General features: G+C 73.1%; 51 protein-coding genes and 1 pseudogene (2 of these 52 cut by a window edge). 41 read left to right on the top strand and 11 right to left on the bottom strand.

Annotated elements, in window-relative coordinates:
* The 3 genes in view from rplS to JOE61_RS03565 are tightly spaced (at most 28 nt apart) and all read left to right on the top strand, a layout consistent with a single transcriptional unit that may run on beyond the window.
* Positions 1-335: the 3' portion of a 50S ribosomal protein L19 gene (gene rplS, locus JOE61_RS03575; protein WP_193667957.1), read on the top strand. 19 nt of this gene lie to the left of the window's left edge; 335 of the gene's 354 nt are visible here — the last part of the coding sequence; its start codon lies beyond the left edge, outside the window; its stop codon occupies positions 333-335.
* 28 nt (positions 336-363) lie between these two features.
* Positions 364-1,170: a signal peptidase I gene (gene lepB / locus JOE61_RS03570; RefSeq protein WP_307822786.1), complete on the top strand. Its 807-nt coding sequence runs from the start codon at positions 364-366 to the stop codon at positions 1,168-1,170.
* Between the two features lie 12 nt (positions 1,171-1,182).
* Positions 1,183-1,842 (top strand): ribonuclease HII, encoded by a 660-nt coding sequence (locus tag JOE61_RS03565; RefSeq protein ID WP_193667958.1) that lies wholly within the window; start codon positions 1,183-1,185, stop codon positions 1,840-1,842.
* Positions 1,843-1,851: 9 nt separating this feature from the next.
* On the opposite strand, the gene JOE61_RS03560 is transcribed toward JOE61_RS03565, so the two are convergent.
* On the bottom strand, positions 1,852-2,586 hold the full coding sequence (locus tag JOE61_RS03560; protein ID WP_307822785.1) for a YqjF family protein: 735 nt from the start codon (positions 2,584-2,586) through the stop codon (positions 1,852-1,854).
* 73 nt (positions 2,587-2,659) lie between these two features.
* Here JOE61_RS03560 and JOE61_RS03555 point away from each other — a divergent pair, with 73 nt between their 5' ends.
* From JOE61_RS03555 to JOE61_RS03525, 7 genes are all read left to right on the top strand, one after another.
* On the top strand, positions 2,660-2,968 hold the full coding sequence (locus JOE61_RS03555; protein WP_193667959.1) for a DUF2469 domain-containing protein: 309 nt from the start codon (positions 2,660-2,662) through the stop codon (positions 2,966-2,968).
* Between the two features lie 131 nt (positions 2,969-3,099).
* Positions 3,100-3,540, top strand: coding sequence for a TadE/TadG family type IV pilus assembly protein (locus JOE61_RS03550; RefSeq protein WP_193667960.1), 441 nt, complete (start codon positions 3,100-3,102; stop codon positions 3,538-3,540).
* On the top strand, positions 3,537-5,276 hold the full coding sequence (locus JOE61_RS03545) for a Tad domain-containing protein (RefSeq protein ID WP_193667961.1): 1,740 nt from the start codon (positions 3,537-3,539) through the stop codon (positions 5,274-5,276). The genes JOE61_RS03550 and JOE61_RS03545 overlap by 4 nt, the downstream gene beginning before the upstream one ends.
* A 114-nt stretch (positions 5,277-5,390) precedes the next feature.
* A complete protein-coding gene (locus tag JOE61_RS03540; protein WP_193667962.1) occupies positions 5,391-5,759 on the top strand; it encodes a YraN family protein in 369 nt (122 codons plus the stop codon).
* Positions 5,759-7,357, top strand: a complete 1,599-nt coding sequence (locus JOE61_RS03535) for a YifB family Mg chelatase-like AAA ATPase (RefSeq protein ID WP_193667963.1) — start codon at positions 5,759-5,761, stop codon at positions 7,355-7,357. Before JOE61_RS03540 ends, JOE61_RS03535 begins: the two co-directional genes overlap by 1 nt.
* A complete protein-coding gene (gene dprA, locus JOE61_RS03530; protein ID WP_193667964.1) occupies positions 7,357-8,493 on the top strand; it encodes a DNA-processing protein DprA in 1,137 nt (378 codons plus the stop codon). The genes JOE61_RS03535 and dprA overlap by 1 nt, the downstream gene beginning before the upstream one ends.
* Before the next feature lie 28 nt (positions 8,494-8,521).
* Complete coding sequence (locus JOE61_RS03525; RefSeq protein WP_193667965.1) at positions 8,522-9,466, top strand: tyrosine recombinase XerC; 945 nt, start codon at positions 8,522-8,524, stop codon at positions 9,464-9,466.
* A 37-nt stretch (positions 9,467-9,503) separates the two neighbouring features.
* Here the strand turns inward: JOE61_RS03525 and JOE61_RS03520 are convergent, their stop codons facing one another.
* Positions 9,504-10,079, bottom strand: coding sequence for a M23 family metallopeptidase (locus JOE61_RS03520; protein ID WP_307822784.1), 576 nt, complete (start codon positions 10,077-10,079; stop codon positions 9,504-9,506).
* A 416-nt stretch (positions 10,080-10,495) separates the two neighbouring features.
* Here JOE61_RS03520 and rpsB point away from each other — a divergent pair, with 416 nt between their 5' ends.
* The 12 genes and pseudogenes from rpsB to JOE61_RS03460 all read left to right on the top strand — a co-directional run.
* The gene (rpsB, locus tag JOE61_RS03515; protein ID WP_193667966.1) at positions 10,496-11,473 is read left to right on the top strand and encodes a 30S ribosomal protein S2; all 978 of its coding nucleotides are present in this window, start codon (positions 10,496-10,498) and stop codon (positions 11,471-11,473) included.
* Positions 11,474-11,581: 108 nt separating this feature from the next.
* On the top strand, positions 11,582-12,394 hold the full coding sequence (tsf, locus tag JOE61_RS03510) for a translation elongation factor Ts (protein WP_193667967.1): 813 nt from the start codon (positions 11,582-11,584) through the stop codon (positions 12,392-12,394).
* 120 nt (positions 12,395-12,514) lie between these two features.
* Complete coding sequence (gene pyrH, locus JOE61_RS03505; protein ID WP_193667968.1) at positions 12,515-13,231, top strand: UMP kinase; 717 nt, start codon at positions 12,515-12,517, stop codon at positions 13,229-13,231.
* 48 nt (positions 13,232-13,279) lie between these two features.
* Positions 13,280-13,834: a ribosome recycling factor gene (gene frr / locus JOE61_RS03500; protein ID WP_204797358.1), complete on the top strand. Its 555-nt coding sequence runs from the start codon at positions 13,280-13,282 to the stop codon at positions 13,832-13,834.
* A gap of 16 nt (positions 13,835-13,850) precedes the next feature.
* A complete protein-coding gene (locus JOE61_RS03495; protein ID WP_204797135.1) occupies positions 13,851-14,753 on the top strand; it encodes a phosphatidate cytidylyltransferase in 903 nt (300 codons plus the stop codon).
* Positions 14,750-15,298, top strand: a complete 549-nt coding sequence (locus JOE61_RS03490) for a histidine phosphatase family protein (RefSeq protein ID WP_193667970.1) — start codon at positions 14,750-14,752, stop codon at positions 15,296-15,298. Before JOE61_RS03495 ends, JOE61_RS03490 begins: the two co-directional genes overlap by 4 nt.
* Before the next feature lie 4 nt (positions 15,299-15,302).
* Entirely contained in the window at positions 15,303-15,659 is a 357-nt protein-coding gene (locus JOE61_RS03485) for a hypothetical protein (RefSeq protein WP_193667971.1), read from the top strand.
* A 95-nt stretch (positions 15,660-15,754) separates the two neighbouring features.
* Positions 15,755-16,666, top strand: coding sequence for an MIP/aquaporin family protein (locus JOE61_RS03480; RefSeq protein WP_193667972.1), 912 nt, complete (start codon positions 15,755-15,757; stop codon positions 16,664-16,666).
* A 70-nt stretch (positions 16,667-16,736) separates the two neighbouring features.
* Positions 16,737-18,272 carry a glycerol kinase GlpK gene (gene glpK / locus JOE61_RS03475; RefSeq protein ID WP_204797134.1) on the top strand — a complete coding sequence of 512 codons (1,536 nt, stop codon included), beginning with the start codon at positions 16,737-16,739 and terminating at the stop codon, positions 18,270-18,272.
* 56 nt (positions 18,273-18,328) lie between these two features.
* Positions 18,329-20,047 carry a glycerol-3-phosphate dehydrogenase/oxidase gene (locus tag JOE61_RS03470; RefSeq protein ID WP_193667973.1) on the top strand — a complete coding sequence of 573 codons (1,719 nt, stop codon included), beginning with the start codon at positions 18,329-18,331 and terminating at the stop codon, positions 20,045-20,047.
* 53 nt (positions 20,048-20,100) lie between these two features.
* The gene (rlmN, locus tag JOE61_RS03465) at positions 20,101-21,291 is read left to right on the top strand and encodes a dual-specificity RNA methyltransferase RlmN (RefSeq protein WP_193667974.1); all 1,191 of its coding nucleotides are present in this window, start codon (positions 20,101-20,103) and stop codon (positions 21,289-21,291) included.
* Positions 21,292-21,507: 216 nt separating this feature from the next.
* Positions 21,508-22,446, top strand: a pseudogene (locus tag JOE61_RS03460) (glycosyltransferase); the annotation flags it as partial.
* A gap of 53 nt (positions 22,447-22,499) precedes the next feature.
* Here JOE61_RS03460 and JOE61_RS21475 read toward each other — a convergent pair.
* Both JOE61_RS21475 and JOE61_RS03455 read right to left on the bottom strand, forming a co-directional pair.
* Positions 22,500-23,627 carry an LOG family protein gene (locus JOE61_RS21475; RefSeq protein ID WP_307822783.1) on the bottom strand — a complete coding sequence of 376 codons (1,128 nt, stop codon included), beginning with the start codon at positions 23,625-23,627 and terminating at the stop codon, positions 22,500-22,502.
* Positions 23,628-23,636: 9 nt separating this feature from the next.
* The gene (locus JOE61_RS03455) at positions 23,637-24,560 is read right to left on the bottom strand and encodes a LysR family transcriptional regulator (protein ID WP_193667975.1); all 924 of its coding nucleotides are present in this window, start codon (positions 24,558-24,560) and stop codon (positions 23,637-23,639) included.
* Between the two features lie 73 nt (positions 24,561-24,633).
* Between JOE61_RS03455 and JOE61_RS22385 the strand changes: the two genes are divergently transcribed.
* The 4 genes from JOE61_RS22385 to JOE61_RS03435 are packed head-to-tail and all read left to right on the top strand — an operon-like array spanning position 24,634 to position 30,573.
* Positions 24,634-26,688 (top strand): oxidoreductase, encoded by a 2,055-nt coding sequence (locus JOE61_RS22385; protein ID WP_193667976.1) that lies wholly within the window; start codon positions 24,634-24,636, stop codon positions 26,686-26,688.
* Between the two features lie 22 nt (positions 26,689-26,710).
* On the top strand, positions 26,711-28,012 hold the full coding sequence (locus tag JOE61_RS03445) for an aromatic ring-hydroxylating oxygenase subunit alpha (protein WP_193667977.1): 1,302 nt from the start codon (positions 26,711-26,713) through the stop codon (positions 28,010-28,012).
* Positions 28,009-29,214, top strand: a complete 1,206-nt coding sequence (locus JOE61_RS03440) for an FAD-binding oxidoreductase (RefSeq protein WP_193667978.1) — start codon at positions 28,009-28,011, stop codon at positions 29,212-29,214. Before JOE61_RS03445 ends, JOE61_RS03440 begins: the two co-directional genes overlap by 4 nt.
* Positions 29,215-29,241: 27 nt before the next feature.
* A complete protein-coding gene (locus tag JOE61_RS03435) occupies positions 29,242-30,573 on the top strand; it encodes an NAD(P)/FAD-dependent oxidoreductase (protein WP_204797133.1) in 1,332 nt (443 codons plus the stop codon).
* Positions 30,574-30,602: 29 nt separating this feature from the next.
* Here JOE61_RS03435 and JOE61_RS22015 read toward each other — a convergent pair whose 3' ends face one another.
* From JOE61_RS22015 to JOE61_RS03415, 4 genes are all read right to left on the bottom strand, one after another.
* Complete coding sequence (locus JOE61_RS22015) at positions 30,603-31,532, bottom strand: serine protein kinase RIO (RefSeq protein WP_193667979.1); 930 nt, start codon at positions 31,530-31,532, stop codon at positions 30,603-30,605.
* Between the two features lie 280 nt (positions 31,533-31,812).
* On the bottom strand, positions 31,813-32,589 hold the full coding sequence (gene ddaH / locus JOE61_RS03425; protein WP_193667980.1) for a dimethylargininase: 777 nt from the start codon (positions 32,587-32,589) through the stop codon (positions 31,813-31,815).
* A gap of 26 nt (positions 32,590-32,615) precedes the next feature.
* Positions 32,616-34,052: an NAD(P)/FAD-dependent oxidoreductase gene (locus tag JOE61_RS03420; RefSeq protein WP_193667981.1), complete on the bottom strand. Its 1,437-nt coding sequence runs from the start codon at positions 34,050-34,052 to the stop codon at positions 32,616-32,618.
* Positions 34,037-34,510, bottom strand: coding sequence for an Lrp/AsnC family transcriptional regulator (locus JOE61_RS03415; protein WP_193667982.1), 474 nt, complete (start codon positions 34,508-34,510; stop codon positions 34,037-34,039). The genes JOE61_RS03420 and JOE61_RS03415 overlap by 16 nt, the downstream gene beginning before the upstream one ends.
* Positions 34,511-34,666: 156 nt before the next feature.
* Here JOE61_RS03415 and JOE61_RS03410 point away from each other — a divergent pair, with 156 nt between their 5' ends.
* The 6 genes from JOE61_RS03410 to JOE61_RS03385 all read left to right on the top strand — a co-directional run bounded on the left by JOE61_RS03410 (position 34,667) and on the right by JOE61_RS03385 (position 41,303).
* Positions 34,667-35,860 (top strand): polyamine ABC transporter substrate-binding protein, encoded by a 1,194-nt coding sequence (locus JOE61_RS03410; protein ID WP_193667983.1) that lies wholly within the window; start codon positions 34,667-34,669, stop codon positions 35,858-35,860.
* A complete protein-coding gene (locus JOE61_RS03405) occupies positions 35,844-37,025 on the top strand; it encodes an ABC transporter ATP-binding protein (protein WP_193667984.1) in 1,182 nt (393 codons plus the stop codon). The genes JOE61_RS03410 and JOE61_RS03405 overlap by 17 nt, the downstream gene beginning before the upstream one ends.
* Positions 37,025-37,957 carry an ABC transporter permease gene (locus tag JOE61_RS03400; RefSeq protein WP_193667985.1) on the top strand — a complete coding sequence of 311 codons (933 nt, stop codon included), beginning with the start codon at positions 37,025-37,027 and terminating at the stop codon, positions 37,955-37,957. The genes JOE61_RS03405 and JOE61_RS03400 overlap by 1 nt, the downstream gene beginning before the upstream one ends.
* Entirely contained in the window at positions 37,954-38,757 is an 804-nt protein-coding gene (locus tag JOE61_RS03395; protein WP_307822782.1) for an ABC transporter permease, read from the top strand. The genes JOE61_RS03400 and JOE61_RS03395 overlap by 4 nt, the downstream gene beginning before the upstream one ends.
* The gene (locus JOE61_RS03390; protein WP_204797132.1) at positions 38,754-40,181 is read left to right on the top strand and encodes an NAD(P)/FAD-dependent oxidoreductase; all 1,428 of its coding nucleotides are present in this window, start codon (positions 38,754-38,756) and stop codon (positions 40,179-40,181) included. The genes JOE61_RS03395 and JOE61_RS03390 overlap by 4 nt, the downstream gene beginning before the upstream one ends.
* A 180-nt stretch (positions 40,182-40,361) precedes the next feature.
* Positions 40,362-41,303, top strand: a complete 942-nt coding sequence (locus JOE61_RS03385; RefSeq protein ID WP_193667986.1) for a type IV toxin-antitoxin system AbiEi family antitoxin domain-containing protein — start codon at positions 40,362-40,364, stop codon at positions 41,301-41,303.
* A 35-nt stretch (positions 41,304-41,338) separates the two neighbouring features.
* On the opposite strand, the gene JOE61_RS03380 is transcribed toward JOE61_RS03385, so the two are convergent.
* Both JOE61_RS03380 and JOE61_RS03375 read right to left on the bottom strand, forming a co-directional pair.
* Positions 41,339-42,847: a CoA-acylating methylmalonate-semialdehyde dehydrogenase gene (locus tag JOE61_RS03380; RefSeq protein ID WP_204797131.1), complete on the bottom strand. Its 1,509-nt coding sequence runs from the start codon at positions 42,845-42,847 to the stop codon at positions 41,339-41,341.
* A gap of 96 nt (positions 42,848-42,943) precedes the next feature.
* On the bottom strand, positions 42,944-44,326 hold the full coding sequence (locus JOE61_RS03375; RefSeq protein ID WP_193667987.1) for an aspartate aminotransferase family protein: 1,383 nt from the start codon (positions 44,324-44,326) through the stop codon (positions 42,944-42,946).
* A 122-nt stretch (positions 44,327-44,448) separates the two neighbouring features.
* Between JOE61_RS03375 and JOE61_RS03370 the strand changes: the two genes are divergently transcribed.
* A complete protein-coding gene (locus tag JOE61_RS03370; RefSeq protein ID WP_193667988.1) occupies positions 44,449-45,891 on the top strand; it encodes a gamma-aminobutyraldehyde dehydrogenase in 1,443 nt (480 codons plus the stop codon).
* 8 nt (positions 45,892-45,899) lie between these two features.
* Entirely contained in the window at positions 45,900-47,108 is a 1,209-nt protein-coding gene (locus tag JOE61_RS03365) for a saccharopine dehydrogenase family protein (RefSeq protein WP_193667989.1), read from the top strand.
* Here JOE61_RS03365 and JOE61_RS03360 read toward each other — a convergent pair.
* Positions 47,095-48,921, bottom strand: a complete 1,827-nt coding sequence (locus JOE61_RS03360) for an N-acyl-D-amino-acid deacylase family protein (RefSeq protein WP_193667990.1) — start codon at positions 48,919-48,921, stop codon at positions 47,095-47,097. The genes JOE61_RS03365 and JOE61_RS03360 overlap by 14 nt on opposite strands.
* 63 nt (positions 48,922-48,984) lie before the next feature.
* Here JOE61_RS03360 and gabT point away from each other — a divergent pair, with 63 nt between their 5' ends.
* The 7 genes from gabT to JOE61_RS03325 form a co-directional block, all read left to right on the top strand.
* Positions 48,985-50,331, top strand: coding sequence for a 4-aminobutyrate--2-oxoglutarate transaminase (gene gabT, locus JOE61_RS03355; protein ID WP_193667991.1), 1,347 nt, complete (start codon positions 48,985-48,987; stop codon positions 50,329-50,331).
* 20 nt (positions 50,332-50,351) lie between these two features.
* The gene (gene dxr / locus JOE61_RS03350; protein WP_193667992.1) at positions 50,352-51,455 is read left to right on the top strand and encodes a 1-deoxy-D-xylulose-5-phosphate reductoisomerase; all 1,104 of its coding nucleotides are present in this window, start codon (positions 50,352-50,354) and stop codon (positions 51,453-51,455) included.
* Positions 51,452-52,813 (top strand): M50 family metallopeptidase, encoded by a 1,362-nt coding sequence (locus JOE61_RS03345; protein WP_275581601.1) that lies wholly within the window; start codon positions 51,452-51,454, stop codon positions 52,811-52,813. The genes dxr and JOE61_RS03345 overlap by 4 nt, the downstream gene beginning before the upstream one ends.
* A gap of 264 nt (positions 52,814-53,077) precedes the next feature.
* Positions 53,078-54,052 (top strand): hypothetical protein, encoded by a 975-nt coding sequence (locus JOE61_RS03340; RefSeq protein ID WP_193667993.1) that lies wholly within the window; start codon positions 53,078-53,080, stop codon positions 54,050-54,052.
* A gap of 185 nt (positions 54,053-54,237) precedes the next feature.
* The gene (gene ispG, locus JOE61_RS03335; RefSeq protein WP_193667994.1) at positions 54,238-55,389 is read left to right on the top strand and encodes a flavodoxin-dependent (E)-4-hydroxy-3-methylbut-2-enyl-diphosphate synthase; all 1,152 of its coding nucleotides are present in this window, start codon (positions 54,238-54,240) and stop codon (positions 55,387-55,389) included.
* 28 nt (positions 55,390-55,417) lie between these two features.
* Positions 55,418-56,263, top strand: coding sequence for a GNAT family N-acetyltransferase (locus JOE61_RS03330; RefSeq protein WP_193667995.1), 846 nt, complete (start codon positions 55,418-55,420; stop codon positions 56,261-56,263).
* Between the two features lie 76 nt (positions 56,264-56,339).
* Positions 56,340-57,122 carry the beginning of a proline--tRNA ligase gene (locus JOE61_RS03325; protein WP_227491404.1) on the top strand. The gene runs 1,017 nt beyond the window's last position, so the window shows 783 of its 1,800 coding nt (coding positions 1-783); its start codon is at positions 56,340-56,342; its stop codon lies beyond the right edge, outside the window.

Genomic DNA, 57,122 nt, shown 5'->3' with positions numbered 1-57,122 from the left:
CCCAGATCGGCAACGACGTCAAGCGCGACGACAACCCCCACTTCCGCGCCGGTGACACCGTCAAGGTGCACGTGAAGGTCATCGAGGGCTCGCGCTCGCGCGTGCAGATCTTCCAGGGCGTCGTCATCCGCGTGCAGGGCTCCGGCGTCGGGCGCACCTTCACCGTCCGCAAGGTCTCCTTCGGCGTCGGCGTCGAGCGCACTTTCCCGCTGCACTCCCCGATCTTCGAGACCATCGAGGTCGTGACCCGCGGCGACGTGCGCCGCGCCAAGCTGTACTACCTGCGCAACCTGCGCGGCAAGGCCGCCAAGATCAAGGAGCGTCGCGACTCCTGATCGGCGACTCCTTCTCTACACTCGCCGCGTGAGCAGCGACGACCACGACCCCGCAGGCCCGACGAACGAGGCCGGCGGGGTCGTGCCGTCCCCGGCCCAACGCGTCGCGGCCGCCCGCGACAAGAGCCGGCGGGGCCTGCCGGTGTGGCAGGAGTCCCTGCTCCTGCTCGCGCTCGCGGTGGTGCTCGCGGTGCTGCTCAAGTCGTTCGTGGTGCAGGCCTTCTACATCCCCTCCGAGTCCATGGAGCCCGGACTCGTCGAGGACGACCGCATCCTGGTCGAGAAGTGGTCGGGCTGGTTCGGGGGCGAGGTCGAGCGCGGCGACGTCGTGGTCTTCGAGGACCCGGGCGGCTGGCTGACCCGCGGCGAGGTCGACGAGCCGACCAACCCGGTCGCCGGCGCCCTGGCCGCCATCGGCCTGCTGCCCGACACCGGCTTCCTGGTCAAGCGCGTCGTGGGGGTCGAGGGCGACACCATCGTGTGCTGCGACGCCCAGAAGCGGCTCGTGGTCAACGGGGTCGCGCTCGAGGAGGACGACTACGTGCTCGAGGACCGTCGGGTGCGCGGCTGCCGCGGCCCGATGACCGGCAACTGCGCCTGGGAGGCCGGGCCCGTGCCGGAGGGGTCGATCTTCGTGATGGGCGACAACCGTGGCCGGTCCGCGGACTCCACGGTGCACATGTGCCTCGAGGACGAGACCGAGTGCGTGCCCGGCGACGAGTACGTGCCCACCGACCTGGTCGTCGGCAAGGTCTGGCTGCTGCTGTGGCCCACCGACCGCTTCGGCGGCCTCGAGGACACCGACGCGTTCGACGACGTGCCGGACGCCTCCTAGGCGGGATCGACGATGTCGTTGCTGCCGAAGGGGTCCACGGTCCGGCGCGACGCCGGGCTCTACGGCTACGAGCGCGCCCTGCGCCGCCACGGCCTCGAGTCCGTGGCCGGGGTCGACGAGGCCGGCCGGGGTGCCTGCGCGGGGCCGCTGGTGGCCGGCGCCTGCATCCTGCCGCCGGGGCGCAGCGGCGTGGTGCCCGGCCTGGCCGACTCCAAGCTGTTGACCGAGAAGGCCCGTGAGCGCTGCTACGACCAGGTCGTGCGGCGAGCCGTCGCGTGGTCGGTGGTGGTGCTCTCGCACCAGGAGTGCGATCGGCTCGGCATGCACGTGGCCAACATCGAGGCGCTGCGCCGGGCCGTGGCGCTGCTCGACGTGCCGGCCGACTACGTGCTCACCGACGGCTTCCCCGTCGACGGGCTCGGGGTGCCGGGGCTCGCGGTCTGGAAGGGCGACCGGGTCGCCGCCTGCATCTCGGCCGCCTCGGTGCTGGCGAAGGTGACCCGCGACCGCCTGATGCGCGAGCTCGACCGCGAGTGGCCGGCGTACGACTTCGGGACCCACAAGGGCTACATCACCGACACCCACACCCGGGCGCTGGAGCAGCACGGGCCCTCGCCGGTGCACCGGATGCGCTTCGTCAACGTACGCCGCGCGGCGGGGCTGCCGTCGTAGGCCGTCCGGTCAGAGCACCTGGGGCAGGCCGAACCAGGTGCGCACGCCGGGGGAGTGCAGCACCGAGGCGGGGGCGGCGGTGGCCACGCCCGGCAGGCCGGCGGCGGTGACCAGTTCGTCGTGCAGCTCGCGCACGCGGGCGCGGTGCAGCGGCCAGGGGCCGTGGGTGTTGGGCACCCACAGGGTGCGCCCGAGCACGGAGGTGTGCAGCCCGAAGCGGGCGGTGAGGAAGAGCTCGAGCGGGCCGGGCTCGACCGGCTCCCCGACCTCGACGTCGATGACGCTGCGGGGGCGCCCGCCGGTGCGGCGGCGCATCTCGTAGCGCCACCCGCCGTCCACCCGGTCGGCCGACATCCGGGCCCACTTGTAGGGCACCCCGAAGCCAGCGTTGGCGCCGGCGACGACCGCGAGCCGGTCGGCGTCGAGGGAGCAGAAGACCACGCCGCGCCGGCCCCGGTCGTCGGTGGAGTAGAGCCGCACGTTGGTCTCGAGGAACGTGCCCAGCCAAGGGACGGGTCGACCCGACCCCACGCCCGCGTCGACCATCCGGAACGGGATCAACCCGACCCAGGCGGCGCCGTCGTACAGGTCGAGGCGCACCCCGCGCGGCAGCAGCGGCGCCACCAGGGCGGGGTCGACGGGCCAGTGCAGGAACGTGATGTCGCGCCAGCACTGGTCCATGATCGCGCGGCCGGCCAGTGGTGGGCCCTGGCCCGGGGGAGTCGTGCTCGCGGTGGGTGGCACGCGTCTACGATGCCAGTGCCCACCTCACCGCGGGGGTGGGTGATCAGGTCCGCCGGTCGAGTGAGGAGCACGTGTGAGCGCCGAGGAGCTCGAGCAGTACGAGGCCGAGATGGAGCTGACCCTCTACCGCGAGTACCGCGACGTCGTGGGGATCTTCAAATACGTCGTGGAGACCGATCGTCGCTTCTACCTGTGCAACCAGGTCGACGTGAAGGCCCGCACCGAGCAGGGCGACGTCTTCTTCGAGGTCTCCATGAGCGATGCCTGGGTGTGGGACATGTACCGCCCGGCCCGCTTCGCCAAGAACGTCAAGGTGCTGACCTTCAAGGACGTCAACGTCGAGGAGCTGCAGTCCTCCGACGTCGAGCCGCCCAAGTCCTGAGCGCGCCTGCGGGGGCCGAGCGTGCACGATGACTAGTCCTTCTGGGCCATCTGCCCCAGTGCTGCCCCCGGCGGCGGTCGCGGCTCCCTAGGCTCGGGAACGGGAGTCCGTGTCGAAGGCGGGGTGGGAGCATGGCTGGAGGGTCTCGGCGCGCGCCCGGGCGTGAGCGTGGTGCGGCCGCGGTCGAGTTCGCCCTCGTGGTGCCGCTGCTGCTCGTGCTGGTGTTCGGCATCATCAGCTACGGCTACATGCTCAGCTTCCGCCAGGCGATCAGCCAGGGTGCGGCCGAGGGCGCGCGCTCGGGTGCGGTCTGGGCGTCGGCGTACGACGCCAGCCAGGACGTCCAGCGCAAGGCCGCTGCCACCGCCAGCGTCGACGAGGCCCTGCAGAGCTACGGGGTCAGCTGTTCCTCGGGTGCGACCTGTGCGGTCACGATCGTGCCCTGCGGCACTGCTCGGTGCGTGGAGGTGGCGGTGACCTACCCCTACGGGTCGAAGCCGCTGACTCCCAAGATCCCGCTCGTGCCGCTGCCCGACAACCTGAGCTTCACCTCGACCGCGAGGGTCAGTTGAGCCGCGGGCGGCGTCGCGACGAGCGGGGTGCCGTCGCGGTCTTCCTCGCCGTGACCGTCTCGCTGCTCGTGGTCGTCGGCGCCTTCGCCGTCGACCTCGGCATGCAGCGCGTCGTGCGTCGCGACATGCAGGCGCTGGCCGACGTGGTCGCGCTCGACCTGGCGCGCGAGCTCGACGGACGCACCACCGCGCAGCTGGCGCCCGAGCTGGCGAGCTCCCAGGGCAGCGCCTTGGCCAGCAGCCTCGCGGGCAACCAGACGACCCTCGGCGACAACCGGCAGGTGGTCGCGACCTGGGGCCGCCTGAGCGGCGGCGTCTTCACACCCAGCGCGTCGGGGGACGTGCCGACAGCGGTGAAGGTGTCTGCGGGCGCCGACGTCGGGTTCAGCTTCACCAGCGGCCGCGGTGCCGCCACGCGGACGGCGATCGCCGAGGCGTCGACCACCGCGTGCCACGAGCTCGGCTCCGTGGCGGTAGCCGTCGACTCGGGCGACTCCGCGGTGCTGGCCCCGCTGAACGCCCTCCTCGGCCTGGACGCGGCGCTGCTGACCTACCAGAACATCGCCGGGGTCGACGTCTCGCTCGCCGACCTCGCGGCCACCGGACGGGTCGGCACCGAGACCGAGCTGCTGACCGGTCTCGTGGACTTCGGTGACCTGGTCGCGGCCACGATCGAGGCGTTGAACAGGAACCGACCGGCCGGCTACGCCGCCGCTGTCGATGCGCTCGCTGTCTTCACGGCCATCGAGGGAGGAGTGCCGGCGCTGCGGCTGCAGGACCTGCTCAGCATCTCGCCCTCCGACAGCGCCGCGCTCGAGACCGACCTGAACGTGCTCGACCTGCTGGTCGGCTCGGTCCTCGTCGCGGACGGCGACCACGCGCTCACCCTCGAGCAGCTGCAGGCCAAGCTGCCCGGGCTCGGCGCCTTCACCGGGACCCTGTACGTCCAGGAGGGCAAGCGCCTGGCCTGCGGTGCGCCTGGCTCCGAGCAGGCGAAGGCGGAGACCGCACAGCTCGAGGCGACGCTCGACCTGGACCTGGCGGCCAACGGGGGCTTCAACAGCCCGGGTCTGGGCATCGACGTCGGGCTGGTCAAGGGCACCCTCCAGACAGGCACGACCACCGGCACGGTGCAGATCCGTCTGGGCGGTGCCCAGTCGCAGCTGCTGGCCACGCCGACGGTGCACTGCGGCGATCGCACCCCGGCCGACCCGCACACCTTCTCGGTCGGGGTCACCAGCGGTCTGGCGTCCTACGCGATCGATGCGCGGGTGCCCCTCACGGGCAAGGTGCAGGTAGGTGTCGGCCTGGCGAAGATCTTCGTGGACGTCGACGTCGTGGTGGGGCTGTCGATGACCAGCGGGCCTCCAGGTCCGGGAGCCACGGCCGCGCTGGCGATCCCCCCGAACGACGAGGTGCCCGTGGAGACCGGTTCGCCCGTGCAGCTCGTGAGCAGCGTCGTCCCGCGCATCGAGTCCGGAGGCGTGCTCGGAGGCAACGTCGTCGTCGACGCGCTGGCCTTCCTCGGGGTGTCGACCGAATTCATCCTGGACGGCGTCCTGGCGGCGCTGATGGCCGATCCCAACGGAGCGGTCCAGCGTGGGCTGCGGCCCCTGGCCACCAAGATCGACACCTCGGTGGTCGGCCCCCTCGCGACGCTGCTGGGCATCAGGGTCGGAGGAGCCGACGTCTACGCCGTCGAGGCCGTCTGCAACGTTCCCGCGCTGCGCGGCTGAACCGGGCCGCCGGGTGCGCACAGGGCTGCCCGCCGTCGCGCTCGTCCACACCCTCGTGCCCGGCCGAGGACCGGAGGGGCCTGAGGTGCGCATGCTCTGACCAGGAGGTCGGAGATGACAGCGACAGCAGCGAGCCGGCAGGCCCTCGGGGCGTACGGCGAGACGGTGGCGGCGCGCCACCTGGTGGAGCAGGGCATGACCCTGCTCGAACGGAACTGGCGGTGCCCGGTGGGCGAGGTCGACCTGGTGCTGCGCGAGGGCCACGTGCTCGTCGTGGGCGAGGTGAAGACCAGGGCCGGTGAGGTGGGCGGCTCGCCGCACGAGGCGATCACCCCCGCCAAGCTGGAGCGCCTCCAGCGCCTGGGGGAGGAGTGGCAGGTCTCCCACGGCCCCCGGCTGCCCGAGGTGCGGGTCGACCTGGTGGCGGTGCGCCTGGCGGCCCGCGGCGCCGCCGAGGTCGAGCACGTGCGGGGGCTGGTCTGATGCCGTTCGCGACCGCCTGCACCGTCTCCCTGCACGGTGCGGTGGGCCACCTGATCCACGTGCAGGCCGACGTCTCGCCGGGCCAGGTCGGCACCACCCTGGTGGGCCGCCCCGACATCGCCATCAGCGAGGCCCGCGACCGGGTGCGGATGGCCATCATCAACTCCGGGCTCGGCTGGCCGGCCACCAAGCGCATCACGGTCCTGCTCTCGCCCGCCGACCTGCGCAAGCGCGGCACCCACTTCGACCTGGCCATGGCCCTGTCGGTGCTGGCCGCCGACGCCGTGATCACCGAGCAGGCCCTCCACGGGTGCCTCTTCATCGGCGAGCTCACCCTCGACGGTGGCCTGCGCCCGGTCACCGGCGTGCTGCCCATGGTGCTCGCTGCCCGCGAGGCGGGGGTGCGCACCGTCGTCGTGCCCGAGCCGCAGGCCGCCGAGGCGGCCATGGTGCCCGGCACCACCGTCTTCGGCATGCGCTCGCTGCGCCAGGTGGTCGCCCAGCTCAAGGGCGACGAGGTGCCCGACGCCCCGCCCGTGGCGTCGTCCACGGGGGCCAGCCTGCTGTCCTGGCGCGGCTCCGACCGCCACGACGAGGTCGACATGTCCGACCTGATCGGCATGGCCGACGCCAGGTACGCCGCCGAGGTCGCCGCCGCCGGCGGCCACCACCTGCTGCTGCAGGGCCCGAAGGGCTCCGGCAAGACCACGCTGGCCGAGCGGATCCCCACGATCCTGCCCGACCTCGACGCCGAGGAGTCGCTCGAGCTGACCGCGATCCACTCGCTGGCCGGGGTGCTCGACCCCAGCCGCGGCATGCTGCGACGCCCGCCCTACGCCGCCCCGCACCACGACGCCAGCAAGGCCTCCATCGTCGGCGGTGGCAGCGGGCAGGTCCGGCCCGGCGAGCTCAGCCGCTCGCACTGCGGGGTCCTGCTCCTCGACGAGTTCCCGCTCTTCCGCGCCGACGTGATCGAGGCGCTGCGCGAGCCGCTCGAGAACGGCGAGATCACCGTCGCCCGGGCCGAGGAGCTCGTGACCCTGCCCGCCCGCGGCATGGTGGTGCTCGCCGCCAACCCCTGCCCGTGCGGCGAGTTCCGCGCCCACGCCGGGGCCAACCGGTGCTCGTGCCGCGACACCGTGCGCCGCGACTACCGGCGCAAGGTCACCGGCCCGGTCACCGACCGCATCGACATCACCCGCCAGGTCGACCCGGTGCGGCCCCACGAGCGCCGCGACCCCCTCGCGGTGCGCGAGACCTCCGCCGACGTACGGGTGCGCGTCACGGCGGCCCGACGGCGCCAGGCGGAGCGCTACCGCGGCTGCACCTGGCGGCTGAACTCCCAGGTGCCCGGGGCGGCGCTGCGCGAGCGCTGGCCGCTGGCGGAGGACGGCCAGGCCATGCTCGACAAGGCGCTCTACGACGCCGAGGTCACCAGCCGCGGGGCCGTCAGGGTGCACCGGCTGGCCTGGAGCGTGCTCGACCTGCTGCCCGGCGCCGACCCCGAGCGCCGGCCGGGTGCCGCCGAGGTCGAGACCGCCCTGCGGCTGCGCTCCGGCCACCCGCTGATGCTCAGCGCGCTCGAGCGGGGCGCGTGATGGCGCCCTGGCAGGACGACCGGCTCGCCCGGGTGGCGCTCTCGCGGATCGTCGAGCCGGGCGACCCGCGCCTGCTGGCGAGCGTGAGCAGCATCGGGCCCGTCGAGACGCTGCAGCAGCTGGCTCGCAGCGCTCCCGACCTCGCCGACCTCCAGGCCGAGACCCAGGCCCGCAGCCAGGGGCTCGACCCCGAGCGCATCCTGGCGCTCGCCGCCCGGCAGGGCATCCGCTTCGTCACCCCGGCCGACGCCGAGTGGCCCGCGCAGCTGGGTGACCTCGAGCAGCCGCGCGTGCAGGGGCGCGGGGGAGTGCCCGTGGGGCTGTGGGTGCGGGGGCCGCAACGGCTCGACACGCTCGGCGGCTCGGTCGCGGTGGTCGGCGCGCGCACCGCGACCGGGTACGGCGCCTCGGTCGCCGGTGACGTCGCCGCCGCGGTCGCGAGCGCCGGACGTCCCGTCGTCTCGGGGGCGGCCTTCGGCATCGACCAGGCCGCCCACCGCGGGGCGCTCGGCACCGACGGCTCGACGGTCGCGGTGCTGGCCTGCGGCGCCGACCGGATCTACCCCGAGGCGCACCGCGACCTCATCGAGCACCTCGCCACCCACCACGCCGTCGTCTCGGAGTCGCCGCCCGGCTGGTCGCCGATGCGGGTGCGGTTCCTGAGCCGCAACCGGCTGATCGCGGCCCTGACGACCGGCACCGTGGTCGTCGAGGCCGCGCTGCGCAGCGGCGCGCTCAACACCGCCAACTGGGCGCAGCAGCTCAACCGTCCGGTCATGGGCGTGCCCGGTCCCGTCACGTCGGCGCAGTCGCAGGGCGTGCACCAGCTCGTGCGGGCCGGGGCGGCCGGCCTGGTCACCACCGGGCCCGAGGTGCTCGAGATGGTCGCCGAGTCGGGGCAGTACCTGCTCGAGATCCCGCGGGGGCCCGAGACGCTGCGCGACCGGCTCGACCCGGTCGACCGGCAGGTGCTCGACGCGGTGCCCGTCTCGCGGGGCGTCGCCAGCGTCTCGATCGCGCGCACCGCCGGCGTGGGCCCGGGCACCACCGACGCGGTCCTGGTGCGGCTGCAGGAGGCCGGACTGGTGCGCAGCGACGGCAACGGCTGGCGGCTCGCCGGGCTGGCTCTGCCGTGAGCCCCCGGCGGGTTCCTAGACTCCGGACATGGCCGACGACGCGCAGCAGGAGGCGGACGCGCTGCCCGAGGCCTTCGTCCGGGTCCTCGGCGACTACGAGCGCCACCTCGCGGTCGAGCGCGACCTGACCCCGCACTCCGTGCGCGCCTACCTCACCGACGTCGCCGGGCTGCTCGAGCACGCCCGGCGGCTCGGGCTCGACGACGTGGCCCGGCTCGACCTGCGCACCCTGCGCAGCTGGCTGGCCCAGCAGCAGAGCCTGGGCCGCTCGCGCACCACGATCGCCCGCCGCGCCACCGCCGCCCGTGTCTTCACCGCCTGGCTGGCGCGCACCGGCCGCGCCGAGCACGACGCCGGCGCCAGCCTGGCCAGCCCCAAGGCGCACCGCACGCTGCCGCCGGTCCTGCGCCGCGACGAGGCCGACGACCTGATCCGCACGGCCACCGCGCTCGCCGACGACGGCAGCCCGGTGGGGCTGCGCGACGTGGCGATGCTCGAGCTGCTCTACGCCACCGGCATCCGCGTCGGCGAGCTGGTCGGGCTCGACGTCGACGACGTCGACCGCGAGCGCAACGTGGTGCGGGTCCTGGGCAAGGGCCGCAAGGAGCGCAGCGTCCCGTTCGGACGGCCGGCCGCCCACGCGCTCGACTTCTGGACCCGCCACGGCCGCCCCCTGCTGGCGGTCGACGGCTCTGGGCCCGCGCTCTTTCTCGGTGCCAGGGGAGGGCGCATCGACCAGCGCGCGGTGCGCACCCTGGTGCACCGGCGCGTCGCCGAGGTACCCGGCGCCCCCGACATCGGCCCCCACGGGCTGCGGCACACCGCGGCCACCCACCTGCTCGAGGGCGGCGCCGACCTGCGCTCGGTGCAGGAGCTGCTGGGCCACGCCTCGCTGGCCACCACCCAGCTCTACACGCACGTCACCACCGACCGGCTGCGCGCCGCGTACCGCCAGGCCCACCCGCGCGCCTGACCGACCCGGCGCTACTTCCCGCCGAGCCGGCTCGCGGTCACCCGAGCGCAGCGAGGTGGTCGAGGACCGCTCGGTACGGCGTGTCGACGGGGGTCGGCGCGGGGGAGGTGCTCCAGAGGGGGAGCAGGCGGACCGGGCCGAGGCCGACCAGGCGCAGGGGGTCGAGGTAGGTGTCGCCCGCCGGGCCGCTCTCGATCCAGCCCCAGTGCAGGCAGGTGCGTGGGGCACAGTGCGACGGCGCCACCTCGAGGTGGCCGACGACCTCACCGGCGGCCACCGGCTCACCCACCGCGAGATCGCCCGCCACCGGCTCGTACGTCGTGCGCGTGAGCCCGTGGGCGACCACGACGACGCCGCGGCCCGCGATGCGCCCGGCGAAGGAGACCTGGCCCGCGAGGGCCGCGCGCACCGGCTGGCCGGGCCGGCCCAGGAGGTCGACGCCACGGTGCCCGGGGCCGTAGGGGGAGGACGGGGCGTCGAAGCCATCGACCACCTCGGGCTCGGGGCGCAGCGGCCAGCTGCCCACCGGGTCCGGCTCGGCGGTGGGGCCCATGGCGGACAGCAGGGTGGTGAGGAGGGCGGTGAGCAGGGTGGCGGCGGAGGAGGAGGGCACCCCGCCAGGCTGGGGCCGCGGACCGCCGGCGTCGCGGCCCCGCGGCCCCCGTGGGGACGGCGCAGCAGGGGACCCGCGCTGTGCACACGAGGCGGCCCGCGACGGATTCGCTGGCGGGGCCCGGGCTGGCGTACGCTGGCGGACGCAATCCTCAGGGATTGACTTCGCACGTCCGCAGACCGCGACACGCCTCCGCGAGGAGGGGTGGCCACCCGTGGGCGACGATCCTCGGTCCCGGACCGACAGGCGCGAGCCTGGAGAGCCGGGTCGGGTCGCGCGCAGACGTCAGGGCGACCGGCACCCGCCGGGCGCATCGAACCGTAAACCACCACCGGAGCACGACACCGGTGCGTCCTGGCCGCAAGGCACCAAGGACGCCACCAGCGGTGCCGGCTCCAGCACAGGAGATCACCACCATGGCAGTCGTGACCATGCGCCAGCTCCTCGAGAGCGGCGTCCACTTCGGGCACCAGACCCGTCGCTGGAACCCCAAGATGAAGCGCTTCATCATGACCGAGCGCAACGGCATCTACATCATCGACCTGCAGCAGTCGCTGAGCTACATCGACCGCTCCTACGCCTTCATCAAGGAGACCGTCGCCAAGGGCGGCACCGTGATGTTCGTGGGCACCAAGAAGCAGGCCCAGGAGGCGATCGCCGAGCAGGCGACCCGCGTCGGGATGCCCTACGTCAACCAGCGCTGGCTGGGCGGCATGCTCACCAACTTCCAGACCGTGCACCAGCGGATCAACCGCCTCAAGGAGCTCGACGAGGTCGACTTCGACGCCGTCGCCGGCTCGGGTCGCACCAAGAAGGAGCTCCTGCAGATGAAGCGGGAGCGCGACAAGCTCGACCGGACCCTGGGCGGCATCCGCGAGATGGGCCGCGTGCCCTCCGCCGTGTGGATCGTCGACACCAAGAAGGAGCACCTCGCCGTCGAGGAGGCCCGCAAGCTCCGGATCCCGATCATCGGCATCCTGGACACCAACTGCGACCCCGACGAGGTCGACTTCCCGATCCCGGGCAACGACGACGCGATCCGTGCGGTCGGCCTGCTGACCCGCGTCATCGCCGACGCCGTGGCCGAGGGCCTCATCGCCCGTGGCGGTGGCAAGAGCGAGGGTGCCGCTGCGGGCACCACCGACGAGCCGCTGGCCGAGTGGGAGCGCGAGCTGCTCGCCGGTGAGGCCGAGAAGGCCGCCGAGAGCGCCACCAAGGCCGACGACACCGCGGCCTCCGAGGCCACCGGCGCGTCGTCCGAGGCCGCCGCCTCCGACGAGGCCGCCGCCGAGGCGACCGACGCCCCCGTGGCTCCCGAGGCCCCCGAGGCCACCGAGGACGAGTCCGCCAAGGACGAGACCAAGGACGAGACCAAGGACGAGGCCAAGGCCTGACCTCTCCGTGCTGACCGCCGTCCGCGGGCCCTCCGGGGCTCGCGGACGGCGGCACGCCGGGGATCTCCCCGCTACTCCACCACTTTCTCTTCGAGGGACGGAACGTCAATGACGAACATCTCCGCGGCCGACGTCAAGAAGCTCCGCGAGCAGACCGGCGCCGGCATGATGGACTGCAAGAAGGCGCTGACCGAGGCCGACGGCGACCTGGACAAGGCCGTCGAGATCCTGCGGGTCAAGGGCGAGGCCAAGGCCGCCAAGCGCGGCGCCGAGCGCGAGGCCTCCTCGGGCCTGGTCGTCACCTCCGGCAACGCGCTGGTCGAGATGCGCTCCGAGACCGATTTCGTCGCCAAGAACGACGACTTCGTCGCGGCCGCCGAGAAGATCGCCGCCGCCGCTGACGCCGCCAAGGCCGGCGACACCGAGGCGCTCAGGGCCGTCGAGCTCGACGGCAAGACCGTCGGCGAGGTCGTCGAGCAGCTCGCCATCACCATCGGCGAGAAGATCGAGCTCGGTCGCGTGGCCTACTTCGACGGCCCCGTGGTGACCTACATGCACAAGCGTGCCGCCGACCTGCCGCCCGCCGTGGGCGTCCTGGTCGAGTACGACGGCTCCGACGAGGCCGCGCGCGGCGCCGCGATGCAGATCGCCGCGATGCGCCCGCAGTACCTCAGCCGCGACGAGGTCCCCGCCGACGTCGTCGAGTCGGAGCGCTCCATCGCCGAGCAGAAGTCGCGCGAGGAGGGCAAGCCCGAGCAGGCGATCGCCAAGATCACCGAGGGCCGGGTGAACGGCTTCTTCAAGGAGGTCGTGCTGCTCGAGCAGCCGTCGGTGACCGAGTCCAAGAAGAGCGTGGAGGCCGTCCTCAAGGAGGCCGGCACCACCCTCAAGCGCTTCGCCCGCTTCGAGGTCGGTGCCTGAGAGGCGCTGATCCGCTAGGTTGCACCTGACGCCAAGGAGGCCGGTCCGCTTGATCCCCCACCAGATGGATCAACGGGCCGGCCTTCGTGCTGTGCCCCCACCCCCACGAAGGGAACCCCGATGACCCAGCAGTACCAGCGTGTCCTTCTCAAGCTCTCCGGCGAGGTCTTCGGCGGCGGCAAGGTCGGTGTCGACCCCGACGTGGTCCAGAAGATCGCCAGCGACGTGGCCGAGGTCGCCCGCTCGGGCGTGCAGATCGCCGTCGTCACCGGTGGCGGCAACTTCTTCCGCGGCGCCGAGCTGCAGCAGCGCGGCATGGACCGCGTGCGCGCCGACTACATGGGCATGCTCGGCATCGTGATGAACTGCCTGGCCCTGCAGGACTTCCTCGAGAAGATGGGCGTCGAGACCCGCGTGCAGACCGCGATCACGATGGGCCAGGTCGCCGAGCCCTACGTGCCGCGCCGCGCGATCCGGCACATGGAGAAGGGGCGCGTGGTCATCTTCGGCGCCGGCATGGGCATGCCGTTCTTCTCCACCGACACCGTCGCGGTCCAGCGCGCCCTCGAGAGCCGCTGCGACGCGGTCTTCTTCGCCAAGAGCGGCGTCGACGGCGTCTACGACGCCGACCCGCGCAAGGACCCGAGCGCGACCAAGTTCGACACCATCACCTACGCCGAGGCCATCCAGCGCAACCTCGAGGTCGTCGACCAGACCGCCTTCACCCTGTGCGCGGAGAACAAGCTGCCGATGGTGGTCTTCGGCATGGAGCCCGAGGGCAACATCCCCCGTGTGCTCAAGGGTGAGAAGATCGGCACGCTGGTCAGCGCCGACTGACCAGTCCCGCACAGCCCGACGTACGCGACGAACCCAGGAGCAGCCGTGATCAACGACATCCTCAACGAGGCCGACACCAAGATGAGCAAGTCGGTGGAGGCGACCCGCGAGGAGTTCGCTGCCATCCGTGCCGGGCGCGCCCACCCCTCGATGTTCTCCAAGATCGTCGTGGACTACTACGGCTCGCCGACGCCGCTGCAGCAGCTGGCCTCGTTCACCGCCCCCGAGGCGCGCGTCATCCTGATCGCGCCCTTCGACCAGAGCGCGATGAAGGCCATCGAGCGGGCCATCCGCGACTCCGACCTGGGCGTCAACCCCGCCGACGACGGCAAGGTCATCCGCTGCAACTTCCCCGAGCTGACCGAGGAGCGCCGCAAGGAGTACATCAAGGTCGCGCGCACCAAGGCCGAGGACGGCCGCGTCGCGGTGCGCAACCTGCGCCGCTCGGCCAAGCAGGGCCTGGAGAAGCTCGAGAAGGACGGCGAGGTCGGCAAGGACGACGTCACCGGCGCCGAGAAGAAGCTCGACGTGACCACGAAGAAGCACACCGACGCCATCGACGAGATGCTCAAGAACAAGGAAGCCGAGCTGCTGGAGGTCTGAGACCTCCCTGCTCCCGATGCCGATGACGAACCCCACCACGCCTCCGGGCGCGCCCGCCGCAGGCCCGCCCGTCAAGGACCACGGGCGCGCCGGTCGTGACCTGCGCGCCGCCTTCACCTCGGCCTTCCTGCTGATCGGGGCGATCCTGGCCTCGCTGCTGCTGTGGAAGACCGCCTTCATGGTGATCGTGGTCGCGGCGGTCGTCGTGGCCATCTGGGAGCTGGGCCGCGGGCTGGGCGCCAAGGACATCGACCTGCCCGAGGAGCCGCTGATGCTCGGCGGCGCGGTGATGGTCGTGGTCGCCTACGTCTTCGGCGCCGACGCCCTGGTGACGGCCACCGCCGTGACGGCCCTGGTCACGATGCTGTGGCTGCTGCGCCGCGGCATCGACGGCTACGTGCAGAACGCCACGGCCTCGCTGTTCACGCTGGTCTACGTGCCCTTCCTGGGCGCCTTCGTGGCGCTGCTGCTGCGTGAGGGCGGGCTCTACGGCGGCGGGTTCGAGAACGACGGGGTGCGCGGCATCATCGTCTTCATCGCCGTCACGGTGCTCTCCGACACCGGCGGGTACGCCGCCGGGGTGCTCTTCGGCAAGCACCCGATGGCCCCGGTGATCTCGCCCAAGAAGTCGTGGGAGGGCTTCGCCGGCTCGGTCGTCTTCAGCGTCGCGGCGGGCATCGTCGCGATGGTCTGGCTGCTCGACGGGCGCTGGTGGGTCGGCATCTTCCTGGGTCTCATCGTCGCGGTGATGGCCACCCTGGGCGACCTGTGCGAGTCGGTCGTCAAGCGCGACCTCGGCATCAAGGACATGAGCCAGGTCATCCCCGGCCACGGCGGGCTGATGGACCGGCTCGACTCGCTGCTGGCCACGATCGCCCCGGTCTGGCTGCTGCTGCACCACCTGGTCTTCCGGGCGTGAGCCTGCACCTGGTCCGCCACGGGCGGCCCCTGGTCGAGCCCGCCCTGCCCGCCGCCCGCTGGGAGCTCGACCCGGCCGGCTTCGACGACGTGTGGGCGCTGCGCGAGTCGGGCCGGCTGCCGCGGCGCGCCGTCTGGTTCTGCTCGCCGGAGCCGAAGGCGGTGGCCACCGCCCAGCTGCTCACCGAGGGCGAGGTCGGCGTCGTCGACGACCTGCGCGAGCACGAGCGCGGGGCCGGCTGGCTCGAGGACTTCGCCGGCACGGTCGAGCGGGCCTTCGCCGAGCCCGAGCAGGCGGCGTACGACGGGTGGGAGCCGTTGGCGCGCTGCCGCGAGCGGGTGGGGGCCGCGGTGCGCCGCATCGCCGACGTGCACCGCGACGAGGAGGTCGTGCTGGTGGGCCACGGCACGGCCTGGACCCTGGCGGTGGCCGAGCTGACCGGTCGCCCGCCCGACCTCGAGCGCTGGCGCGAGCTGGCGATGCCCGACGTGCTGGAGGTGCCCGTCGTGCCTGAGGGCCCCGGCGGCGACCGGGTGGGAGACTGAGCCCATGGTGACCACGGACGACCAGGCTGCGCCGGCGGCGGAGGACACCGCGTCGCGGCCCAGCTGGTGGCACCGCGACCACCCGGTCTTCACGCCGCTGGCCGGCTTCTTCGCCGGCCTGCTCTTCGTGCTGCTGGTGCCCTCGGTCTACGCCGGCGTGCTCAGCACGCTCGCCGACGACGAGACGACCTCGCGCCTGTTCCCCTTCGTGCTGGTCGCGCTGGCCGTGCCGGTGGGGCTGACGCTCGCGCCGCACACGCGCCGGTTCGGTCGCTACATGCTGCTGGGCGTGGTCTCCACCGCGGTGGTCGTGCTGGGGGTCGCCGCGCTGGTCGTGTGGTTCCTGGTCAGTCGCTCCTGAGCGAGCGCCACCTCCGAGAGGTGTGAAGGCCGCCGCGGGCGGGTAGGCGGGTGTGACCGTCACCACACCGACGCACCGCCTACTCGGAGGCCACGATGTCGCGCAGCAGGAGACCCGCTCTTGTCGGGGAGATGTGTGCCGAGTTCGCCGGCACCATGATCCTCATCCTCTTCGGCGTGGGCGTCGTCGCCCAGGTCACGACCAGCCAGGACGGCGCGCTGGGCGACCACGACTCGATCGCGTGGGCGTGGGGGCTCGGCGTGACCCTCGGCGTCTACGTCGCCGCACGGCTGTCGGGGGCGCACCTCAACCCCGCCGTGACCCTGGCGCTCGCGGTCTTCCAGGGCTTCTCGTGGCGCAAGGTGCTGCCCTACACCCTCGCCCAGACGCTGGGTGCGTTCGTGGCGGCGCTGGTCGTGCGGGTCTCCTACGCCGACCTCATCGCCGCCGTCGACCCCGAGCACACGATCGCCACCCAGGGCATCTTCTCGACCCTGCCCGGCAACGGGGCCGCCGACGTGAGCATCAGCAGCGCCTTCGTCGACCAGGTGGTGGGCACCGCCATCCTGGTCTTCCTCGTCCTCGCGCTCACCTCGGCCTGGAACAACCCGCCGATGGCCAACCTGGGGCCGTTCGTGATCGGGCTCGTGGTGGTGGCCATCGGGATGGCCTGGGGAGCGAACGCCGGCTACGCGATCAACCCGGCCCGCGACTTCGGCCCCCGCATCGCCTCGTTGATCACCGGCTACGGGGGAGCGATGCGCGACCAGAACGGCTACCTCTACTTCTGGCTGCCGATCGTCGCGCCGCTGGTCGGCGGCCTCGTCGGCGGTGCGCTCTTCAAGCTCCTCGTGGACGACCACCTCACCGACCCCGACGAGGAGCAGACTGAGCAGGTCACCCCCGACGGCGGCCGCGAGGCCGTCGGCGAGCCGATCCCCGAGCCCCAGGACCAGCACCAGCCCCAGGACCAGCACCAGCGCGAGGCGCAGCCCGCAGCCCGGTGAACACCAGCACCGACCCCGTACCGACCCCGTACCGACCCCGTACCGACCCCGTAGCGACGAGGAGAGACCCGTGACCGAGGCCCAGGACAAGATCCAGTACGTCGGCGCCGTCGACCAGGGCACCACGAGCACCCGCTTCATGATCTTCGACCACGCCGGCGAGGAGGTGGCGCGCCACCAGCTCGAGCACGAGCAGGTGATGCCGCAGGCCGGGTGGGTCGAGCACGACCCGGTGGAGATCTGGGAGCGCACCCGCTCGGTCATCCAGAAGGCGATGGGCAAGGCCGGCCTGCAGGCCGACGACCTCTGTGCGGTGGGGATCACCAACCAGCGCGAGACGACCGTGGTGTGGAACCGCAGGACCGGCAGGCCCTACTACAACGCGATCGTGTGGCAGGACACCCGCACCGACAAGATCGCCTCCAAGCTCGAGCGTGACGGCCACGGCGACCTGATCCGGCACCGCGCCGGGCTGCCGCCGGCCACCTACTTCGCCGGCGGCAAGATCCAGTGGATCCTCGAGAACGTCGACGGCGTGCGCGAGGCAGCCGAGGCGGGCGACGCGATCTTCGGCACCACCGACTCCTGGCTGATCTGGAACCTGACGGGCGGCACCGACGGCGGGGTGCACGTCACCGACGTCACCAACGCCAGCCGCACGATGCTGATGGACCTCGAGACCTGCGAGTGGGACGACGAGCTGCTGGGGCTCTTCGACATCCCGCGGCAGATGCTGCCCGAGATCCGCTCCTCCAGCGAGCCCGAGGGCTACGGCACCACCCGCCGCGACGGCCCCTTCGGCGGCGAGGTGGCGCTGACCGGCATCCTGGGCGACCAGCAGGCCGCCACGGTCGGTCAGGTCTGCTTCGAGCCGGGCGAGGCCAAGAACACCTACGGCACCGGCAACTTCATGCTGCTCAACACCGGCACCGAGCTGATCCGCTCCGAGCACGGGCTGCTGACCACCGTCTGCTACCGCTTCGGCAAGGAGGAGCCGGTCTACGCCCTCGAGGGCTCGATCGCGGTCACCGGCTCGGCGGTGCAGTGGCTGCGCGACCAGCTCGGCATCATCTCGGGTGCCTCGCAGAGCGAGTCGCTGGCCCGTCAGGTCGAGGACAACGGCGGGGTCTACTTCGTGCCCGCCTTCTCCGGGCTCTTCGCCCCGCACTGGCGCTCCGACGCCCGCGGCGCCATCGTCGGGCTCTCGCGCTACAACACCAACGCCCACGTCGCCCGGGCCACGCTCGAGGCGATCGCTTACCAGAGCTGCGACGTGGCCGCGGCCATGGAGCAGGACTCCGGCGTCAAGCTCGAGGTGCTCAAGGTCGACGGCGGCGTGACCGCCAACGAGCTGTGCATGCAGATCCAGGCCGACACGCTCGGCGTCGAGGTCAGCCGCCCGGTGCTCGCCGAGACCACCTGCCTCGGAGCGGCGTACGCCGCCGGGCTCGCGGTGGGGTTCTGGTCGGGTACCGACGAGCTGCGCACGAACTGGAACGAGGGCCGGCGCTGGTCGCCGCAGTGGGACGACGAGCAGCGCGCCGCGGGCCACGCGCAGTGGACCAAGGCCGTGCAGCGCACGCTCGACTGGGTCGACGTGGACTGACCCGCGTGGACCGACCCCGCGCTCGTCCGCCTTGACCCCTCACGGAGAGTAGGACCATGAGACCTGTCGCCCTGTCCCCGCAGCTGCGCACGTCGTCCCTGAGGGAGATGGCCGCCGAGGAGCTCGACGTCCTGGTCGTCGGGGGAGGCGTGGTCGGCAGCGGCGCCGCGCTCGACGCCGCCACCCGCGGCCTCAAGGTCGGGCTCGTCGAGGCCCGCGACTTCGCCTCGGGCACCTCCAGCCGCTCCAGCAAGCTCATCCACGGCGGGCTGCGCTACCTGGAGATGCTCGACTTCGCGCTGGTCGCCGAGGCGCTCAAGGAGCGCGGGCTGCTCATGCAGACCCTCGCACCGCACCTGGTGCGCCCCGTGGGCTTCCTCTACCCGTTGCAGCACCGGGGCTGGGAGCGGCTCTACGCCGGCTCCGGCGTCGCGCTGTACGACGCCCTGTCGCGGCTCTCGGGCCGCTCGGGGCTGCCGCTGCACAAGCACCTGACCCGCCGCGGCGCGCGCAGGCTGGTGCCGGCGCTGCGCAAGGACGCCCTGGTCGGGGCGCTGCACTACTACGACGCCCAGGTCGACGACGCCCGGCACACGATGTTCCTGGCCCGCACCGCCGCGGCCTACGGCGCCAAGGTGGCCTCCCGGGCCCGCGTGGTGGAGCTGCTGCGCGAGGGCGAGCGGGTCACCGGCGCGGTGGTCGACGACCTCGAGAGCGGCGAGACCCTCACCGTGCGCGCCCGCCAGGTCGTCAACGCCACCGGCGTGTGGACCGACGAGACGCAGTCGCTGGGCGGGCAGCGGGGGGCCTTCCGGGTGCGGGCCAGCAAGGGCGTGCACCTGGTGGTGCCCAAGGACCGCATCCGCTCCGAGACCGGGCTGATCCTGCGCACCGAGACCTCGGTGCTCTTCGTGATCCCGTGGGGGCGGCACTGGATCATCGGCACCACCGACACCGACTGGGAGCTCGACAAGGCCCACCCCGCGGCCAGCGAGGCCGACATCGACTACCTGCTCGACCACGTCAACGCGGTGCTCGAGACGCCGCTGACCCGCGACGACGTCGAGGGCGTCTACGCGGGGCTGCGCCCGCTGCTGGAGGGGGAGTCCGAAGCGACCTCGAAGCTCTCGCGCGAGCACGCGGTGGGCCACCCCGCGCCGGGCCTGGTCGTCATCGCCGGCGGCAAGTACACGACGTACCGGGTGATGGCCAAGGACGTCGTCGACGAGGCGGTCTACGGCCTGGAGCGCCACGAGGGCCGGCAGGTGCCGGCCTCGGTGACCGACCAGGTGCCGCTGCTGGGCGCCGAGGGCTATCAGGCGCTGTGGAACGCCCGGCACCGGCTGGCCGCGCAGTCGGGGCTGCACGAGGTGCGCATCGAGCACCTGCTGCAGCGCTACGGCTCGCTGGTCCACGAGCTGCTGGCGATGGTCGCCGAGGACCCCTCGCTGGGCGAGCCCCTGGCCGGGGCGTCGGACTACCTGCGCGTCGAGGCGGTCTACGCCGCCACCCACGAGGGCGCGCGGCACCTCGACGACATCCTGACCCGGCGCACCCGCATCTCGATCGAGACCTTCGACCGCGGCCTGGGGGTGGTCGAGGAGGTGGCCGGCCTGGTCAGCGAGCCGCTGGGCTGGAGCAAGGAGCAGGTCGACCTCGAGATCGAGCACTACCGGGCGCGGGTCGCGGCCGAGCGCGAGAGCCAGCAGCAGCCCGACGACGAGACCGCCGACGCGGCGCGCCTCGGGGCGCCCGACGTGGTGCCGCTGACCTGAGCGGCGCCGGGAGTTCGCCCGGGCGCCCGCGCGGGTGGGAGACTGGTCGTGCTATGCCCGACGACAACGCCGCCCCCGTGCCCGCCTCCGCCGCCGTCCCGCCCCGTGCCCCCGAGCCGGCCGAGGGCGTGAGCGCGCTCCCGCTGGTCTTCGAGGAGCCTCGTGGGCGCAAGAAGCCGCCGCGCCACCTGGCCGACCTGACCGCGCCCGAGCGCAAGCAGCTGCTCGAGGACAACGGCCTGCCGGGCTTCCGGGCCAAGCAGCTCTCCACGCACTACTTCAGCCGCCTGGTCGACGACCCCGAGCAGATGACCGACCTGCCCGCGGCCCAGCGCGCCGAGCTGGTCGGCACCCTGCTGCCGCACCTGATGACGCCGCTGCGCACCCTCGAGGCCGACAAGGGCACCACCCGCAAGACGCTGTGGAAGCTCTTCGACGGGGCGCTGGTCGAGTCGGTGCTGATGCGCTACCCCGGCCGCACCACGATGTGCGTCTCCAGCCAGGCCGGCTGCGGCATGGCCTGCCCCTTCTGCGCGACCGGCCAGGGCGGCCTGCAGCGCAACATGAGCACCGCCGAGATCGTCGAGCAGGTCGTCGCGGGCGCGCGCTCGCTCGACCGCGACGAGGTGCCCGGCGGCCGTGGGCGCGTCAACAACGTCGTCTTCATGGGCATGGGCGAGCCGCTGGCCAACTACAAGGCCGTCATCGGCGCGGTGCGCCGCCTCACCGACCCCTCGCCCGACGGGCTGGGCATGTCGGCGCGCGGCGTCACGGTCTCGACCGTCGGGCTCGTCCCGCGCATCCGCCAGCTCACCGAGGAGGGCATCCCGGTCACCCTCGCGCTGAGCCTGCACGCCCCTGACGACGAGCTGCGCAACGAGCTGGTGCCGATCAACACCCGCTCCTCGGTCGCCGAGACCGTCGAGGCGGCCTGGGACTACGCCCGGGTCACCCGGCGCCGGGTCTCGATCGAGTACGCCATGATGCGCGGCATCAACGACCAGGCCTGGCGCGCCGACCTGCTCGCCGACGTGCTGCGCGGCTACGGCGACTGGGGCTGGGTGCACGTCAACCTGATCCCGCTCAACCCCACCCCGGGCAGCAAGTGGACCGCCTCCGACCCCGCCGACGAGCGCGAGTTCGTGCGCCGGCTCGAGGCCAAGGGCATCCCCACCACCGTGCGCGACACCCGCGGCTCGGAGATCGACGGGGCCTGCGGCCAGCTCGCCGCCACCGACGTCTGACCCGGCCCGAACTTCGCGCCGACCCGGCCCGGATCTCGCGCCGACCCGGCCCGGACCGCCCCACCGGCGGCCGGGCCAGTTGGCGTGCTGTTCACCCGATCGTCCACCGCCGCGCCCCGCGTGCTCGCCGCCCGCTGGCGCGCGGGGAGGAGCGTGTGCCCATGAGCCAGCCCCAGCCCGCGCCCCGCCGCCGCGCCGCGCCGGGACCGGCTGCGTGTGCTGGTGGTCGCCGAGTCCTTCGAGCCCGGCTCGGGCAGCGTGCCGCGGGTGCTGGCGCACCTGGCCGCGGAGGGGCACGAGGCCCTGCTGGTCACCCACGCCGGCCCCACGACGTACGCCGGCTTCCCGGTGCGCCGGGTCAGCAGCTGGCCCGCCGCGCCCAGGCTGCGGGGCACGATGCGGCGCTTCGGGCCCGACGTGGTGCACGTCGCCGGTCACGGCCGGCTGGGCCGCCGCGCTGTGCCGGTCGCCGCGAGCCTGGGGGTGCCGGTCGTGCTCGACGTGGGGCCGACCGGCCCCACGGGGGAGAGCGGCCCGCCGCCGCGGGTGCTCGAGCAGGTCGACCGGGTGCTCGCCGGGTCGGCGGCGGCGCTGCGCGACCTGCAGGCCCACGGTCTCGAACGGCTGGCGCTGTGGCCCTGCGGGGTCGACCTGACGGCCTTCCACCCCAGCCGCCGCAGCGAGTCGTGGCGTGGCTCGCTGGCCCCCGACGGCCAGCGGCTGGTGGGGCACGTGGGTCCGCTGGAGCGCGTCGAGGAGGTCGACCTGCTGACCGGTCTCGACCGCGACGAGCGCTACCGGCTCGTGCTGGTGGGCAGCGGCCCCGACGAGGCCCGGTTGCGCCGGCTGCTCCCGCACGCGCACTTCCTGGGCGACCTGCGCGGCGAGGCCCTCGCGGCGGCGTACGCCTCGCTCGACGTGCTGGTGCACACCGCTCGCCGCGAGACCTGCGGGCGTCTCGTGCGCGCCGGGCTGGAGGCGTTGGCCTCGGGCGTCCCGGTGGTCGCGCCCCGCAACGGCGTGGCCGAGGACCTGGTCGACGAGGGCAGCGCCGGGCTGCTCTTCGAGCCGGGTGACGCCGCCGACCTCGAGGCCTGCGTGGCCCGGCTGCTGCACGACGACCTCGCGCTGCGCCGCACCGCGCTGGCCGCGCGCCGCAGCGTGCGGCACCGCTCGTGGCGCGCGCTCGACGAGGCCCTGGTCGGGCACTACCGCGACGTGGTCACGACCTCCAGCGCCTCCTCGACGGTGTCGACCAGGTGCACGTGCGGCTCCATGGCCCGCCCCGCGGCGAGCGCCTGCAGCAGCGGCCAGGCCGGCAGCTCGACGCTCCAGTGCTCGCGCCCGACGAGCACCATCGGCGCCACCGACGACTCGTCGGCGTAGTAGTTCTCGCAGGCGTCCTGGAAGATCTCCTGCACCGTGCCTCCGGCGCCGGGCAGGAAGACGATGCCGGCGTCGCACACCTCGAGCAGGATCGCCTCGCGGGTGGCGTTGCGGAAGTACTTCGCGATCGCGGTGGCGAAGATGTTGGGCGGCTCGTGGCCGTAGTGCCAGGTCGGGATCCCGAGGTTGGCGACGGGGCCGCCGTCGGCGCCGGAGGGGTCGAGGGCGGCGAGGGCGTCGAAGGCCGAGAGCACCCACGCGTCGACCGAGGGCCGGTACGACGGCACCGCCGCCAGCATCCGCAGCGCCTCCGCGAGCACCGCGTCGTCGCGGGAGGAGAGCCGGGCCCCGAGGTTCGCGGCCTCCATCGCCCCGGGCCCGCCGCCGGTGGCGACGGTCAGCCCGGCCGAGCCCAGCCGGTGCCCCAGCGCGGCGGCGTCGGCGAAGAGCGGCGTGCCCCGGGAGGCGGCGTGACCACCCATCACGCCGACGACGCGGCGGTCCTGGCGCCAGCGGTCCAGTGCCAGGTCGATGGCGTGGTCGTGCAGGGTGCGGGCCAGCGGCACCTCGGCGGAGACCTCGGCGCCGTCGATCGCACCCGGCTTGGACCAGGCGTAGGCGCGGCCGTCGAGGGAGTCGCTCCAGCGCAGCGCGTCGAAGAGCTCCCGGGCGTCGTAGAGCTCGTGGCGGTAGACGTCGACCGGCACGTCGGGGATGCGGGGGAGCACCACCGCGCCGGCGGCCTCGGCACGCTCGGCGTCACCTTCGGCGAAGCGGCAGCCCAGGAAGGTGGCTCCCGCGAGCCGGCAGCGGCCCAGTTCGGCGCCGCGCTCGCTGAGGTCGACCGAGCGCACCCGCCAGCCCGAGAGGGTGCGGGCCCCGGCGCGCAGCCGGTGGTCGAGCTCGTCGAGGGTGGTGATGTCGACGGTGCGTCCGCGGGTGTGCCTCACCGCGGCAACCTAGCCGACCGGCCGCTCCCGGCCCACCGCGGCGGCCAGGCGCTGCAGCTCGGCGAGCGCCAGCGCGATCTCGGGCTGCGCCGCGGTGCCGCGGCGCACCGCCGTGCGCAGGTGTCGCACCGGGGTGGCCACCCCGCGCAGCGGCACCCGCACGAGGTCCTCGTCGGGCGGGAGCCGGGCCAGCCGGGGCACCAGCGCGACCCCGAAGCCGGCAGCGACCAGCGCCGCCCCGGTGTCCCACTCGACCACCTCGTGGACCTGGTGCGGGGTGAAGCCCGCCGCCGCGCAGGCCGTGGTCACCATCTGGTGGTGCGGCCTCCCGGGCCGGTCCATGATCCAGGGCTCCCGGGCCAGCTCGGTCAGGGAGACCCACGAGCGGCCGGCCAGCCGGTGCCCGGTCGGCACGAGCAGGTCGAGGGTGTCGGCCAGCAGTGGGTGCTGCTCGAAGCGGGCGTCGTCGGTGGGCGGCAGCAGGTCGGTGACCACGACCACCACGAGGTCCACCCGGTCGGCCACGAGCATCTCGAAGCAGACCTGGGGGTCGGCCTCGGTGATGCGCACCGTCGAGCGGGGGAAGCGCCGCGACACCTCGGCGGCGACCGCCGGCAGCAGGGCCGAGGCGGCCGTGGAGAAGCCGGCGAGGCGCAGCTGGCCGGTCCCGGTGCTCGAGCTGCTCTGCACCTCGGTGTGGATCTCCTCCCACAGGGCGAAGAGGTCGTCGCAGCGGCCGAGCAGGGTCAGCGCCGCCGGGGTCAGCCGGACCCGACGCCCGTCCGGCTCGAGCAGGGCCACTCCGAGGTCGCGGGACAGGGTGCGCATCTGGTGCGAGACGGCCGAGGCGGTGTAGCCGAGGTGCTCGGCCGCGGCCGAGACGGTGCCCCGGTCGGCCACGACCCGCAGCACCTTGAGGCGACGATCGATCATGTGACCAGATTGCACGATCAGCGGCGAAATCGTGCGCTTTTCTTTCATCGAGCGTGACCCACACCATGGTGACGTGCACCAGGTGGACCCGCTTCTCGAGGCGTACCGGCTCCGCGGCACCACCTTGCGCAACCGCGTCGTCAGCACCTCCCACGAGCCCGCCTACACCGAGGACGGGATGCCCAAGGACCGCTACCGGCTCTACCACCTCGAGAAGGCCCGCGGCGGTGTCGGGCTGACGATGATCGGCGGGTCGGCCGTCGTCTCGCCGGACAGCCCCCCGGCCTTCGGCAACATGCTGCTCTACCGCGACGAGGTCGTCGGGTGGCTGCGCCGGCTCTGCGACGACGTGCACGAGGCCGGTGCGGCCGTGATGTGCCAGGTCACCCACCTGGGGCGGCGCACCAGCAGCGCCAGCGGCGACTGGCTGCCGCTGGTCTACCCCTCCCGCCTGCGCGAGCCGCAGCACCGCTCGTTCCCCAAGGTCGCCGAGGCCTGGGACGTCGACCGGATCGTGCGCGACTACGCCGACGCGGCGGCCCGGTGCCAGGCGGCCGGCCTCGACGGCATCGAGATCGAGTCCTACAGCCACCTCTTCGACGCCTGGGCGTCCCCGGCCACCAACCTGCGCACCGACGCCTTCGGCGGCGACCCCGAGGCGCGCCTGGTCTTCCCGCTGCGCGTGCTCGACGCCGTACGCCGCGCGGTGGGGCCCGACTTCGTGGTCGGCCTGCGGATGGCGATGGACGAGGACCTGCCCGACGGGCTGGGGCTCGAGGACACGCTCCCGATCGCGCGGCGCTACCTCGAGCACGGCGTCGACTTCCTCTCCGTCATCAAGGGTGGCCTCGACAGCGACGCCCGGCTGGCGGCGACCATCCCGTCGATGGGCACCCCGTCGGCGCCCTTCCTCGAGCTCGCCGGCACCGTGCGCCGCGCGCTCGGGGTCCCGGTGATGCACGCGGCGCGCATCGGCGACGTCGCGACGGCACGCCACGCGATCCGCGACGGCCTGCTCGACCTCGTCGGGATGACCCGGCCGCAGATCGCCGACCCGCACCTGGTCGCCAAGGTCGCCCGCGGCGAGGAGGACCGGGTGCGCCCGTGCGTGGGCGCCAGCTTCTGCCTCGACGCGATCTACGAGTCGGGCGACGCCAAGTGCGTGCACAACCCCGCGACCGGTCGCGAGCAGTCGCTGCCGCACGTCATCGTCCCCACGCCGGGCCGTCGCCGGCGCGCGGTCGTCGTGGGCGCCGGGCCGGGCGGCCTCGAGGCCGCCCGGGTGCTCGGCGAGCGCGGCCACGACGTGGTGCTCCTCGAGGCGGCCGACCGCCCCGGCGGCCAGCTGCTGCTGGCCGCCTCCACGCTGCGCCGCCGCGACCTGGTCGGGATCGTCGACTGGCGCGTCGCCGAGCTCAAGCACAGCGGCGTCGAGGTCCGCTACGGCGTGTACGCCGACGCCGCCACGGTCCTGGCCGAGCAGCCCGACCTGGTCGTCGTCGCGACCGGCGGGGTGCCGGACCGCTCGGTGGCCGGGGGCGGCGAGGAGCTCGTGCTCGACACCTGGGACGTGCTCGGAGGCGCGGGGCCGCGCCCGGGTGAACGGGTGCTGGTCTACGACGACCACGGCGGTGAGCCGGCTCTCGACGCCGCCGAGCACCTGGCCCGCCGCGGGGCCCGGGTCGAGCTGGTCACGCCGGAGCGGATGGTCGGCATCTCGGTCGGCGCCATGAACAGTCCCGCCTACCTGCGGGCCTTCGCCGAGCACGGGGTGGCGCTCTCGGTGGCCCGCCGGCTGCGCTCGGTGCGGCGCGCTGCGCCCGACCAGGACGCCCGGCTGGTGGCGGTGCTCGGCAGCGACTACGCGGGCGTGGTCGAGGAGCGCCTGGTCGACCACGTGGTCGTCGAGCACGGCACCGTGCCCAACGACGAGCTCTACCTCGACCTGGTGCCCGGCTCGCGCAACCTCGGCGAGGTCGACCACCCGGCCCTGCTCGCGGGGCGGGCCCAGGAGGTCGCCACCCACCCCGACGGCGCCTACCAGCTCTTCCGCATCGGCGACGCGGTCGCGAGCCGCTCCATCCACGCCGCCATCTACGACGCGCTGCGACTGTGCGTCACCGTCTGACCCGCCCGCGCAGGAGGAACCGATGACGATCACCCGCCCGGCCCCCGACCTCCGTCCCGCCCGCCCAGCGCGTCCAGCGGGATCCGACGCGGCCCGGCTGCTGGAGCTCCTCGACTCCCGCCCGCCGGCGCACTCGCTGCCCGGCCCCTGCTACACCGACCCCGCGCTGCACGAGGCCGACCTGAGCCTGGTCTGGCAGCGGCAGTGGCTCTTCGTCGGCACGGTCGCCGAGGTGCCCGAGGCCGGCGACTTCCTCACCGTCGACATCGGCACCGCCTCCGTGGTGGTGCTGCGCGACGACGACGAGCAGGTGCGGGCGCTGCGCAACGTGTGCCGGCACCGCGGCTCGCGGCTGGTCACCGGCTCCCACGGCTGCGTGGGCAACATCGTGTGCGGCTACCACCACTGGACCTACGGCACCGACGGTCGGCTGCTGCACGCCCCGCAGCTGCCGCCGACCACCGACACCGGGGCGCTGGGCCTGCGTCCGGTGCACCTGCGCGAGGTGGCCGGCCTGCTCTTCGTGTGCCTGGCCGACGACCCGCCCGCCGACATCGAGCACGTCGCGCGCGTCGTGGCGCCGTACGTCGCCCCGCACCAGCTGGGCCGCACCAAGGTGGCCGCCCAGGTCGACCTCGTCGAGGACGGCAACTGGAAGCTCACCATGGAGAACAACCGCGAGTGCTACCACTGCGACGGCCACCCCGAGCTGCGCTGCACGTTCTTCCCGACCTGGGGGCTGAGCGACGACCAGGTCCCCGAGCGGATGCGCGCCGACCACGACCGCTACCTCGCTGCCCTGGCCGACCTCGAGCGGCGCAGCGACGAGCTCGGGCTGCCGCACGGCCTCGTCGAGGACCTCGTCGATCGGCCCCTGGGCTTCCGGGTCCAGCGCGAGCCGCTCGACGGCGCGGGGGAGTCCTTCAGCCCCGACGGCACGCGGCTGGTCCGCCGGCTGCTCGGCGACCTCCCCGAGGCACGGCTGGGCCGCCTGGGGCTGCACACCCAGCCGAACGCCTGGTTCCACTTCCAGGCCGACCACGTGGTGACGTTCGCGGCGCTGCCGCTCGCGGTCGACCGCACGCTGGTGCGCACCACGTGGCTGGTGCACGAGGACGCGGTCGAGGGCGTGGACTACGAGGTCGACGAGCTCACCGCGACCTGGCGCGCGACCAACGAGCAGGACGCCGCGTTCGTCGCCGGCACCCAGTCCGGGGTCGCCGACCCGGGCTACCTGCCCGGTCCCTACTCCGAGGCGGAGGAGCAGGTCGAGGCGTTCGTGGCCTGGTACGACGCCCGTGTGCGCGAGGCGGTCGCGCGATGAGCGAGGTGCAGCCCGCCCCGCGGGCCCACGAGGTGCAGGTCGGGCCGGCGGGCCCGTCGCTGCGGGTGGTGCCCGACACGTGGCGGCCGGTGCGGCCGCTGGGCGAGGGGGTCCTGGCCGACCCGGCCCAGGGGGAGGGCTTCGACACCGAGCTGGTGCTGCGGGCCCGGGTGCAGGAGACCCACGACGTGGTGTCGCTGGTCCTCGAGCCGGCCAGCTCGAACGCCTTCGCGTTCCGCCCCGGCCAGTTCCTGACCCTCGGCGTCGACGTCGACGGCCAGCGGGTCGAGCGCTGCTACACCATCTCGTCGCCGCCGACCCGCCCACACCTGCTCCGGGTCACCGTCAAGCGGGTCGAGGGCGGAGGGCTGTCGCCCTACCTGCACGACCGGCTCGCGGTCGGCGACCGGCTGCACGCGGCCGGGCCGCTCGGCGGGTTCACCGTCACCGAGCACCCCGCCGCCCGCTACCTGCTGCTCTCGGCCGGCAGCGGCATCACCCCGACGCTCGCGACCCTGCGCACGATGTCCGACCTGGCCGAGCTCGAGGACGGTGCGCTCGACGTCGTGGTGGTGCACAGCGCCCGCACCCCCGACGACCTGGTCGGACGCGACGAGCTCGAGCACCTGGCCGCCGCGCACGAGGGGCTGCGGGTGGTGTGGGTGTGCGAGGACGACCCGCCGGGCCGCCCGGGCGCCTGGACCGGCTGGCGGGGCCGCCTCGACGCCGAGATCCTGCTCGCGGCCGTGCCCGACGCGACCGGGCGCGAGGTGCTGACCTGCGGGCCGCCCGGCTACATGGCCGGTGTGCGGGCCGTGCTGGCCGAGGTCGGTGCCGACCCGGCGTGCTGCCACGAGGAGAGCTTCGTGCTGGGCGCCCCGGGTGCGCCCGCCGCGCACGAGGCCGCTCCGGCACGGGAGAGCGTGCCCGAGGTCGTGCCCGGGGCACGGGTGCGCTTCGGGCGCAGCGACCGCGAGGTCGTGTGCCCCCCGGGCACCACGGTGCTGGCGGCCGCCCAGCAGGCCGGCGTACGCCTGCCGTCGTCGTGCTCGGCCGGCCTCTGCGGCACCTGCAAGTCGACCCTGCTCGCGGGCCGGGTCGACATGGTGCACCAGGGCGGCATCCGGCCCCGCGAGATCGCGCAGGACAAGTTCCTGCCCTGCTGCTCGACCCCCGACGGCGACATCGTCGTCGACGCCTGACCCCGCCGACCCCAGAGGGAGAGACCTGTGACCACCACCCTGACCGCCGACGCGGTCGTCGTCGGCTCGGGGGTGATCGGCTCGGCCGTCGCCCTCGAGCTCGCCCGCGCCGGACGCGACGTGCTCGTCCTCGACAAGGCGGGTGGTCCCGGGCACGGCTCGACCTGCGCCTCGAGCGCGGTCATCCGCTTCCTCTACTCGACCTACGACACGGTCGCGACGTCGTGGGAGGCCAAGTTCATGTGGGAGCAGTGGGCCGAGCACCTGGGGCTGCCCGGCCGCGAGCCGCTGACCGACCCGCCGGTGCTCTCGCGCTTCCACCGCACCGGGATGCTGCACCTCGACGTGCCGGCCGTGCCGTGGACCGAGGGGATGCGTCTGCTGGAGTCGGCCGGGGTGCCCTGCGAGCACCTGGGCCCCGACGAGCTCGCGGCGCGCTTCCCGCACCTCGACACCGGCGCCTACTGGCCCAACAAGCCGGTCGCCGACGACGCGTTCTGGGACGACGCCGAGGCCCGGCTCGGCGCGATCCACACCCCCGACGCCGGCTACATGGACGACCCGCGCCTGGCCGCCGACAACCTGGCGTACGCCGCTCGGCTGCACGGAGCACGCACGACCTACCGGGCGCAGGTGGTCGCGGCCGAGCGCCGCGGCTCGCTGTGGCACCTCGCGCTGGCCGACGGGCGGCGCGTCGAGGCGCCGGTCGTGGTCAACGCCGCCGGTCCCTGGTCGGGCGCGTTCAACCGGATGGCGGGGGTCGGGGCGGAGTTCACCGTCGGCGTCCGGCCGCTGCGCCAGGAGGTGCACCAGGTGGCCCAGCCGGTGGGCTACGGCACGGAGGAGGCACCCGGCCCGGGGGTCTTCGACATCGACCTCGGCACCTACATGCGCCCCGGCCCGCAGCAGGCGTGGGTGATCGGCGGCACCGAGCCCGAGTGCGACCCCTTCGACTGGATCGAGGACCCCGACGCCGTCGACGACCACGTCTCGCTGGCGCGCTACGAGTCGCAGGTGACCCGGGCCGCGCGCCGCCTGCCCGAGCTGCGGGTGCCCAACCGGCCCTCGGGGGTCGTCGGCGTCTACGACGTGGCCGACGACTGGACACCGATCTACGACCGCACCGACGCCGACGGCTTCTACGTCGCCATGGGCACCAGCGGCAACCAGTTCAAGAACGCTCCGGTCGCCGGCCGCTTCCTGGCCGCGATCATCGCGGCGGTCGAGGACGGCGGCGTCGACCACGACCGCGACCCGGTCGTCCACCGCGGCGCGCACACCGGGCTCGACATCGACCTGGCGGCGTTCTCCCGCATCCGGGCGGTGAACGCCGCCAGCACCCGCACCGTGCTCGGGTAGGCCTCGGGTAGTCGTTGCGCTCGGCGCGCTCAGAACGCGTGCGCCACCAGGTCGGCGAAGAGGTCGTGCTCGTCGACGTCGAGCCCGCGGGCACGGAACCAGGTGGCCATGTTGCGGCAGTCGCGCAGCAGGAAGTCCATCCCGTTGACGTTGCCGACCAGGTCGACCACCTGCGGGAGGTCGATGACCACCAGCCGCTCGCCGGCGGCCAGCACGTTGTACGGCGACAGGTCGCCGTGCACGATGCCCTCCTGCACCATCAGCGCCATCGCCTCGCGCACCTGCTCCCACCACGACGCCAGCAGCCGCGGCGACGGACGGGCCTGGGCCAGGCGGGGCGCGGTCTCGGGGCCGTGCTCGCCCTCGACGGTGATCCACTCCATCAGCAGCTCGGTGCCGTCGACCTGCACGGGGTAGGGGACCGCGAGCCCGAGGGTCCACAGCCGGGTCAGCGCCAGCCACTCGGCGGCCGCCCACTGGCCGGCCGCCACCTGGCGGCCGTAGTCGGTCTTCTTGGCCATCGCCCGGGCGTCGCGGGTGTTCCGCACCCGGCGGCCCTCGGTGTAGGCGCCGGAGCGGTGGAACGAGCGGTGCTCCTCGCCCCGGTAGCGCTTGGCGACCAGCACCACCGACTGCCCGTCGGCGCCCGGCACGAAGGACGGGTCGGTGTCGGGCACGGCGCGCTCCAGCAGGAACGCGTCGGCCTCCTTGCCGGTCTTGAGGATCCCCAGCTCGGTGTCGACGGCGGCCTGGCTGGTCACGACCCAGGCGGGTCGGGGCTCGGGCCCGCGCGAGAGCGGCTCGACCTCGAGCCAGGTCGACCAGCGCTGGTCGTCGTCGAGGTCGTCGAGCGGGCGGAAGTCGAAGCCGAGCCGGTCGGCGCCGTGGAGGGGCTCAGGGGTGGTGCGGTCCTGCGGGTGCTGGGTCTGCTGGGTCTGCTGGGAGACGTCGTACGTCACGGTGGGTGCTCCATCGGGAGAAGAGGGGGTGGTCTGCGGGCAGGCCAGGGACAGTCGTCGACATGTCACGCTCCTCTCGATGTCGCACGGCTCGTACGCCGTGCTGCTCCGGTCCAGGGTGGAGGTCCGGGTCGGCGCGCCGCAACGGATTTTCGCCTCCACCCCCGGCCAGGACCCCACGTCGCCGGTTCGTCGACCGGTTGACCAATGGGCGAGCGCGTTGATCAACCGATCGACGAACCGGGACGGCGGTCCCGGTGGCGGGCCCGCAGCGGCCGGCTCAGGCCGTCGGCGCCCCGCGCAGGCGCACCGACAGGCAGGTCACGCAGCCCTCGAGCTTCTCGTACTCGCTCATGTCGACGGCGACCACCCGCAGCCCGCGCTCCTCGAAGAGCGCCCTGGTGCGGGGAGCGCTGGTCGACATCAGCACCGTGGCCTCGTCGAGCAGCACCACGTGGGCGCCTGGCTCCTCGGGCACGGGCAGGTAGGACTCCCAGACCGAGGCGTCGTCGACGACCGGGTCCCAGCCCACGACGGTGCCGTCGGGCAGCGCGGTGACGGCCGACTTCAGGTGCAGCACCTTGGCCAGCGGTACGCCGACCACGTGCGCGCCCAGCGGGGCCAGCAGCGTCCGGAGCTGGTCGACGGCCCCGGGGGTGGTGCGCCCACCGAGCCCCACCCACACGGTGCCGTCGTGCTTGAGCACGTCTCCGCCGTCGAGGGTCTCGGGCGTCTCGATGCGGGCGATGCGGTAGCCGAGCCGGCGCAGTGCCTCCTCGGCCGCGGGCGTCTCGGGCTTGCGCTCGTCGGCGCCCGGGCGGGCGACGACGGCCAGGTCGTCGTAGACGACGACGGTGTCCTCGACGAAGACGGCGTCGGGGCACTCGTCGGCCGGGTCGACCTCGACGCTCTGCCAGCCGTGGTCGTGCAGCGCCTCGACGTACTCCTCCCACTGGCGCAGCGCCAGGTCGAGGTCGACGGGGGAGCGGTCGATGTGGGTCACGATGCCGTCGGCCAGGCGCGGGCCGGGGCGGCGGACCAGGGCGAGCTTCCTCATGGGTCCATCCTGCCCCTCGGCGCGGCTCAGCCGAGCAGCGGCGCGACGGCGCGCGCGACGAGGGAGGCGCGCCCGGTCAGCGACTCCTCGGCGTCGGCGAGGGTGGTCGCGCGCAGGCCGGCGTTGATGCCCAGCCAGCGCAGCGGCTCGGGCTCCCAGCGCGGCGAGCGGTGGCCCACCCAGGGCAGGCCGGTCAGGTCGGTGTCGTGGCCGAGCACGAGGTCGCGCAGGGTGCGCCCGGCCAGGTTGGTGGTGGCCACGCCGTCGCCGACGTACCCGCCCGCCCAGGCCAGTCCGCTGGCACGGTCCAGCCCCACCGAGGCGCACCAGTCGCGGGGGATGCCCAGCGGGCCGCCCCAGGCGTGGGTGACCCGCACCCCGGCCCCGCGGCCCAGCACCGGGAACAACTCGTGCAGGGTCGCCAGCAGCCGGGCGTGCACGCGCGGGTCGCGGTCGTGGCCGGGGCGGACCGCCGAGCCGAGGTGGTAGGGCGCGCCGCGGCCGCCGAAGACCAGGCGGCCGTCGGCGGTGCGCTGGCCGTAGACGATGAGGTGGCGGTGGTCGGTCAACGTCTCGCGCCGGGCCAGGCCGATCTCGTCCCAGGCCGCGTCGGGCAGCGGCTCGGTGGCGATCACCAGGGAGTAGACGGGCACGACGTCGCGCTCGTGCCCGGGCAGGCGCGGCGTGTAGCCCTCGGTGGCCCGCACGACCACGTCGGCGCGCACGACACCGTGCGGGGTCGTGCAGCGACCCGGCGCGATCGCGGTGACGGGGGTCCGCTCGAGCACCCGCACGCCGCGGCGCTCCACCGCCCGGGCCAGGCCGCGCACCAGCCGCGCCGGGTGCAGCGCCGCGCAGTCGGGCGTGTACGTCGCGCCGACGGTGCCGTCGGCCCGCACGACCTCCTCGGCACCGGCCCGGTCGAGCAGGCGCAGGTCGTCCTCGTCGCGACCCCAGGCACGGGCGTGCGCGACCTCGGCCCGGGCACGGGCCAGCTGGGCGGGGCCGCGGGCCAGGGTGATGGTGCCGCCCTTGGCGAGCTGGGCCTCGATGCCCTCCCCGGCCGCGGCCCGGGCGACCTCGTCGATGCTCGCCCGCATCGCGGCGTGCTGGGCCAGCGCCCCCTCGCGCCCGTGCGGTTGCCCGTCGGCGCGAGGCAGCGCTGCCAACATGCCGGGGGAGGCGGGGAAGAGCGCCGAGCACCAGCCGCCGTTGCGTCCCGACGCGCCGTACCCGGCCACCTCGGCCTCGAGCACCGCGATCCGCAGCGCCGGGTCGGCCTCGGCGAGGTAGTGCGCCGTCCACAGGCCGGTCAGGCCGGCGCCCACGACGGCCACGTCGACGTCGAGGTCGCCGTCCAGCGCGGCGCGCGGGGCCCAGTCGTCGTCGGCCGTGGCGTGCCACAGCGACAGCGACCCGTAGTCCTCGGCCGGGGAGGCGGGCGCGCTCAGCGCACACCCCACGAGTAGGTCTGCTTGCGCAGCTGGAGGTACATGAAGGTCTCGGTCGCCACGACGCCCTCGATGGTGCGGATCCGCTGCGAGATCAGCTCGAGCAGGCCCTCGTCGCTCTCGGCGACCACCTCGGCGAGCAGGTCGTAGGAGCCGGCGGTGATCACGACGTAGTCGACCTCGGCGATCTCGGCCAGCGCGTCGGCGACCGGCTCGAGGGGGCCGCTGACCCGGACCCCCACCATCGCCTGGCGGGCGAAGCCGAGCTCGAGCGGGTCGGTGACCGCCACGACCTGCATCACCCCGCCCTCGACGAGGCGCTGCACCCGCTGGCGCACGGCGGCCTCCGAGAGGCCCACGACCTTGCCGATGGCGGCGTACGAGCGACGTCCGTCCTGCTGGAGCTGCTCGATGATGGCCTTGGAGACGTCGTCGAGGGGCGTGGCGGGGCGCTCGCTGCGGGGGCTCATGGGAGGAACCTACCGGTCTGGTCGTCCCTGCCGGAAAGGTTCTCTGCAGATCGAGATCCGATGGATTTCGTTGCGATCATGTTTCTGATCGACGGAATCGCTTGTCGTCATGGTGTCGAAGTGGCACGATCCGACCCATCGGACGACAGGAGGGTCATGTCAGGAGAACGAGGACCTGGACGCCCGCCGGTCACGCGCCGGGGGCTGCTGCGCGGCGGGGGCGTGCTGGCGTTCGCCGGGCTCAGCGCCGCCGCCCTCAAGCTGCCGCTCTTCGAGGTCGCCGGCGCCCGGCAGGACCCCGCCGCCTGCGCCGCCGCCGACGTGTCCGAGGCCGAGCGCCGGCTGGTCATCTCGAACTGGCCGCAGTACATCGACCCGCGGCGCAAGGAGGAGGGCACCTTCCAGACCTTCCAGCGCCGCACCGGCATCGAGGTCGCCTACACCGACGACGTCAACGACAACGCCGAGTTCTACGCCAAGGTGCGCAACCAGCTCGGCAGCTGCCAGCCCATCGACCGCGACCTGGTGATGCTCACCGACTGGATGGCCGCCCGGATGATCGGGCTGGGCTGGGTCCAGCCCCTCGACCCCGACCGGGTCCCCAACCTGCACGCCAACCTCATCGACCCGCTGCGCGAGCGGCAGTGGGACCCCGACCTGACCTACCACGCGCCGTGGCAGACCGGCCTGACCGGCATCGCCTACAACGCCGCCAAGACCGGGGAGGTCGGCAGCTTCGAGGAGCTGTTGACCCGCTCCGACCTCAAGGGCCGCGTCACCCTGCTCACCGAGATGCGCGACACGATGTCGTTCCTGCTCGCCGTCACCGGCGCCGACCCCCGCGACTTCACCGACGACCAGTGGGGCGTGGCCATCGACCGGCTGCGCGAGGTGGTGGCCAGCGGCCAGGTGCGCGCCTTCACCGGCAACGACTACACCCAGGACCTCGCCGCCGGGAACATCTACGCCTGCGAGGCGTGGTCGGGCGACGTCATCCAGCTGCAGTTCGAGAACCCCGACATCAAGTTCGTCACGCCGGAGGAGGGGCTGGTGCTGTGGAGCGACAACATGCTGGTGCCCAACCTGGCCACCCACACCGCCAACGCCGAGCAGTGGATCGACTACTACTACGAGCCCGAGGTCGCCGCCAGGCTCGCCGCCTGGGTCAACTACATCTGCCCGGTCAGGGGTGCCCGCGAGGCCATGGAGCAGGTCGACCCGTCGCTGGTCGACAACGAGCTGATCTTCCCCAGCGACGAGGCGCTCGCGGCCACCTTCGACTTCATGCCGCTCGACGACCGCCAGACGACGCAGTACGAAGGAGAGTTCGCCGATGTCACAGGTGGCTGACCAGACCAGCGCCGGCCCGGGCGGGCCCCGCGACGGCGACCACGCGTCGTACGAGGGGCTGCGGCTGCGCGCGGTGACCAAGGAGTTCGCGACCTTCACCGCGGTGCGCGAGCTCGACCTCGACGTGCCGCGCGGCTCGTTCTTCGCGCTGCTGGGCCCCTCGGGCTGCGGCAAGACCACGACGCTGCGGATGGTGGCCGGGCTCGAGACGCCGACCTCCGGCTCGATCACGCTGGCCGGCGCCGACATCACCCACGCCAAGCCCTACCGGCGCCCGGTCAACACCGTCTTCCAGAGCTACGCGCTCTTCCCCCACCTCGACATCTACGAGAACGTCGCCTTCGGGCTGCGCCGGCGCCGCACCAAGGACGTCGACACCCAGGTGCGCGACATGCTCGACCTCGTCGAGCTCGGCAGCCAGGCCCGCAAGAAGCCGGTGCAGCTCTCCGGCGGCCAGCAGCAGCGCGTCGCGCTGGCCCGGGCGCTGATCAACAAGCCCGAGGTGCTGCTGCTCGACGAGCCGCTCGGCGCGCTCGACCTCAAGCTGCGCCGCGGGATGCAGATCGAGCTCAAGCGCATCCAGACCGAGGTGGGCCTGACCTTCGTGCACGTCACCCACGACCAGGAGGAGGCCATGACGATGGCCGACACGGTCGCGGTGATGAACGCGGGCGTCATCGAGCAGATGGGTGCTCCCGCGCAGCTCTACGAGAACCCGCGCTCGACCTTCGTGGCCAACTTCCTGGGCCAGTCCAACCTCATCGAGGGCAGCGTCGTACGCCGCGACGCCGACCTGACCACCGTCGACATGCACGGCATCGCGGTGTCGGTCCCGACCGCGCGCACCCACACCGACGGCGAGCGCGGCTGGATCGGGATCCGGCCCGAGAAGGTGCTGGTCGGCGAGCCGGGGGAGAGCCTCGACGCGCCCGGCAACACCATCCCCGGCGGGGTGGTCACCGACGTCAGCTTCGTCGGGGTCTCCACCCAGTACCTGGTGCGGATGCCCTGGGGCCAGGAGCTGCAGGTCTTCTCCCAGAACACCGGCCGCAGCCGGCTCTTCGCCACCGGCGAGCAGGTCGAGCTCTCGTGGCGCCCCGAGTACGCCTTCCTCCTCGACTTCTCGCAGGACGCCAGCGCCGGCGCCCAGCGGGGGAGCGCCTGATGGTCAGCGCGGCCCCGGTGACCGCGCCCTCGGCGGCCACGCCGCCGGGCCCCTCGCCGGCAGCACCCCGGGACGCCGCGACCGGGCGGCGGCGGGGCCTGACCGGCTACCTGCTCCTGCTGCCCGCGCTGGCCTGGCTGGCGCTGTTCTTCGTGGTGCCGTTCTACTCGCTGCTCGCGACCAGCCTCTACGACCCGGCGGGCTCGGACTTCCGCGGCTACGAGATGACCTACCACGTCAGCAACTACGTCGACGCGCTGCGCGAGTACTGGCAGCCGTTCGTGCGCTCGCTGGCCTACGGCGCCGTCGCGACGCTGATCTGCCTGGTGCTCGGCTACGTGCTGGCCTACGCCATCGCGTTCAAGGCCGGGCGCTGGAAGAACCTGATGCTGGTGCTGGTCATCGCCCCGTTCTTCACCAGCTTCCTGCTGCGCACCCTGTCGTGGAAGCTGATCCTGGCCGACGACGGCTTCGTGGTCGACGCGCTGCAGACGGTGCACCTGCTCGGCGACGACGGCCGGCTGCTGGCCACGCCGGTGGCGGTGGTGGCGGGGCTGACCTACAACTTCCTGCCGTTCATGGTGCTGCCGCTCTTCGCCAGCATCGACAAGATCGACCCGCGGCTGATCGAGGCCTCCTCCGACCTCTACGCCCACCCGTTCGTCGGGTTCTTCAAGGTCACCTGGCCGCTGTCGCTGCCCGGGGTCGTCTCCGGCACGCTGCTCACCTTCATCCCCGCGGTGGGCGACTACATCAACGCCCAGCTGCTGGGCAGCCCCAACCAGCGGATGATCGGCTCGGTCATCCAGAGCCAGTTCACCGACGCCAACGACTACCCCTCGGCCGCGGCGCTGTCGATGCTGCTGATGGTGATCATCGTGGTGATGGTCCTCTTCTACGTACGCCGCGCGGGCACGGAGGAGCTGCTGTGACCGCGCGCTGGATCCGCGAGCGGATCGTGCTGGTGCTCGGGCTGCTGGTGCTCGTCTACACCTTCGTGCCGATCGCGGTGGTGGTCCTGATGAGCTTCAACGCCCCCGCGAGCCGCAACGTCTACCGCTTCGACGCCTTCACCCTCGACAACTGGGCCAACCCGTGCGCCGCCGAGGGGATGTGCTCGGCGCTGGGCCGCTCGATCCAGATCGGGCTGCTGGCCACGCTGGTGGCCACGGTGCTGGGCACGCTGGCGGGCTTCGCGCTGGTGCGCCACGACTTCGCCGGCCGCTCGGCCTCCAACCTGCTGATCTTCCTGCCGATGGCCGCCCCCGAGATCGTGCTCGGCTCCTCGCTGCTGGCGCTCTTCGTCGCCTCGGGCTTCGCCGGCCAGCTCGGCTTCTGGACCATCCTGATCGCCCACATCATGTTCTGCCTGTCCTTCGTGGTGGTCACCATCCGCTCCCGGCTGGCCGGGATGGACGACACCCTCGAGCAGGCCGCGATGGACCTCTACGCGACACCCGTGCAGACCTTCCGCCGGGTCACCTTCCCGCTGGTCTTCCCCGGCATCCTGGGTGCGGCGCTGCTGAGCTTCTCGCTGTCCTTCGACGACTTCATCATCACCAACCTCAACGCCGGCACCACCACGACGTTCCCGATGTACGTGTGGGGCGCCGCCCAGCGCGGGGTGCCGATGCAGGTCAACGTGGTCGGCACGTTGATGTTCGTGGTCTCGGTGGCGATCGTGGTCAGCGTGGAGATGAACAACCGCCGGCGCACCAGGGCGCTGGTGTGACGGCAGCGGTCTCGCCGGGCCTGGTCGAGCGTGCCCTGGCCGACGCCGCGCCACGCACCTACTGGCTCGACGACCCCGACCGGCCCGCGCCGCTGTCGCCCCTGGCCGGTCGTGCCCGCGCCGACCTGGTCGTCGTCGGCGGCGGCTACACCGGGCTGTGGACCGCCCTGCTGGCCCGCGCCCGCCACCCCTCGGCCTCGGTGGTGCTGCTCGAGGCGGGGGAGTGCGGGGGCCAGGGCAGCGGGCGCAACGGCGGGTTCGCCGCCGCCAGCCTGACCCACGGCTTCGGCAACGGCCTCGAGCGCTGGCCCGAGGAGCTCGACCGGCTCGACCGGCTCGGGGCCGAGAACCTGCGCGAGATCGGGGCCAGCATCGCCGCGCTCGGCATCGACTGCGACTGGCGCGAGGTGGGCGAGCTGACGGTCGCCACCCGGGCCCACCACGTCGCCGAGCTGGAGGAGCTGGCCGCCGCGCTGGTCGAGCACGGTGGCGAGGCGAGCTGGCTGGACGCCGCCGAGGCACAGGCGCAGGTCGCGTCACCGACGTACCTCGGGGCGCTGAGCGAGCCCACCGGCCTGGCGCTCGTCGAGCCGGCCCGGCTGGCGTGGGGGCTGCGGCGGGCGTGCCTGGAGGCCGGCGTGGTCGTGCACGAGTCGACCAGGGTGGTCGGACTGGAGCGCTCCGGGGTCGGCGTCGAGCTGTCGACCCTGGGGCCGCAGGGGGCGGGGCGGGTGCGCGCGGGCCGGGTCGCGCTGGCCACCAACGCCTTCCCGCCGCTGCTCCGCCGGCTGCGGCTGATGACCGTGCCGGTCTACGACCACGTGCTGATGACCGAGCCGCTCACCCCCGACCAGCTGGCCTCCATCGGGTGGTCGGGGCGCCAGGGCGTCGGCGACGCGGCCAACCAGTTCCACTACTACCGGCTGACCCGCGACGACCGCATCCTGTGGGGCGGCTACGACGCCGTCTACCACTGGGGCAGCCGCATCGACGCCTCGCTCGAGCAGCGCGAGCAGACGCACCGGCTGCTGGCCGAGCACTTCCTCGAGACGTTCCCGCAGCTGGCCGGCATCCGGTTCACGCACCGCTGGGGCGGGGTCATCGACACCTGCACCCGCTTCTCGGCCTTCTTCGGCACCGCGGTCTCGGGCCGCGTCGGCTACGCGCTGGGCTACACCGGGCTCGGCGTGGGTGCCTCCCGGTTCGGCGCCCAGGTGGTGCTCGACCTCCTCGACGGCGCCGACACCGAGCGGACCCGGCTGCGGATGGTGCGCGAGCGCCCCCTGCCCTTCCCTCCCGAGCCGCTGCGCTCGGTCGGCATCAACCTGACCCGCTGGTCGCTCGACCGCGCCGACCGCCGCGGCGGCCGGCGCAACCTGTGGCTGCGCGGCCTCGACGCCGCCGGCCTCGGCTTCGACTCCTGACCCGGCCCAAACTTCCCCCCGACCCGGCCCGAACTTCCCCGCGACCCGGCCCGAACTTCCCCGCGACCCGGCCCGAACTTCCCCCTCAGCCGGCCCGGATGTCCCGCGCCGCTCCTCGTTGTCCACAGGTCGGGGCCGGGGTGCTGGCGCGGAGCCCGCGGCAGGCGCAGCCTGTGGGGCATGGCGCAGATCATCGACCTCGGGCACTCGTTGCCGCTGGACCGTCCCTTCACCACCGCTGAGGCCTACGACCACGGGCTCGGCGATCGCCAGCTGCGACGGATGGTCGAGCACGGGTGGCTGCGCCGACCCGCGCACGGCGTGTACGTCGTCGGCGCGCTCGAGGACAGCCTCGAGCTGAGGTGCGCGGTGCTGAGGCTGGTGGTCCCCGACGATGCGTTCCTCTGCGACCACACCGCGGCCTGGCTGCACGCGGGCGAGCGTGCCTTGGCGCCCAACGACCACCTCGCCACCCCCGAGCTCGCCTGCTTCCGGCGGGCCGGGCGCCTGAAGCGGTCGACCGTGCGCAGCGGCGAACGCGCCGTGCGCGACAGCGACCTGGTCGAGGTCCACGGCCTGGTCGTCACCACGCCGCTGCGCACCGCGCTCGACCTCGGGCGGCTGCCGCGCTCCAACGACGTGCGGCTGCACGGCATGGACACGATGCTCTCGCTCGGTGACTTCGAGCACGGCGAGCTGCTGGCCGGCGTCGACCGCTTCGCCGGCCAGCGCGGCGTCGTGGCGCTCCGGGCGCTGGTCCGGATGGCCGACGGCGGGTCCGAGTCGTTCGGCGAGTCGGCGCTGCGGCTGCGGTGGCACGAGGCAGGGCTGCCGCGCCCGGTCACGCAGCTCGAGGTGGCGCGCGACGACGGGGCGGCGTACCGCATCGACATGGGGCTGGCCGAGGAGAGGACCGGCGCCGAGTACGACGGCGAGGACTTCCACTCCTCGCCCGAGCAGCGTGAGCACGACCTGGGCCGGCGCAGCTGGTTGCACCAGGCGTCGTGGACGATCGAGGTCTTCCGGCGTCGCTGCGTCTTCGGCCCGGAGCAGGACGTCCAGCGTCGCCTGCGGGCGCTGCACGAGAGCATCACCAGCAACCGGCGCCGGCACTACCTGTGAAGTCCGGGCCGGCTCGGCGCGCAGTCCGGGCCGGGTCAGTGGTGCTGGGGGAAGCCGAGGTCGATGCCGGGGCGCGGCAGGTCGGGGGTGGGCCAGCGTGAGGTGACGACCTTGCCGCGGGTGAAGAAGTGCACGCCCTCGGTGCCGTGCGCGTGGGAGTCGCCGAAGAGCGAGCTCTTCCAGCCGCCGAAGGAGTAGTAGGCCATCGGCACCGGGATCGGCACGTTGACGCCGACCATCCCGACCTCCACCTCGTGCTGGAAGCGGCGGGCGGCGCCGCCGTCGTGGGTGAAGATCGCGGTGCCGTTGCCGTAGGGGTTGGCGTTGACCAGCTCGAGCGCCGCGTCGTACGTCGGCACCCGCAGCACCGACAGCACCGGCCCGAAGATCTCGTCGGTGTAGACCGTCATCGTGGTCTCCACGTGGTCGAGCAGGGTCGGGCCGAGCCAGAAGCCGCCCTGGTCGCCGTCGGGGTGGACCTCGCGGCCGTCGACCACCACCGTCGCGCCCTCGCTCGCGCCGGCGTCGACGTAGGAGGCCACCTTGTCGCGGTGGGTGGCGCTCACCAGGGGGCCCATGTCGCTGCCGCGCCGGCCGTCGCCGGTGACCAGCCCGGCCATCCGCTCGGCGATGAGCGGCACCAGCCGGTCGGCCACCGGGTCGACGCACACCAGGGCCGAGATCGCCATGCAGCGCTCGCCGGCGGAGCCGAAGCCCGCCGAGACCGCCGCGTCGGCAGCGGCCTCGAGGTCGGCGTCGGGCAGCACCACCATGTGGTTCTTCGCGCCGCCGAGCGCCTGCACGCGCTTGCCGTGCGCGGTCGCGGTCTCGTAGACGTAGCGGGCCACGGGCGTCGAGCCCACGAAGGAGACCGCCTTCACGTCGTCGTGGGTCAGCAGCGCGTCGACGGCGACCTTGTCGCCCTGCACGACGCTGAGGACCCCGTCGGGCAGGCCCGCCTCTGCCCAGATCTCGGCCAGCAGCAGCGATGTCGACGGGTCCTTCTCCGACGGCTTGAGCACCACCGCGTTGCCGCACGCGATGGCCACCGGCACGAACCACAGCGGCACCATGGCAGGGAAGTTGAACGGCGAGATGACCGCCACCACCCCGAGCGCCTGGCGCATCGAGTGCACGTCGACCCCGCCGGAGACGCCCTCGCTGAAGCCGCCCTTGAGCAGGTGGGGCGCCCCGCAGGCGAACTCCGCGACCTCGAGCCCGCGCTGCACCTCGCCGAGCGCGTCGTCGAGGACCTTGCCGTGCTCGGCGGTGATGACCGCGGCCACCTCCTCGCGCCGGCGGTGCAGCCCCTCGCGGAACGCGAACAGGACCGACGTACGACGCGACAGCGAGGCCTGCGCCCACTCGCGGCCCGCGACCACGGCGGCGGCGACGACCTCGTCGACCTCGGCCCCCGAGGCCAGGGCGACCCGGCCGGTGGTGGCGCCGGTCGCCGGGTCGTGCACGTCGGCGTACCGCTCGGGCTCGGGACCCAGCCCCGGCCATCGTGCTCCGGCGTGCCAGTGCGGGACGAGGGTGCTCACAGGACTCCTGGGGGGAGGTTCGGGCCGGCTCGACGCGAAGTCTGGGCCGGGTCAGCGGGAGATCTGGGCCGGGTCAGGGCTGGTCGGCGGGGCGGGTCAGACGAGGGTGCCGGCCTTGTCGAGGACCACGCGCAGCACCTGTTCCATCTCGTCGAAGTGCGACTGGTCGCAGATCAGCGGGGGAGCGAGCTGGACGACCGGGTCGCCGCGGTCGTCGGCGCGGCAGTAGAGGCCCTCGGCGAAGAGCTGCTTGGAGACGAAGCCGTAGAGCAGGCGCTCGCACTCCTCGTGGGTGAAGGACTCCTTGGTGGCCTTGTCCTTGACCAGCTCGATGCCGTAGAAGAACCCGTCGCCGCGCACGTCGCCGACGATGGGCAGGTCCTTGAGGCGCTCGAGGGTGGAGCGGAAGGCGCCCTCGTTGTCGCGCACGTGCTCGAGGACTCGCTCCTCCTCGAAGATCTGCAGGTTCCTCAGGCCCACCGCGGTGGAGACCGGGTGGCCGCCGAAGGTGTAGCCGTGGGCGAAGGAGGCGGAGCCGTGCAGGAACGGCTCCATCAGCCGGTCGGAGGCGATCATCGCGCCCAGCGGCGAGTAGCCGGAGGTCAGGCCCTTGGCGCAGGTGATCATGTCGGGCTGGTAGCCGTAGCGCTCGGCGCCGAACATGTGGCCGAGCCGGCCGAAGGCGCAGATGACCTCGTCGGAGACCAGCAGCACGTCGTGCTCGTCGCAGATCTCGCGGACCCGCTGGAAGTAGCCCGGGGGCGGCGGGAAGCAGCCGCCGGCGTTCTGCACCGGCTCGAGGAAGACCGCGGCGACCGTGTCGGCGCCCTCGTTCTCGATGGCGATGCCGATCTGGTCGGCGGCCCACCGGCCGAAGGCCTCGGGGTCGCTGCCGTCGAGGAAGCCACCGGTCATCTCGTCGGCGCGGTAGGCGTTGGTGTTGGGCACCCGGAAGGTCGAGGGCACCAGCGGCTCGAACTGCGCCTTGAGCCCCGGCAGGCCGGTGATCGACAGCGCGCCCTGCGTGGTGCCGTGGTAGGCGATGGCCCTGCTGATCACCTTGTGCTTCATCGGCTTGCCGGTGAGCTTGAAGTAGTTCTTGGCCAGCTTCCAGGCGGTCTCGACCGCCTCGCCGCCGCCGCTGGTGAAGAAGACGCGGTTGAGGTCGCCGGGGGCCTTCTCGGCGATCGTGGCGGCGAGCTCGATGGCGCTGGGGTGCGCGTAGGACCACAACGGGTGGAAGGCCAGCTCGGAGGCCTGCTTGGCGGCCGTCTCGGCCAGGTCGGTGCGCCCGTGGCCGAGCTGGCTGACGAAGAGCCCCGCCAGGCCGTCGAGGTAGCGCCGGCCCTTGGCGTCCCAGATGTAGGCGCCCTCGCCCCGGACGATGATCGGGACGTCGGACTCGTCGTACTGCCCGTGGCGGGTGAAGTGCATCCACAGGTGGTCCTTGGCGGCCTGCTGCAGGTGGTCGTAGTCCATGGGCCCATGGTGCGCTGACGATCCGCCATTCTGCAAGTGAATCGGTGGCGTTGCTGCACGATCGACACGAAATCAGTCGTCAAGCATCGTCAACACCGCGCTGATCGGGATACAGTCCGAGCATGGCGGACACCACCTTCCAGAACGTGATCAACGGCCGGCTCGTCGACAGCGCGTCGGGGGCGACGTACGACGTCATCGACCCCACGACCGGCGAGGTCTACGCGCAGGCCCCCGCCTCGGGGCAGGAGGACGTCGACCGCGCGTACGCCGCCGCCGACGCCGCCTTCGAGGGGTGGGGCTGGGGCAGCACCCCGCAGGACCGGGCCCGGGCGCTGCTGCGCATCGCCGACTCGATCGAGGAGCGGGTCGAGGAGGTCAACGCGGTCGAGTGCCGCGACACCGGCAAGCCCCTGGGCCTGACGATGGCCGAGGAGATGCCCTACGCCAGCGACCACTTCCGCTTCTTCGCGGGGGCGGCGCGGGTGCTCGAGGGCCGCTCGGCCGGCGAGTACATGGCCGAGCACACCTCGTGGGTGCGGCGCGAGCCGATCGGGGTCGTGGGCCAGGTGACGCCCTGGAACTACCCGCTGCTGATGATGATCTGGAAGATCGCCCCGGCCCTGGCCGCCGGCAACACCGTCGTGCTCAAGCCCAGCGACACCACCCCGGCCTCGTCGACCCTGCTCGCCGAGATCTGCCAGGAGCACCTGCCGCCCGGCGTGCTCAACGTCGTCTGCGGCGACCGCGACACCGGCCGCGCGCTGGTGGCGCACCCGACCCCGCAGATGGTGGCGATCACCGGCTCGGTGCGCGCCGGCATGGAGGTCGCGGGCACCGCGGCCACCGACCTGAAGAGGGTGCACCTCGAGCTGGGCGGCAAGGCGCCGGTCATCGTCTTCGACGACGCCGACATCGCCCAGGCGGCCGAGGGGATCGCCGGCGCGGGGCTCTTCAACGCCGGCCAGGACTGCACCGCCGCGACGCGCGTGCTGGTCGCCCCCGGCATCCACGACGAGTTCGTCGCCGCGCTCGCCGAGGCGGCCCAGGGCATGCCCACCGGGATGCCCGACGTCGAGGGCGTCTACTACGGCCCGCTCAACAACGCCGACCAGCTGGCCCACGTCAGCGGCATGGTCGAGCGGCTGCCCGACCACGCCCGTATCGACACCGGCGGCACCCGCCAGGGCAGCCGCGGCTACTTCTACGAGCCCACCGTCGTCTCCGGGCTGCGCCAGGACGACGAGCAGGTGCAGACCGAGATCTTCGGCCCGGTGATGACGGTGCAGAGGTTCAGCGACGAGGCCGAGGCGCTGCGCTGGGCCAACGGCGTGCAGTACGGCCTGGCCTCCAGCGTCTGGACCGCCGACCACGCCCGCGCCATGCGCGTCTCGCGCCGCCTCGACTTCGGCGCGGTGTGGATCAACACCCACATCCCCTTCGTCTCCGAGATGCCGCACGGCGGGTTCAAGCACTCCGGCTACGGCAAGGACCTGTCGATGTACGGCCTGGAGGACTACACCCGCATCAAGCACGTGATGTCCTACATCGGCCAGGGCGAGTGAGCCGGCCGATGCGGATCCTGCTGGTCGGGGCCGGCGGCGTCGGCTCGGCCTTCTGCGCGATCGCCGCGCGCCGCGACTTCTTCGAGACCGTCGTGGTCAGCGACTACTCCCTCGAGCGCGCCGAGCGGGCCGCCGCGACCGACGAGCGGTACGCCGCCGCGCAGCTCGACGCCTCCTCCGCGCAGGCCGTCGCCGCGCTGTGCCGCGAGCACGCGATCACCCACGTGATGAACGCCGTCGACCCGGTCTTCGACATGCCGGTCTTCGAGGGGGCGTTCGCGGCGGGAGCCGACTACCTCGACATGGCGATGTCGCTCTCGCGGCCGCACCCGGAGGCGCCGTACGAGAAGACGGGGGTGAAGCTGGGCGACGAGCAGTTCGCGGTGGCCGGCGACTGGGAGGCCGCGGGCCGCCTGGCGCTGGTCGGCATCGGGGTCGAGCCGGGGCTCTCCGACGTCTTCGCCAGGTACGCCGCCGACCACCTGTTCAGCGAGATCGACGAGCTCGGCACCCGTGACGGCGCCGACCTGGTGGTCACCGACGAGCAGGGCAACGAGGTCTTCGCGCCGTCCTTCTCGATGTGGACCACGATCGAGGAGTGCCTCAACCCGCCGGTGGTGTGGCAGGACGGTGCCTGGCACACCACGGCGCCCTTCAGCGAGCCCGAGGTCTTCGACTTCCCCGAGGGCATCGGCCCGGTCGAGTGCGTCAACGTCGAGCACGAGGAGGTGCTGCTGATGCCGCGCTGGGTCGACTGCCGGCGCGCGACCTTCAAGTACGGCCTCGGCGAGGAGATGATCGGCATCCTCAAGGTGCTGCACCAGCTCGGCCTGGACTCCACCGAGAAGGTCTCGGTCAAGGGCGTCGAGGTCAGCCCTCGCGACGTGGTCGCCGCCGTGCTGCCCGACCCCGCGAGCATCGGGCCGCGGATGACCGGCAAGACCTGCGCCGGGCTGTGGGTGACCGGGCGCGGCACCGACGGCGAGCCGCGCTCGACGTACCTCTACCACGTGGTCGACAACGAGTGGACGATGCGCGAGTACGGCCACCAGTGCGTGGTCTGGCAGACCGCCGTCAACCCCGTGGTCGCCCTCGAGCTGCTGGCCACCGGGGTGTGGTCGGGCGCGGGTGTCCTGGGCCCGGAGGCCTTCGACGCGGTGCCGTTCCTCGACCTGCTGGTCGCCTACGGCAGCCCCTGGGGGATCAGGGAGATGTGAGCGCGGGCTGCCGCTCGCCCTGGCGTGGCAGCGGGGCGCGGTCGGTGCGCCCGGCGCGCAGGAACCGGCCGGTGCGCTCGCGCTGCAGCACGTCGGTGGGCGCGCCCTCGCGGAAGACCACCCGGCCGCCCACCATCACCAGCGGGACGGTCGCGTCGTTGCGGTTGACCATCCGCGAGAGGCCGTCGTACTGCTCGACGGGCGCCTCGGCGTAGTCCTCGAGCGAGTCGTCGAGGCGCGCGGGGTCGAGCACCAGCAGGTCGGCCCGGTCGCCCACGCGCAGGTGGCCGGCGTCGATGTCGTACCAGTCGGCCAGCTCGCCGGTCAGGCGGTGCACGGCCTGCTCGGGGGTCAGGAACGGGTGCCCGGCCCGGTCGGCGTCACGCACGTGCTTGAGCAGCCGCAGCCCGAAGTTGTAGAAGGACATGTTGCGCAGGTGGGCGCCGGCGTCGGAGAAGCCCATCTGCACCCCCGGCGACTGCGCCATCCTGCGCAGCACCTTCGGGCGGTGGTTGGAGATCGTGGTGCGCCAGCGGATGGCGGTGCCGTGCTCGAGCACCAGGTCGAGGAAGGCGTCGACGGGGTGCACGCCGCCGCGCTCGACGCCGACCTGGCCGAAGGACCTTCCCACGACCGAGGGGTCGGGGCAGGCCACGATCTCGGCGTCGAAGAAGTCGCGGTGCCAGACCCGCGGGCCGTACTTGGAGTCGTAGTCCTTGCGGAAGCGGCGCCGGTAGTCCTCGTCGCGCAGCAGCTCGTTGCGCGCGACCTCCTCGGCCAGGTGCAGCGCCGCGGCGCCGGAGCCGAGCTCCTCGAAGATCACCAGGTCGATGCCGTCGGCGTAGACCTCGAAGTGCACCGGGAGGTGCTGCCAGCGGAAGTCGGCGCCGGCGCGGTTGACCGCCCCCGACAGCCCCCGCATCAGGTGGATGATGAAGGGGATCGCCTTGATGTCGGCGGCCGAGAGCAGGCTGGTCTTGAGCGGCGCGCGGCCGCTGCTGCCGCGGCCCCAGCCGATCGAGTGCAGCGCCTGCACCAGGATCGTGTGCGGGTGCGAGGCGTCGGGGCCGGCCTGCAGGGCGCGGCCGCGGCGGCGCAGGATCTCGCGCAGGCCGCGCATCTCGCGGCCCTTCGCGTACGTCGACGGCAGCGTGCGCGAGCGGCAGGTGTCGCCGTCGAGCTTGTCGAAGAGCAGCTGCTGGGCCGACATCCCGACGAAGCCGGCGTCGAGAGCCTCCTCGAGCATCCGCTCCATCCGGCCCTGCTCGAGGCGGGTGGGGCGCACCTCGGGCCGCGTGGCCCGGTCGAGGCCCATGGTGGCGGTGCGGATGTCGGAGTGACCGAGGAAGGCGGCGAGGTTGGGCCCCAGTGGGCGGGCCTCGAGCGCGGCGACGTACTCCTCGGCGCTCGACCAGTCCTTGGCCGCGCCGACCGAGCGGATCACGTGGCGGCGCGGGATCGCCTCGACGCGACCGAAGAGGTCCCCGGCGTCGACCGGGTCGACGTGCACGGTGGAGAGCGAGCACGAGCCGACCAGGATCGTGGTGACGCCGTGGCGCAGCGACTCGGGCAGGTGGGGGTCGTCGAGCACCTCGACGTCGTAGTGCGTGTGGATGTCGACCATGCCCGGCAGCACCCAGTGGCCGGCGGCGTCGACGACCTCGGGGCAGCCGGTCTCGTCGAGCGGCTCCTCGCTGACCTCGACCACCACGCCGTCGCGGATGCCGAGGTGGCGCACCGCGGAGGGGGCGCCGGTGCCGTCGAACCAGCGGCCGCCGCGGACGATGGCGTCGTACATCGGGAAGCGCGTCATGTCTGAATGGTCGGTGCCGCGTCGCCGCTCGTCAACGGCTGTCTGGTCTCCTAGGGTGTCCCCATGAACAGCACACCGTCCGCCGGAGGCCCCTCGCTGCCGCAGGTCCGCCGTCTGGTGACAGAGATCCCCGGACCTCTTTCCGTCAAGCACCTCGAGCGCAAGAAGTCCTTCGTCGCCGACGGTGTCGGCACCGCGCTCCCGGTCTTCGTGGCCGCGGCCGGCGGGGGAGTGCTCGTCGACGTCGACGGCAACTCGCTGATCGACCTCGGCTCGGGCATCGCGGTCACCTCGGTCGGCAACGCCGCGCCCGCCGTCGTGCGCAACGTGCACGCGCAGGTCGACGCCTTCACCCACACCTGCTTCATGGTCACCCCCTACGAGGGGTACGTCGACGTCTGCGAGGCGCTGGCGCGGCTGACGCCCGGCGAGCACGACAAGAAGTCGGCGCTGTTCAACTCCGGCGCCGAGGCGGTCGAGAACGCCGTCAAGATCGCCCGGGTCGCCACCGGCAAGGACGCGGTGGTGGTCTTCGACCACGCCTACCACGGCCGCACCAACCTCACGATGGCGATGACGGCCAAGAACATGCCCTACAAGCACGGCTTCGGGCCGTTCGCCGGCGAGGTCTACCGGGCGCCGATCTCCTACCCGCTGCGCGACGGGCTCTCCGGGCCCGAGGCCGCGACCCGCGCCATCGACGTCATCGACAAGCAGGTCGGCGCGACCAACCTCGCCTGCGTGGTCATCGAGCCGGTGCTGGGCGAGGGCGGCTTCGTCGTGCCCGCCCCCGGCTTCCTGCCCGCGCTGCGCGAGTGGTGCACCGCCAACGACGTGCTGCTGGTCGCCGACGAGATCCAGACCGGCTTCTGCCGCACCGGCGCCTGGTTCGCCTGCGACGACGAGGGCGTCGTGCCCGACCTGGTCACCAGCGCCAAGGGCATGGCCGGCGGGCTGCCGCTCGCGGCCGTGACCGGGCGCGCGGAGCTGATGGACGCCGTGCACGCCGGTGGGCTGGGCGGCACCTACGGCGGCAACCCGGTCGCCTGCGCGGCCGCGCTCGGCGCGATCGAGGAGATGGAGCGTGGCGACCTGGCCGCCCGGGCCCGCGAGATCGAGGCGCTCGTAGGCCGCCGGCTCGAGGCGCTGGCCGCCGAGCACCCGGTCGTGGCCGAGGTCCGCGGGCGCGGGGCGATGATGGCGATCGAGCTCTGCGAGCCGGGCACCACCACGCCCGACGCCGCCCGCGCCGCGGCAGCGTCGGCGTACTGCCACGCGCACGGGGTGGTCACCCTGACCTGCGGCACCTGGGGCAACGTCTTCCGGTTCCTGCCGCCGCTCACGATCTCCGACGAGCTGCTCGAGGAGGCCTTCGACGTGGTGGCCGAGGCGTTCGCCGCGACCGCCTGAGAGGCTGCGAGACTGGGCCGGTGCAGCGACGAGACGTAGTCATCCTCGGCTCGACCGGGTCGATCGGCACCCAGGCCCTCGACATCGTGCGGGCCGACCCCGACCGGTTCCGGGTGGTCGGGCTGAGCGCCGGCGGGTCGCAGCCCGACCTGTTCGACCAGCAGGTCGCCGAGCTCGCCCCGGCCTTCTCGGGGCTGGGGGAGGAGGCGTCGGTCGAGGCGGCCTCGATGGAGTGCGACGTGGTGCTCAACGGCATCACCGGCGCCGTCGGCCTGCGGCCCACCCTCGCCGCTCTCGACGCCGGTACGACGCTGGCGCTGGCCAACAAGGAGTCGCTGATCATGGCCGGCCCGCTGGTGCTCGAGCGCGCCCGGCCGGGCCAGATCGTGCCGGTCGACTCCGAGCACTCCGCGATCGCCCAGTGCCTGCGCGGCGGCTCGCCCGACGAGGTGCGCAAGCTGGTGCTGACCGCCAGCGGCGGGCCGTTCCGCGGGCGCAGCCGCGACCAGCTGGCCGACGTACGCGTCGAGGACGCGCTGGCGCACCCGACCTGGTCGATGGGGCCCGTGGTGACCATCAACTCCGCGACGCTGGTCAACAAGGGCCTCGAGGTGATCGAGGCGCACCTGCTCTTCGGGATCGGCTTCGACCGGATTGAGGTCGTCGTGCACCCCACGAGCGTCGTGCACTCGATGGTCGAGTTCGTCGACGGCTCCACGCTGGTGCAGGCCAGCCCGCCGACCATGCACATCCCGATCGCGCTCGGCCTGGCCTGGCCCGACCGGGTGCCCGACGCCGCGCCGGCCGTCGACTGGACCCGCCCCGAGACCTGGGAGTTCCACCCCCTCGACGACGAGGCGTTCCCCGCGGTCGCGCTGGCCCGTGAGGCGGGGGAGCGCGGCGGCACCGCCCCGTGCGTCTACAACGCCGCCAACGAGGTGTGCGTGCAGGCCTTCCGCGACGGCCGGCTGCCGTTCGTGCGGATCGTCGAGATGGTGCAGGCGGTGGTGCGGTCCCACGACGTAGGCTCGGCGCAGCACCTCACCCTCGACGACGTGCTCGCGGCCGATGCCTGGGCCCGCGAGGCGGCCGCCGACCTGATCCGGCAAGGAAGCCCCGCATGACCGCCCTGCTCTACCTCCTCGGCGTGGTGCTCTTCGTGCTCGCCATCCTGGTCTCCATCGGGCTGCACGAGCTGGGCCACATGATCCCGGCCAAGAAGTTCGGCGGGAAGGTGACGCAGTACTTCATCGGCTTCGGCCCGACCGTTTGGAGCAAGCAGGTCGGCGAGACCGAGTACGGCGTCAAGGCGGTCCCGCTCGGCGGCTACGTCAAGATCGTCGGGATGCTGCCGCCGGGCGCCGAGCAGCTGGGCGAGACGACCGTCGACGCCGAGGGCAACACCGTCACCCGGGTGCGCAAGTCGAACACCGGCATGTTCACCCAGCTCATCTCCGACGCGCGCGCCGCCGAGTGGGAGCTGGTGCGCCACGAGGACGAGGACCGGCTCTTCTACAAGATGGCGTCGTGGAAGAAGATCGTGGTGATGGCCGGCGGACCGTCGGTCAACATCCTGATCGCCTTCCTGCTCTTCCTGGGCATCTTCTCCACCTACGGCCAGCGCAGTGTCGAGCCCGACGCCGGGGCCCCGGTCATCGACTCGGTCTCCACCTGCGTGATCCCCTACGAGGACGGCGTGCGCGAGTGCCGGGCGAGCGACCCGCCGAGCCCGGCGTACGTGGCGGGGCTGCGCCCGGGCGACACGGTCACCTCCTTCAACGGCGTCGCCGTCACCGGGTGGGACCAGCTGCGCTCGCTGATCCGTGACAACGCCGGTGGCGAGGCCGTCATCGGCTACGAGCGCGACGGCCAGGTCCGCACCGGCACCACCTCGACCACGGTGCAGGCGCGCCCCACCTCCGACACCGACGTGACGCTGACCCAGGTCGGCTTCCTGGGCGTCACCCCCACCTCGCACCTCGAGGTCGTGCGCGGCGGCCCGCTGTTCACGCTGCAGGAGATGGGCGGGATGGCCAAGGACACCGTCGTGGCCCTGGCCACCCTGCCGGTCAAGGTGTGGGACGTCGCGCTGGCCGTGGTCGGGGTGCAGGAGCGCGCCGCCGACAGCCCCATCTCGATCGTCGGCGGCGGCCGGATCGCCGGCGAGGTGACCTCGGCCGAGTCGTTCCCGATCGCCGAGAAGTCGGTCTTCCTGCTCTCGCTGATCGCCGGCTTCAACTTCTTCATCGGCGTCTTCAACTTCGTGCCGCTGCTCCCGCTCGACGGCGGCCACATCGCCAGCGCCGCCTGGGAGTGGATCCGTCGCGGCTGGGCCCGCCTGCGCCGCCGCCCCGACCCCGGCTACGTCGACGCCGCCAAGCTGCTCCCCGTCGCCTACGTCGTGGCCTCCGCCCTGCTGGTGATGGGCGTCGTCCTGATCGTCGCCGACCTGGTCGTCCCGATGGAGCTGGGCCTGCAGTAGCCGCCCCGGCCGCGGGACCGTGTCTGAAGCGGTGAGCTGGCAACCGAAAGGGTCCGGGTTCGGGTTGCTGGCTCACCGCGGCTCGACGCCGACGCCGCAGCGCGGTGAGCCAGCAACCATTGAGGACCGAGGTCTGGTTGCCAGCTCACCGCTGGTCAGTCGTGGCTGGCCGGGCGTCGTGCACAGGGGGCCCGCGCGGCGGCGTCGTGCACAACGTCGCCGTCCGCACCGGGTGGGGTCGCTGGTGCGTACGAACCTCGTCGCATGCGAGAGATCCCCGAGCAGCTGCGGTCCGGCCCGTTCACCAGAGCCTCCGCGCAAGCCGCCGACGTGAGCAGCAGGATGTTGCAGGGTCGCCGTTTCGTGCGGCTGCACCCCGGCGTCTGGGCCTGTCGCGACACCGTCCTGACGTGGGAGCAGCGGCTGCTCGCCGCCCGGCTGGCCCTCCCCGAGCGGGCGCACCCGACGGCCGAGACGCGTCTGCGGCTGCTGGGGCTCGACATCGGCGCCGACACGCCCTTGAGGTTCGTCGTCCAGGGAGATCATCACCTTGCTCTGGACGGGATCTTCCTCCACCGCACCGTGCGGCTCCCACCGCTCGATGCTGACGGCGTCACGCCGACGGCCGCCTACCTGGCCTACTGCGCACGAGCGAGGGTGGTCGACGCCATCAAGGTCGGGGACTGGTTGCTGCACCACGGGCACATGACGCTCGCGGGGCTGGTCGAGCTGGCTCTCGAGGCGCCGTGGCGCGCTGGTGCCCACGAAGCGGTGTGGGTGAGCGATCACCTTGATGGGCGCAGCCGGTCGTTGCCTGAGTCAGAGCTGCGAGCGATCGTCGTCTTCGCCAAGCTGCCGGCCCCCGAGCCGAACGGCGCGATGGAGCTCGACGGGGTACGCGTGATCGCCGACCTCTTGTTCAGGCAGTGGCACACCGCAGTCGAGTACGAGGGCGTGCAGCACCAGGAGGAGCGAGCCGTCTACGTCGCCGACCTGGATCGCTACCACCTGTACCGCGGGCACGGTGTCGGCTACGTCCAGGTGACCAAGGAACGGCTGAAGCACCCGAGGACGCTGGTCGGCACCATCCACCGCGAGCTGGTCGCCCACGGCTACGACGGCCCGCCGCCGGACGTCGGGGCGGGCTTCGCGGTCCTGTGGACGCGTCTCTCGGACCAGGTGGGTCCTCGACGCGCGCGGGCGCAGGGACGACGTACTCGCTTGGGGGCGGTGAGCTAGCAACCGACCGGCACCGACGTCCGGTTGCTGGCCCACCGCTGCCCCGCGACCGGCCGGGCCAGGGGTGAGCGGACAACCGGACAGCCACTCACTACGGTTGTCAGCCCACCGCTGCATACGTCCAGCACGAGGGGACCTCCCGCCCGTATGACGTCCGGCGAGGGGCCGGTGAGTAGCCTGGCGCCATGACCGAGATCAACCTGGGCATGCCCGCAGCACCCCCGCCGGTGCTGGCCCCGCGCCGCCAGACCCGTCAGATCCAGGTCGGCAAGGTGGGGGTGGGCAGCGACCACCCGGTCTCGGTGCAGTCGATGACCACCACGCTGACCTCCGACATCAACTCGACGCTGCAGCAGATCGCCGAGCTGACCGCGAGCGGCTGCGACATCGTGCGCGTCGCCTGCCCCAGCCAGGACGACGCCGAGGCGCTGCCGGCGATCGCGCAGAAGTCGCAGATCCCGGTGATCGCCGACATCCACTTCCAGCCCAAGTACGTCTTCGCGGCGATCGACGCCGGGTGCGCGGCCGTGCGCGTCAACCCGGGCAACATCCGCAAGTTCGACGACCAGGTCAAGGAGATCGCCCGGGCCGCGCAGGACCGCGGCACCTCGATCCGCATCGGCGTCAACGCCGGCAGCCTCGACAAGCGGCTGCTGGAGAAGTACGGCAAGGCGACCCCCGAGGCGCTGGTCGAGTCGGCGAAGTGGGAGGCCGGTCTCTTCGAGGAGCACGGCTTCCGCGACTTCAAGATCTCGGTCAAGCACAACGACCCGGTCGTGATGGTGCGCGCCTACGAGATGCTCGCCGCCGAGGGCGACTGGCCGCTGCACCTCGGGGTCACCGAGGCGGGCCCGGCCTTCCAGGGCACCATCAAGTCGTCGGTGGCCTTCGGCCACCTGCTGGCCCAGGGCATCGGCGACACGATCCGGGTCAGCCTGAGCGCCCCGCCGGTCGAGGAGGTCAAGGTCGGCCTGCAGATCCTGGAGTCGCTCAACCTCAAGCCGCGCCGCCTCGAGATCGTCTCCTGCCCCTCGTGCGGGCGCGCCCAGGTCGACGTCTACAAGCTCGCCGACGAGGTCACCGCCGGCCTGGAGGGCCTCGAGGTGCCGCTGCGGGTGGCCGTGATGGGCTGCGTCGTCAACGGCCCCGGCGAGGCCCGCGAGGCCGACCTGGGTGTCGCCTCCGGCAACGGCAAGGGCCAGATCTTCGTCAAGGGCGAGGTCATCAAGACCGTGCCCGAGTCGAAGATCGTCGAGACCCTGATCGAGGAGGCCATGCGCATCGCCGAGGGCATGGAGAGCGTCGACGGCTCCTCCGCCGAGATCTCCGTCGGCTGAGACCTCCCCGACACGTAGGCTCGGCGACGTGCTGACCACCCGCCACGGCGTCCGAGTGCTCGGAGCCGCCGACCTGGCGGACTTCCTCGCGCTCAGCGAGCGCGACCCCGTGGTCAACGTCTTCGTCGAGCACCGCGCGCGCAGCACGAACCTCGAGCCGCGCTGGCTCGGCGGCGAGGTCTGGGGCCGGTACGCCGACGGGCGCCTGGTGGCCGCCTGCCACGTGGGCGCCAACCTGGTCCCGGTCAACGCCACCCCCGACGACGCCCGGGCCTTCGCCGAGCGCGCCCTGTCGCGCAGCCGCTCGGTGTCGACGATCGTGGGTCCCCACGACGCGGTGCGGGCCTTCTGGCAGGTCGTGTCGGGCTCCTGGGGCCCGCCGCGCGAGACCCGCTGGCGCCAGCCCCACCTCGAGCTGTCGGGCCCGGCGGCGGTCGCGGCCGACCCCCGGGTGCGGCGTACGACCCGCGAGGACATGGACCTGCTCTACCCGGCGTGCGTGGCGATGTACACCGAGGAGGTCGGGCTCTCGCCCGAGGCCGGGGGAGGGGCCGACCTCTACCGCGCCCGCGTCGCCCAGCTGGTCAGCCGCGGCTGGTCCTTCGCCCGCTTCGACGGCGGCCGGCTGGTCTTCAAGGCCGAGGTCGCCTGCACCTCCCCGCACGCCGCGCAGATCCAGGGCGTCTGGGTCGCCCCCGACCGGCGAGGCGAGGGCCTGGCGGTCGGCGGGATGGCCGCGGTCGCGGAGATCGTGCGCCGCGAGGTCGCGCCGACGGTCTCGCTCTACGTCAACGAGTGGAACACCGCCGCCCGCCGGGCCTACCGCACCGTCGGCTTCGAGGAGACCGCGCGGTTCTCCACCGTCATGTTCTGAGGGGGCACGGCTGCTCGTCCGGGCGAGCCCGAAACCGGTGCGCGGACCAGCAGCCGCTCGCCGTACCCTTGCGCGCATGACTGCCTCGACGCGGAGCTCTGCCCGGATCCTGCGGATGTCCCAGCTGTTCGTGCGGACGCTGCGCGAGGACCCGGCCGACGCCGAGGTCCCCAGCCACCGCCTCCTGGTGCGCGCCGGCTACATCCGCCGCGCCGCCCCGGGCATCTACACCTGGCTGCCGCTGGGCCTGCGGGTGCTGCGCAACATCGAGGCCATCGTGCGCGAGGAGATGGACGGCATCGGTGCCCAGGAGCTGAGCTTCCCGGCGCTGCTGCCCCGCGAGCCCTACGACGCCAGCGGGCGCTGGACCGAGTACGGCGACGGCATCTTCCGGCTCAAGGACCGCAAGGACGCCGACTACCTGCTCGGCCCCACCCACGAGGAGATGTTCACCCTCGTGGTCAAGGACCTCTACTCCTCCTACAAGGACCTGCCGCTCTCGATCTACCAGATCCAGACGAAGTACCGCGACGAGGCGCGCCCCCGCGCGGGGTTGCTGCGCGGGCGCGAGTTCACGATGAAGGACTCCTACTCCTTCGACGTCGACGACGCCGGGCTCGACGAGAGCTACCAGCAGCACCGCGACGCCTACGTGCGCATCTTCGACCGGCTCGGCTTCGAGTACGTCGTGGTGAAGGCGACGTCGGGCGCCATGGGCGGCTCGCGCTCGGAGGAGTTCCTGGCCAAGGCCGAGGTCGGCGAGGACACCTACGTCAGCTGCACGACCTGCGACTACGCCGCCAACGTCGAGGCAGTCGAGGTGCGCGCTCCCGCGCCGGTGGCCTACGACGACGCGCCG

The organism is Nocardioides salarius, from assembly GCF_016907435.1.
Classification (GTDB): Bacteria; Actinomycetota; Actinomycetes; order Propionibacteriales; family Nocardioidaceae; genus Nocardioides; species Nocardioides salarius.
This window is presented reverse-complemented; position numbering and strand designations above follow the sequence as displayed.

Excerpts from the sequence above, each read along its gene's own strand:
- JOE61_RS03415 (WP_193667982.1), bottom strand. The coding sequence starts at position 34,510 with ATGAGCCCCCGCAGCGAGCGCCCCGCCACGCCCCTCGACGACGTCTCC.
- JOE61_RS03400 (WP_193667985.1), top strand. The coding sequence starts at position 37,025 with ATGGTCAGCGCGGCCCCGGTGACCGCGCCCTCGGCGGCCACGCCGCCG.
- JOE61_RS03535 (WP_193667963.1), top strand. The coding sequence starts at position 5,759 with ATGCCGTTCGCGACCGCCTGCACCGTCTCCCTGCACGGTGCGGTGGGC.
- JOE61_RS03455 (WP_193667975.1), bottom strand. The coding sequence starts at position 24,560 with ATGATCGATCGTCGCCTCAAGGTGCTGCGGGTCGTGGCCGACCGGGGC.
- JOE61_RS03365 (WP_193667989.1), top strand. The coding sequence starts at position 45,900 with ATGCGGATCCTGCTGGTCGGGGCCGGCGGCGTCGGCTCGGCCTTCTGC.
- JOE61_RS03340 (WP_193667993.1), top strand. The coding sequence starts at position 53,078 with ATGCGAGAGATCCCCGAGCAGCTGCGGTCCGGCCCGTTCACCAGAGCC.
- JOE61_RS03405 (WP_193667984.1), top strand. The coding sequence starts at position 35,844 with ATGTCACAGGTGGCTGACCAGACCAGCGCCGGCCCGGGCGGGCCCCGC.
- pyrH (WP_193667968.1), top strand. The coding sequence starts at position 12,515 with ATGACCCAGCAGTACCAGCGTGTCCTTCTCAAGCTCTCCGGCGAGGTC.
- JOE61_RS03470 (WP_193667973.1), top strand. The coding sequence starts at position 18,329 with ATGAGACCTGTCGCCCTGTCCCCGCAGCTGCGCACGTCGTCCCTGAGG.
- gabT (WP_193667991.1), top strand. The coding sequence starts at position 48,985 with ATGAACAGCACACCGTCCGCCGGAGGCCCCTCGCTGCCGCAGGTCCGC.
- JOE61_RS03440 (WP_193667978.1), top strand. The coding sequence starts at position 28,009 with ATGAGCGAGGTGCAGCCCGCCCCGCGGGCCCACGAGGTGCAGGTCGGG.
- JOE61_RS03360 (WP_193667990.1), bottom strand. The coding sequence starts at position 48,921 with ATGACGCGCTTCCCGATGTACGACGCCATCGTCCGCGGCGGCCGCTGG.
- ddaH (WP_193667980.1), bottom strand. The coding sequence starts at position 32,589 with ATGAGGAAGCTCGCCCTGGTCCGCCGCCCCGGCCCGCGCCTGGCCGAC.
- JOE61_RS03485 (WP_193667971.1), top strand. The coding sequence starts at position 15,303 with ATGGTGACCACGGACGACCAGGCTGCGCCGGCGGCGGAGGACACCGCG.
- JOE61_RS03525 (WP_193667965.1), top strand. The coding sequence starts at position 8,522 with ATGGCCGACGACGCGCAGCAGGAGGCGGACGCGCTGCCCGAGGCCTTC.
- JOE61_RS03540 (WP_193667962.1), top strand. The coding sequence starts at position 5,391 with ATGACAGCGACAGCAGCGAGCCGGCAGGCCCTCGGGGCGTACGGCGAG.
- JOE61_RS03410 (WP_193667983.1), top strand. The coding sequence starts at position 34,667 with ATGTCAGGAGAACGAGGACCTGGACGCCCGCCGGTCACGCGCCGGGGG.
- dprA (WP_193667964.1), top strand. The coding sequence starts at position 7,357 with ATGGCGCCCTGGCAGGACGACCGGCTCGCCCGGGTGGCGCTCTCGCGG.
- JOE61_RS03565 (WP_193667958.1), top strand. The coding sequence starts at position 1,183 with ATGTCGTTGCTGCCGAAGGGGTCCACGGTCCGGCGCGACGCCGGGCTC.
- JOE61_RS03345 (WP_275581601.1), top strand. The coding sequence starts at position 51,452 with ATGACCGCCCTGCTCTACCTCCTCGGCGTGGTGCTCTTCGTGCTCGCC.
- JOE61_RS03370 (WP_193667988.1), top strand. The coding sequence starts at position 44,449 with ATGGCGGACACCACCTTCCAGAACGTGATCAACGGCCGGCTCGTCGAC.
- ispG (WP_193667994.1), top strand. The coding sequence starts at position 54,238 with ATGACCGAGATCAACCTGGGCATGCCCGCAGCACCCCCGCCGGTGCTG.
- JOE61_RS03495 (WP_204797135.1), top strand. The coding sequence starts at position 13,851 with ATGCCGATGACGAACCCCACCACGCCTCCGGGCGCGCCCGCCGCAGGC.
- JOE61_RS03550 (WP_193667960.1), top strand. The coding sequence starts at position 3,100 with ATGGCTGGAGGGTCTCGGCGCGCGCCCGGGCGTGAGCGTGGTGCGGCC.
- rpsB (WP_193667966.1), top strand. The coding sequence starts at position 10,496 with ATGGCAGTCGTGACCATGCGCCAGCTCCTCGAGAGCGGCGTCCACTTC.
- JOE61_RS03480 (WP_193667972.1), top strand. The coding sequence starts at position 15,755 with ATGTCGCGCAGCAGGAGACCCGCTCTTGTCGGGGAGATGTGTGCCGAG.
- JOE61_RS03385 (WP_193667986.1), top strand. The coding sequence starts at position 40,362 with ATGGCGCAGATCATCGACCTCGGGCACTCGTTGCCGCTGGACCGTCCC.
- rlmN (WP_193667974.1), top strand. The coding sequence starts at position 20,101 with ATGCCCGACGACAACGCCGCCCCCGTGCCCGCCTCCGCCGCCGTCCCG.
- JOE61_RS03445 (WP_193667977.1), top strand. The coding sequence starts at position 26,711 with ATGACGATCACCCGCCCGGCCCCCGACCTCCGTCCCGCCCGCCCAGCG.
- tsf (WP_193667967.1), top strand. The coding sequence starts at position 11,582 with ATGACGAACATCTCCGCGGCCGACGTCAAGAAGCTCCGCGAGCAGACC.
- JOE61_RS03375 (WP_193667987.1), bottom strand. The coding sequence starts at position 44,326 with ATGGACTACGACCACCTGCAGCAGGCCGCCAAGGACCACCTGTGGATG.